General features: G+C 68.9%; 43 protein-coding genes and 1 tRNA gene (1 of these 44 running past the window's edge). 12 read left to right on the plus strand and 32 right to left on the minus strand.

All coding sequences use genetic code 11. The features are described 5' to 3' along the window. From ACIOTO_RS00005 to ACIOTO_RS00045, 9 genes are all read right to left on the minus strand, one after another. A partial coding sequence (locus tag ACIOTO_RS00005) for a glycosyltransferase (protein WP_400855772.1) occupies window positions 1–2,309 on the minus strand: 2,309 nt, incomplete at its 3' end. Between the two features lie 53 nt (window positions 2,310–2,362). Continuing rightward, window positions 2,363–3,487 carry a glycosyltransferase family 1 protein gene (locus ACIOTO_RS00010; protein WP_400855774.1) on the minus strand — a complete coding sequence of 375 codons (1,125 nt, stop codon included), beginning with the start codon at window positions 3,485–3,487 and terminating at the stop codon, window positions 2,363–2,365. Beyond that, complete coding sequence (locus ACIOTO_RS00015; RefSeq protein WP_400855775.1) at window positions 3,484–4,641, minus strand: glycosyltransferase; 1,158 nt, start codon at window positions 4,639–4,641, stop codon at window positions 3,484–3,486. Before ACIOTO_RS00015 ends, ACIOTO_RS00010 begins: the two co-directional genes overlap by 4 nt. After that, complete coding sequence (locus ACIOTO_RS00020; protein ID WP_400855777.1) at window positions 4,634–5,725, minus strand: glycosyltransferase family 2 protein; 1,092 nt, start codon at window positions 5,723–5,725, stop codon at window positions 4,634–4,636. Before ACIOTO_RS00020 ends, ACIOTO_RS00015 begins: the two co-directional genes overlap by 8 nt. Beyond that, entirely contained in the window at window positions 5,722–7,503 is a 1,782-nt protein-coding gene (locus ACIOTO_RS00025) for an ABC transporter ATP-binding protein (RefSeq protein WP_400855778.1), read from the minus strand. Before ACIOTO_RS00025 ends, ACIOTO_RS00020 begins: the two co-directional genes overlap by 4 nt. Window positions 7,504–7,551: 48 nt before the next feature. Continuing rightward, the gene (locus ACIOTO_RS00030) at window positions 7,552–8,718 is read right to left on the minus strand and encodes a glycosyltransferase family 4 protein (RefSeq protein ID WP_400855780.1); all 1,167 of its coding nucleotides are present in this window, start codon (window positions 8,716–8,718) and stop codon (window positions 7,552–7,554) included. Window positions 8,719–8,721: 3 nt separating this feature from the next. Continuing rightward, complete coding sequence (locus ACIOTO_RS00035) at window positions 8,722–9,708, minus strand: Gfo/Idh/MocA family oxidoreductase (protein ID WP_400858062.1); 987 nt, start codon at window positions 9,706–9,708, stop codon at window positions 8,722–8,724. Then, window positions 9,705–10,802, minus strand: a complete 1,098-nt coding sequence (locus tag ACIOTO_RS00040) for a DegT/DnrJ/EryC1/StrS family aminotransferase (RefSeq protein WP_400855782.1) — start codon at window positions 10,800–10,802, stop codon at window positions 9,705–9,707. The genes ACIOTO_RS00035 and ACIOTO_RS00040 overlap by 4 nt, the downstream gene beginning before the upstream one ends. Beyond that, the gene (locus ACIOTO_RS00045; protein ID WP_400855783.1) at window positions 10,799–11,410 is read right to left on the minus strand and encodes an acyltransferase; all 612 of its coding nucleotides are present in this window, start codon (window positions 11,408–11,410) and stop codon (window positions 10,799–10,801) included. The genes ACIOTO_RS00040 and ACIOTO_RS00045 overlap by 4 nt, the downstream gene beginning before the upstream one ends. Window positions 11,411–11,527: 117 nt before the next feature. Between ACIOTO_RS00045 and ACIOTO_RS00050 the strand changes: the two genes are divergently transcribed. Both ACIOTO_RS00050 and ACIOTO_RS00055 read left to right on the plus strand, forming a co-directional pair. Then, window positions 11,528–12,223: a glycosyltransferase family 2 protein gene (locus ACIOTO_RS00050; RefSeq protein WP_400855785.1), complete on the plus strand. Its 696-nt coding sequence runs from the start codon at window positions 11,528–11,530 to the stop codon at window positions 12,221–12,223. After that, the gene (locus tag ACIOTO_RS00055) at window positions 12,220–12,579 is read left to right on the plus strand and encodes a DUF2304 domain-containing protein (RefSeq protein WP_400855786.1); all 360 of its coding nucleotides are present in this window, start codon (window positions 12,220–12,222) and stop codon (window positions 12,577–12,579) included. The genes ACIOTO_RS00050 and ACIOTO_RS00055 overlap by 4 nt, the downstream gene beginning before the upstream one ends. Here the strand turns inward: ACIOTO_RS00055 and ACIOTO_RS00060 are convergent. The 5 genes from ACIOTO_RS00060 to ACIOTO_RS00080 all read right to left on the minus strand — a co-directional run bounded on the left by ACIOTO_RS00060 (window position 12,563) and on the right by ACIOTO_RS00080 (window position 19,830). Then, window positions 12,563–14,449, minus strand: a complete 1,887-nt coding sequence (locus ACIOTO_RS00060) for a DUF6541 family protein (protein WP_400855787.1) — start codon at window positions 14,447–14,449, stop codon at window positions 12,563–12,565. The two genes, ACIOTO_RS00055 and ACIOTO_RS00060, sit on opposite strands and share 17 nt — an antisense overlap. Continuing rightward, complete coding sequence (locus tag ACIOTO_RS00065; RefSeq protein WP_400855789.1) at window positions 14,449–15,186, minus strand: ABC transporter ATP-binding protein; 738 nt, start codon at window positions 15,184–15,186, stop codon at window positions 14,449–14,451. The genes ACIOTO_RS00060 and ACIOTO_RS00065 overlap by 1 nt, the downstream gene beginning before the upstream one ends. Continuing rightward, entirely contained in the window at window positions 15,183–16,121 is a 939-nt protein-coding gene (locus ACIOTO_RS00070) for an ABC transporter permease (RefSeq protein ID WP_400855790.1), read from the minus strand. Before ACIOTO_RS00070 ends, ACIOTO_RS00065 begins: the two co-directional genes overlap by 4 nt. A gap of 81 nt (window positions 16,122–16,202) precedes the next feature. Then, complete coding sequence (locus ACIOTO_RS00075; protein WP_400855791.1) at window positions 16,203–18,656, minus strand: FG-GAP repeat domain-containing protein; 2,454 nt, start codon at window positions 18,654–18,656, stop codon at window positions 16,203–16,205. A 100-nt stretch (window positions 18,657–18,756) separates the two neighbouring features. Then, entirely contained in the window at window positions 18,757–19,830 is a 1,074-nt protein-coding gene (locus tag ACIOTO_RS00080; RefSeq protein ID WP_400855792.1) for a glycosyltransferase, read from the minus strand. Window positions 19,831–19,951: 121 nt separating this feature from the next. Here ACIOTO_RS00080 and ACIOTO_RS00085 point away from each other — a divergent pair, with 121 nt between their 5' ends. Both ACIOTO_RS00085 and ACIOTO_RS00090 read left to right on the plus strand, forming a co-directional pair. Then, complete coding sequence (locus ACIOTO_RS00085) at window positions 19,952–21,715, plus strand: DUF4012 domain-containing protein (protein ID WP_400855793.1); 1,764 nt, start codon at window positions 19,952–19,954, stop codon at window positions 21,713–21,715. A gap of 143 nt (window positions 21,716–21,858) precedes the next feature. Next, on the plus strand, window positions 21,859–22,446 hold the full coding sequence (locus ACIOTO_RS00090; RefSeq protein ID WP_105709625.1) for a hypothetical protein: 588 nt from the start codon (window positions 21,859–21,861) through the stop codon (window positions 22,444–22,446). Between the two features lie 205 nt (window positions 22,447–22,651). On the opposite strand, the gene ACIOTO_RS00095 is transcribed toward ACIOTO_RS00090, so the two are convergent. The 6 genes from ACIOTO_RS00095 to ACIOTO_RS00120 form a co-directional block, all read right to left on the minus strand. Continuing rightward, complete coding sequence (locus ACIOTO_RS00095; protein ID WP_105709624.1) at window positions 22,652–24,106, minus strand: LCP family protein; 1,455 nt, start codon at window positions 24,104–24,106, stop codon at window positions 22,652–22,654. Continuing rightward, window positions 24,103–24,570 carry a 5-(carboxyamino)imidazole ribonucleotide mutase gene (gene purE, locus ACIOTO_RS00100; protein WP_036303450.1) on the minus strand — a complete coding sequence of 156 codons (468 nt, stop codon included), beginning with the start codon at window positions 24,568–24,570 and terminating at the stop codon, window positions 24,103–24,105. Before purE ends, ACIOTO_RS00095 begins: the two co-directional genes overlap by 4 nt. A 144-nt stretch (window positions 24,571–24,714) precedes the next feature. After that, window positions 24,715–25,839: a 5-(carboxyamino)imidazole ribonucleotide synthase gene (locus ACIOTO_RS00105; RefSeq protein WP_372467210.1), complete on the minus strand. Its 1,125-nt coding sequence runs from the start codon at window positions 25,837–25,839 to the stop codon at window positions 24,715–24,717. Between the two features lie 104 nt (window positions 25,840–25,943). Then, window positions 25,944–26,462, minus strand: a complete 519-nt coding sequence (locus tag ACIOTO_RS00110; RefSeq protein ID WP_105710312.1) for a PH domain-containing protein — start codon at window positions 26,460–26,462, stop codon at window positions 25,944–25,946. 86 nt (window positions 26,463–26,548) lie between these two features. Continuing rightward, window positions 26,549–27,325, minus strand: a complete 777-nt coding sequence (locus ACIOTO_RS00115) for a biotin--[acetyl-CoA-carboxylase] ligase (RefSeq protein WP_400855795.1) — start codon at window positions 27,323–27,325, stop codon at window positions 26,549–26,551. Further along, complete coding sequence (locus tag ACIOTO_RS00120) at window positions 27,322–28,605, minus strand: CDP-glycerol glycerophosphotransferase family protein (protein ID WP_029262023.1); 1,284 nt, start codon at window positions 28,603–28,605, stop codon at window positions 27,322–27,324. The genes ACIOTO_RS00115 and ACIOTO_RS00120 overlap by 4 nt, the downstream gene beginning before the upstream one ends. A 169-nt stretch (window positions 28,606–28,774) precedes the next feature. Here ACIOTO_RS00120 and ACIOTO_RS00125 point away from each other — a divergent pair, with 169 nt between their 5' ends. Next, complete coding sequence (locus tag ACIOTO_RS00125; RefSeq protein WP_051662327.1) at window positions 28,775–29,800, plus strand: glycosyltransferase family 2 protein; 1,026 nt, start codon at window positions 28,775–28,777, stop codon at window positions 29,798–29,800. A 21-nt stretch (window positions 29,801–29,821) separates the two neighbouring features. Here the strand turns inward: ACIOTO_RS00125 and ACIOTO_RS00130 are convergent, their stop codons facing one another. Genes ACIOTO_RS00130 through ACIOTO_RS00140 form a run of 3 tightly spaced genes read right to left on the minus strand, consistent with a single transcriptional unit; the run spans window position 29,822 to window position 34,140 of the window. After that, window positions 29,822–31,258 (minus strand): CDP-glycerol glycerophosphotransferase family protein, encoded by a 1,437-nt coding sequence (locus ACIOTO_RS00130; protein ID WP_400855796.1) that lies wholly within the window; start codon window positions 31,256–31,258, stop codon window positions 29,822–29,824. Continuing rightward, window positions 31,255–32,508: a CDP-glycerol glycerophosphotransferase family protein gene (locus ACIOTO_RS00135; protein WP_105709620.1), complete on the minus strand. Its 1,254-nt coding sequence runs from the start codon at window positions 32,506–32,508 to the stop codon at window positions 31,255–31,257. The genes ACIOTO_RS00130 and ACIOTO_RS00135 overlap by 4 nt, the downstream gene beginning before the upstream one ends. A 48-nt stretch (window positions 32,509–32,556) precedes the next feature. Next, window positions 32,557–34,140, minus strand: a complete 1,584-nt coding sequence (locus tag ACIOTO_RS00140) for a S1C family serine protease (protein ID WP_400855798.1) — start codon at window positions 34,138–34,140, stop codon at window positions 32,557–32,559. A gap of 98 nt (window positions 34,141–34,238) precedes the next feature. Here ACIOTO_RS00140 and ACIOTO_RS00145 point away from each other — a divergent pair, with 98 nt between their 5' ends. After that, window positions 34,239–35,441 (plus strand): aminotransferase class I/II-fold pyridoxal phosphate-dependent enzyme, encoded by a 1,203-nt coding sequence (locus tag ACIOTO_RS00145; RefSeq protein WP_400855800.1) that lies wholly within the window; start codon window positions 34,239–34,241, stop codon window positions 35,439–35,441. 30 nt (window positions 35,442–35,471) lie between these two features. On the opposite strand, the gene ACIOTO_RS00150 is transcribed toward ACIOTO_RS00145, so the two are convergent. Continuing rightward, window positions 35,472–36,281, minus strand: coding sequence for a carbon-nitrogen hydrolase family protein (locus ACIOTO_RS00150; protein WP_400855801.1), 810 nt, complete (start codon window positions 36,279–36,281; stop codon window positions 35,472–35,474). A 94-nt stretch (window positions 36,282–36,375) separates the two neighbouring features. Between ACIOTO_RS00150 and ACIOTO_RS00155 the strand changes: the two genes are divergently transcribed. After that, a tRNA-Met gene (locus tag ACIOTO_RS00155) sits at window positions 36,376–36,449 on the plus strand. A 187-nt stretch (window positions 36,450–36,636) separates the two neighbouring features. On the opposite strand, the gene ACIOTO_RS00160 is transcribed toward ACIOTO_RS00155, so the two are convergent. Together ACIOTO_RS00160 and ACIOTO_RS00165 are read right to left on the minus strand one after the other, a co-directional pair. After that, a complete protein-coding gene (locus ACIOTO_RS00160) occupies window positions 36,637–39,546 on the minus strand; it encodes a UPF0182 family protein (RefSeq protein WP_400855802.1) in 2,910 nt (969 codons plus the stop codon). A gap of 76 nt (window positions 39,547–39,622) precedes the next feature. Continuing rightward, window positions 39,623–40,714 carry a PDZ domain-containing protein gene (locus ACIOTO_RS00165; RefSeq protein WP_400855804.1) on the minus strand — a complete coding sequence of 364 codons (1,092 nt, stop codon included), beginning with the start codon at window positions 40,712–40,714 and terminating at the stop codon, window positions 39,623–39,625. A gap of 117 nt (window positions 40,715–40,831) precedes the next feature. Here ACIOTO_RS00165 and ACIOTO_RS00170 point away from each other — a divergent pair, with 117 nt between their 5' ends. Continuing rightward, window positions 40,832–42,241, plus strand: a complete 1,410-nt coding sequence (locus ACIOTO_RS00170) for a zinc-dependent metalloprotease (RefSeq protein ID WP_400855805.1) — start codon at window positions 40,832–40,834, stop codon at window positions 42,239–42,241. A gap of 832 nt (window positions 42,242–43,073) precedes the next feature. On the opposite strand, the gene ACIOTO_RS00175 is transcribed toward ACIOTO_RS00170, so the two are convergent. Both ACIOTO_RS00175 and nudC read right to left on the minus strand, forming a co-directional pair. Then, a complete protein-coding gene (locus ACIOTO_RS00175) occupies window positions 43,074–44,795 on the minus strand; it encodes an ATP-dependent helicase (RefSeq protein WP_029262034.1) in 1,722 nt (573 codons plus the stop codon). Continuing rightward, window positions 44,792–45,673: an NAD(+) diphosphatase gene (gene nudC, locus ACIOTO_RS00180; protein WP_105709612.1), complete on the minus strand. Its 882-nt coding sequence runs from the start codon at window positions 45,671–45,673 to the stop codon at window positions 44,792–44,794. Before nudC ends, ACIOTO_RS00175 begins: the two co-directional genes overlap by 4 nt. A 64-nt stretch (window positions 45,674–45,737) precedes the next feature. Between nudC and ACIOTO_RS00185 the strand changes: the two genes are divergently transcribed. Further along, window positions 45,738–47,102: a hypothetical protein gene (locus ACIOTO_RS00185; protein ID WP_400855807.1), complete on the plus strand. Its 1,365-nt coding sequence runs from the start codon at window positions 45,738–45,740 to the stop codon at window positions 47,100–47,102. Here the strand turns inward: ACIOTO_RS00185 and ACIOTO_RS00190 are convergent. Further along, window positions 47,048–50,575, minus strand: coding sequence for a UvrD-helicase domain-containing protein (locus ACIOTO_RS00190; RefSeq protein WP_400855809.1), 3,528 nt, complete (start codon window positions 50,573–50,575; stop codon window positions 47,048–47,050). The genes ACIOTO_RS00185 and ACIOTO_RS00190 overlap by 55 nt on opposite strands. After that, window positions 50,539–53,760 (minus strand): ATP-dependent helicase, encoded by a 3,222-nt coding sequence (locus ACIOTO_RS00195; RefSeq protein WP_400855811.1) that lies wholly within the window; start codon window positions 53,758–53,760, stop codon window positions 50,539–50,541. The genes ACIOTO_RS00190 and ACIOTO_RS00195 overlap by 37 nt, the downstream gene beginning before the upstream one ends. 140 nt (window positions 53,761–53,900) lie before the next feature. On the opposite strand from ACIOTO_RS00195, the gene ACIOTO_RS00200 reads away from it, so the two are divergent. Both ACIOTO_RS00200 and ACIOTO_RS00205 read left to right on the plus strand, forming a co-directional pair. Next, complete coding sequence (locus ACIOTO_RS00200) at window positions 53,901–54,125, plus strand: DUF3107 domain-containing protein (protein WP_029262039.1); 225 nt, start codon at window positions 53,901–53,903, stop codon at window positions 54,123–54,125. Between the two features lie 7 nt (window positions 54,126–54,132). Continuing rightward, window positions 54,133–54,420, plus strand: a complete 288-nt coding sequence (locus ACIOTO_RS00205) for a hypothetical protein (RefSeq protein WP_105709608.1) — start codon at window positions 54,133–54,135, stop codon at window positions 54,418–54,420. A 27-nt stretch (window positions 54,421–54,447) separates the two neighbouring features. Here the strand turns inward: ACIOTO_RS00205 and ACIOTO_RS00210 are convergent, their stop codons facing one another. After that, window positions 54,448–55,161, minus strand: coding sequence for a ferritin-like fold-containing protein (locus ACIOTO_RS00210; protein ID WP_105709607.1), 714 nt, complete (start codon window positions 55,159–55,161; stop codon window positions 54,448–54,450). A gap of 196 nt (window positions 55,162–55,357) precedes the next feature. Between ACIOTO_RS00210 and ACIOTO_RS00215 the strand changes: the two genes are divergently transcribed. Further along, a complete protein-coding gene (locus ACIOTO_RS00215; RefSeq protein ID WP_029262042.1) occupies window positions 55,358–56,878 on the plus strand; it encodes a DEAD/DEAH box helicase in 1,521 nt (506 codons plus the stop codon). A gap of 76 nt (window positions 56,879–56,954) precedes the next feature. On the opposite strand, the gene ACIOTO_RS00220 is transcribed toward ACIOTO_RS00215, so the two are convergent. After that, a protein-coding gene (locus tag ACIOTO_RS00220) for a DUF817 domain-containing protein (RefSeq protein WP_400855812.1) crosses the window boundary here: on the minus strand, window positions 56,955–57,671 show its 3' portion. The gene runs 171 nt beyond the window's last position; 717 of the gene's 888 nt are visible here — the last part of the coding sequence; its start codon lies beyond the right edge, outside the window — the gene reads right to left on this strand; its stop codon occupies window positions 56,955–56,957.

The raw sequence follows: 57,671 nt of genomic DNA on the forward strand, positions 1-57,671 counted from the left end.
CATCCGCCCGAGTCGGGGGGGGGGGGGCGGCCCCCCCCCCCCGCCGCGGGGGGGGGGGGCGGGGCGCGGGGGGGGGGGGGGGCCGCGCCCCCCCCCCCGCCGCGGGGGGCGGGGGGGGGGGGCCCCCCCCCCCCCCCCCACCCCCGCAGACGCACCAGAGCCAGTACGGAGGCCACGGCCATCCGCAGCGGACCCTCCCGGTGCAGCGTTCCGGTGAGGCTCCGAGCGACGAGTGATGCGGGCGCGAGTCTGCTCATACGTCGGGAGGCCTGCGCGAGCAGTGCCGCGGTCGCGGACCCCTCGTCCGCGGCGAGGTCGAGGATGCGGCGATCCACCAGCGACAGCGGCTGCTCCGCCGCGGGGGCTGCCGCGCGGAGAACGCGGACAGCCCGGGCGAGCGAGGCCCGATCGTCGTCCGGCCATGCCGCGCCACGGCGGTTGTGCACGGCGCCGATCACGTTGATCCGCAGGATCTTGACGACGACGCTCTCCCGCGCGATCGCTGAAAGCGCGCGGAAGTCGTCGGACGCGAGCAGCGGATCTATGAACCCCAGGTCGGCGACCACCGGTCGCGTCGTCGTGGACGTACGGGTATCGGCGTCGGCGTGCACCAGGTACGCGGGGCCGCGACGGTCGAAGCTCACGCGAGTCGCGCGCGACCACACGGTGGTCACGTAGCCGATGTCCTCCCCCGTCGCCACGGTCGTATCGAAGCGCAGGTCGGGGAACCGGGTACGCGACACCAGCCCGAGCGGGGCGCTGCGATACGAAAGGCGATCCTTCGTGAGCGCGAGTCTGCGCACACGCAGGGGCCGTGTGGGCGGAGTCGGCACCGGACGCCCTCCCGCGTGCGCCAGCACCGGGATCACCGCCTCGGCGCCGTCCCGCAGAGCGCGGCGGTGCCAGGAGTCGATCGCGTGCGGCTCGAGCTCGTCGTCCGAGCCCATCACCGACACGAACGCGGCGGTCGCGAGGTCGAGACCGTGGTTGAACGGGCCGGCCGGTCGTCGGAGCCCGTCCCGATGCTCGGCCAGTCGCACGCGCGGGTCGTCCGCGAGCGCGCCGAGGCGGGTGCGCACCGCGTCCGCGTCGAGGTCGTGCGCCACCACGGTGACGCGCAGCTGCACGTCGTTGCGCAGCACCGAGGCGACCGCGCGCTCGATCGGACGGGACGCCTCGTGCACAGGGATCACGACGTCGACGCGGGGCTGCGCCTGCACGGGCGCTCCCGCTGCGGCGTAAGCCGCGAGATAGGCGTCCTTCCGCGTCGATGGTGAGAACCGTTCGCGAGCGTCGGCACCGATCTGCTCCGGCGTCCGGTCACGGTTGAGTTCCACGATGCGCTCCACGGCATCGGCGTAAGCAGTGGGAGTGCGCTCAGCGACCAGGACCCCGTCGGGCTCGTCGACGAACTCGCTGTGCGCGCCGCGCGCGCCGACCACGACGGGAACGCCTGCGACCAGTGCCTCCGCGATGGCGATGCCGAAGGTCTCGGACTCGGTCGGCAGCAGGAACACGTCCGCCCGCCGCAGCGCCGACGTCACCTCGGTCTTCGCGACCGCTCCCGCGAGGCGCAGATGCTCCGCGAGGCCGGAACGTTCTGCTTCAGCGGCCACTTCGGCGCGCAGCGGCCCGTCGCCGAGCCACACGAGCGAAGCGTCGACGCCGCGACGCCGCAGTTCGGCGAGGGCCGCGACCGCGAGCAACGGCCCCTTGTGCGGCACGAGGCCACCCACGGCGATGAGCCGAACCGCGTCACTCCGCGATCGCGGGGGTGCCGTTTCTGCGGGTGCTTCGACATGGTTCGGGATGACGACGACCGGCCTCCGGCGAACCTCAGCGATCCGTGCGGCCAGCCGCGCGCTCACCGCGACGACCACATCGGGACGTGCAAGCGCCCGCTCCGTCAGCGGGAGGGTAGCCCGCATCACCGTCGGGACGGTCTCCGGAGCGATCAGTCCCGACCAGTGCTCCGTGTGCACCCAGGGGATGCGCACGTGGATCAGGGCGAACGGCAGCAGCGACGAAAGTGCCATCGTGTGGAGCAGGTCGGCGTCGGCCAGATGGCTGCGGATCACAGGACCGACTCGCACGAGCTGATCCGGGCGCGACGGCGACATCGGCACGCGTACGATCGTGACACCGTCGACGACCTCCGTGCGCGCGCTGTCGATCTGTCCGGGCGGCGCGAGGTGCAGGACGACGACCTCGTGCGAGGCCGCGAGGAGCTGCACGTCGTCGGCGACGAAGGTTCCGGTCTGCGGCGCCTCCACGCTGGGGAACCAGGTCGTGACGACGAGAACCTTCATGTTCCCGACGCTAGCATCCGGGCCCAAGGCTCCCCGCCCACGGTGACGCAGCCTCACCCGCCGGCGGCGATACGGTCGACGGCGGCGACCCAGATGGCCACCTGGGTCTCACTCGACAAGGGCGCCGCGACCTCGTCTGAGCGCTGTTTCAGCGCCTCGACCGATTCCGGAGTCAACGTGTCGAGCACCCGGGCGAGACCCGCGGCCGTGAAGTCGTCCGCAACCACTCCGAACCCCTCCTGGCGCACCAGCTCCGCCATCTCTGGACTCGGCCCCACGACCACGCCGAGACGCGCCTGCACGAAGTCGAACAGCTTGTTGGGCAGCGCCCACCGATAGTTGACGTTCACCGGCGGGAGAACGAAGACGCCCACGTCGTAGTCGTGCAGCGTCCGCACCAGCTCCCGGTACGGAACCGGGTCGTGCACCCGCACGTGCGGCCGCGTCCGCGCGCGCTCGACAAGCTCGGCGAGGTACGCGGGGTCGTTCGGCGTGAGGTACAGGTCGAGCGTCGCCGGCCTGCTCGTCAGCTCCAACGCATCCAGCATGATGTCGAGGTGACGGTTGCGGAAACATGCGCCGCTGTGCACGAGCGCGAGCGGCTCATGCAGCTCGGTCGGCGGCTGATCCGCGAACGGAGTGGCGTTCGTCACCACTCCCGCGGCGATACCGAAACGACGCCGGTACTCGCGAGCGATCCCGTGCGCGACCGTGGTCACGCTCGTCGCGCGGGTCACCGAGGTGCGGCAGATCCAGGCCATGAACGGCGCCACGAAGAGCCGCCAACGCAGCAGCTCGCTCTTCTGGGCGGGGGCGAACTCGTGTAGGTCGGCGTGAACGCCCAGGCGCGGCTCCAGGCTCAGGGCGAGCGGGACGGCGTCGACGTCATTCGCGAGCACGACGTCGAACCGACGACCGTCGAGCGCGGCGGATGCAGCGCGCACAGCACCGTTCTGCCGGTAGGCCCTGGCGTACTGTCGCAGCATCAGCAGCGCGCGCGAGTATCGCCAGACCTCTTGGTCCGACGGCAACTGCACATGATCGGCGACGCCCTCGGGAGCGGGGCCGTATCCGCAGGTCGTGACCTCGTACCGATCACGGAATGCCGCGACCTGCTTCAGAACGCGGGCGTCGGCCGAGATGTCCGAGAAAGACAGGATGAGGAGCGACTGCGTCATCGGAGCCCACCGGCGACGAGACGCTGCACGGTGCGCAGCCACGGGCCGACCGCCTCCTCGGCAGAGAGCTCGTGCGCCGCGCGGGCGGCGTTGGCCTTGAACTCCCGCACCTCCTCAGGCGTCAGCGAATCGATCGCCGCCGCGAGCGCCTCCGCACCCCAGTCCGTGGTGACCTTGCCGAGTCCGTACTGATCCACCGTGGGACCCAGCTCCGGCGACGGCCCGACGATCACACCGAGACGCGCCTGCACGAAGTCGAAGAACTTGTTCGGCAGCGCGTGCGCGTAGCTGAAGTTGACGGGTGGTAGTACGAACACGCCCATGTCGTAGTCGTTGAGCGTCGTGATCAGCTCGTCGTAGGGCACGGCATCGCGGAGACGGGCGCGACCCGACTCCTCCGCCTGACGCCGAAGCTCTTCGAGGTAGTCCGGGTGGTTGGGCGTGAGGTACAGGTCGAGGGTCACGTCCGCCGTCGAACGGTTGACCGCGTCGACCATCAGCCCGAGGTCGCGGTTGCGGAGCCCGGCACCGCTGTGCACGAGGCGCAGCGGTGCGCCAATAGCCGAGGGCTGCAGATCTGCGAACGGTGTGGCGTTCGTGACGACTTCGGGCGCGAAGCCGAACTCTCGTTCGTACTCCTTCGCCAGACCGGGACTCACGGTCGTCACGGCGTCGGCCCGCCGCACGTACTTACGGCACATCCAGCGGTAGTAGGGCGAGATCCAGCGCATCCACGCCGAATTCTCTTCGTGCAGACGCGGCCAGTACTCGTGGAGGTCCGCCAGCACGCCGTCGGACGGGCGCAGGGCCAGAGCGAGCGGCACCGCCTGCACGTCGTTCGCGATGATCACGTCGAACCGTCGTCCGGCGAGGGCCTCGCGCGCCCACTGCACCCCCGTGAGTCGCCAATACGCGAGCGAGTACTGCCGCAGCGACACGAACCGCCCGTAGGGGTTGTCGACCCGGGCATCGGCGGGGATCTCGATGTGTTCGACGTCATCACTCGGCGCCGCTTCGTACCCGCAGGTGACGACGCGGTAGTCCTTCTCGAGCAGACGCACCTGCTTCAGCACCCGTGCGTCGCGCCGGATCGGCGAGAACGACAGCACGAGGACCGTGGGTTTCTCGCCTACCTCTGTTGTGGAATCAACCACGCTCGGTTCCTCCTCGTCTCACCCGGTAGAGCAAAAAGCGCACGAGCGTGCTCTCCCGGTCGAATGCCCTCCACCACTGTCGCGGCAAAATCGTCTCCAGACGCCCTGCCGTGCGACGGCGCGCGATCGCCGCGACGACCTCCGTCGCGCTCGCGTCACCCCGAGCGACCTCGATCAGGGCGCGGTCCGCGCGAGACAGCGGCACCAGCGCGCGGGGGGCGTCGCGCACGATCGCGTCGACGATCCGCGCGAGGTCGCCCCGGTCCTCGGGGGTCCAGGCGTCCGTCGTCGTGCGCCCGAGGAGCGCGTCGAGCACGTGGACGCGGAGCATCTTGATCGCGAGCGACGTGCGTACGCGATCAGGGAGACCCCGCCACCAGTCGTCCGTGACGAGGAGCTCGACCGCGCGGAGCTGTTCGCCGACGGTCATCGTGGACTCGGTGACGCGGTCGGCGGCATCCGCGCCGATGACATAGCAGGGGGCTTCGTGCATCACGTCGACCCGCGCCCCGTCAGCCCACAAGCGGGAAGACATCGCCATATCGTCGCCGGTGCGCAAACCTTCTGTGAGCAGAAGCGCGGGGTCCGTCAGCAGCTCTCTGCGGATGAGCGCGAGGGGTGCCGTGCGGTAGAACAGACGGTCGCGCACGGCGTCGAGTGCGCGCGCACGGCCGACGCGTGTCAGCGGACTCGCCAGCACGGGACCGTTCTGGCGACGCAGTCGCATCAGGGCGACATCCGGGCGCTGCGTGCGCACGTAGTCCCTCCAGGCGCGCACGGCCCCGGGCTCGGCGAAATCGTCCGATCCCATGATCGCGACATATTCCGCATCGGCCAGCCGAATGCCGTGATTGAACGGTCCGGCCGGACTCGGGATGCCGTCGCGGTACTCGACGAACCGTAGCGCGGGCCCCTCCGTACTTCCCACAGCGGCAGCGATCTCCCGGACGTCGATGCCATGGCACACCACGGTCACACGCACGCCGTCCGCCCCGTCGCCGAGGAGCGACGACACGGCACGACCGATCGGCCGCGTGGTGGCGTGCACCGCGATCACGACATCGAGGAGGAGGGGGGCTGTCACCGCACGAGCCCTGCGAGACGGGCCTGCACCGCGAACTCGGGCATGGCCTCGATAACCTCATCGAAGGTGCCGGTCGCCGCGATCCCGCCGTCGCGCATGTAGCAGATCTGGTCGTGATCGCGAATTGTCGCGAGGCGGTGGGCGACGGAGATGAGCGTCACGTCGCCGCGCAGTTCCTGGATCGCCGAGGTCACGTCGGCTTCGGTCTTGGTGTCGAGGGCGCTCGTGGCCTCGTCGAGCACCAGCACCAGCGGGTCGCTGTAGAGAGCGCGCGCGATGCCGAGGCGCTGCCGCTGCCCACCGGAGAGGGACATACCGCGGTCGCCGACCCGGCCGTCCATGCCACCGGCCCGCTTGCTGATGATGTCCCAGAGCTGGGCACGGCGCAAAGCGGTCTCGACACGGTCCCGGTCGAACTCACTTGTCCACGAAAGCGCCACGTTCTGCGCGATCGTCCCGTCGAAAAGCGCGACATCCTGCGGCACATAACCCACCTTCGAGCGCCACGCGGCCATGACGTCATGCAGGCTCTGGTCATCGAGGCGCACGGTGCCTTCGGTCGGCTCCAGCAGCCCGAGGATGAGGTCCACGAGTGTCGACTTGCCGGCGCCCGAAGAACCCACGAGAGCGAGGGTGCTGCCGATGGGGAGCGTGAGGTTCACGCCGCTGAGCGCCGGGTGCTCGCTGCCCGGGTATGTGAAGGCGACGTCGGACAGCACGAGAGTGCGCGGCTCGGACGTCAGCGGATCGTGTCCGATGCGCTCGGCACGCTCGAGGTAGCCCTCCGCGGCCTCGATGTCGCTGATCACGGCGGTGACGTGCGGCACATTCGAGGTGGCCTGCGTGAGCACGGCCTGGAAGCCGGTGAGCGACGGCACGAGCCGGAATCCCGCGACGGCGAAGACCGCGACGGCGGAGATCGCTTGTGCGGCGCCGCCCATGACGAAGGCGACACCGCCGACGAGAAGGAATCCGCCGATGAGTGCGGCGTCGAGCACGAAACGAGGGAAAGCGCCGAGGAAGCCGAGGTTCGCGCGCGCCCTGGTGGTGTGGATGCGGTTGTCGTGAACGACCTTCGCCACATCCGGCGCCATGTTGCGCAGCGTGATCTCCTTGAGGGCCGCGACCATGTCGGTCATGAGCGACGCCACCCGGAACGAGTAGTCCCGGTTGACGCGGCCGGCCTCGACCGACTTCCGCGACATCCAGAAGTAGAGGATGAGCGCGATGAAGCCGAGGTACACCATCGTGACGAGCGCCGTCACCGGGTTCGCCACCACGAGCACGAGGATGACCGCGGCCGAGGTGCACAGCAGCTGCGGGAGGCCCAGCACCGGAAGCAGGAAGCCCGACGTCACATTCGCGATGCCTACATCCGCCAGCCGCACCAGCTGCGAGGTGTTGCGCTTGAGACGCTCGGTCCACGGAGCGCGGATGTAGGCGTCGAAGAGCCGGTCGCCGATCTCGAGCTCGAACGTCGCGAACCGGCGCGTGGCGAACCACTGCAGCGTCACGGCGAGCGCGGATTTGGTGATGATGAGAATGGCGACGGTCGCGATGATCCAGATGTATCCGTCACTCGTGATCGTGCCGATCACCGGGAGAGTCACGTCGTCCAACTGCACCATCGAGGTGACCGACACCGCGAGCAGCATCAGCGCCGCGACATCGAGGATCGCGAGCGCGCTCGTCGAGATCACGTACATCCACAGGAACCGTTGTGCCCTCGCCGGAAGCAGGGGGACGATGGACCGCAGAGTCTTCCAGATGAGCTTCATGCTGCTCCCGCCGAGATCAGAACCATCGAATACCTCATCACATCAACCTCAACGTTCGCCTTCGCCTACGGATTGGAGCAGTCTGACCGCACGCTCAGCCACCGCGTCGATGTCCGCGACATCTCGGGCCTTCCGGGACGCCGCGTGGCGCTCCTCAGGCGTTCGCGGCTCCTCGTCGGACAGGATGCGGTGCAGGGCAGCCGCCACCTCGTCCACGCTGTAGTCCACCGCGGTGCCCTCGCCCGTCGACTGCACGAAGTCGCGCCCCGGTCCTACGCCCGCGTACACGACCGGGGTTCCGCAGGCCAGGGACGCGTACATCTTGGTCGGGAACGCGAAGTCGTAGCCCTTGCCCGGGATGACCGAGGCCAGAGCAGCTCGCGCTCCCCGAAGCCACCGGGCAACCTCGCTCGGCTCGGTGCGGGGGAGCACCGTCATCGCGCCGGTCGGCATCCGCCCGGCGATCTCCTCGATCGCCGACCAGTCGGTCCCCTGGCCGATGAAGAAGAGCTTGGCGTCGGGATGCTCCGGGTGCACGACGGCGAACGCCTCCGCGAAGACCGTGGCGCCGTGTACTTCGGACGCGGTGCCCGTGTATACGAAGTACGGCCCCGGCACGCCCATGTCCGGTCCCTCGACCGAGAAGTCAGCGAGATCCGTGCCGTTGCCGATCGTCTCGATGCGCTCCACTCCGAGCTCGCGCAGACGCTCCGCGACCCCGTCGCTCACCGCGAGCACCCGCCGGGCACCGCGCAGGCAGAACTTCTCCATCGTCCGGACGACCGAGACGACCAATCCCGACGCGCCGGTCAGCCCGGCTGCATCGGACCAGATGTCTGCGGCGTAATAGACGTACGGACGTCGGAGGATCGTCGACATGACGCGTATCACCGCGCCGGTCGTGGGCGGCGGTTCGACCAGCACCACGTCCGGCCGCGGCTGTCGCAGTACTCGGGCGATCAGAGGAACGTCGAAGCTGAGGTACTGCAGGTACCCCCGCACGTAGCCTGCGCGGTCGCGCAGCACTCTGGCACGCCGGATGCGCACGCGCGGATCGACCCCGTCCGGCATCCCCGCCAGGGACGCCGGCGGAGCAGACGTGATGACGTCGACTCCGTGACCTGCCCTGGCGGCGTTATCCGCGATCGCCCGCAGACGGAAAGACGCCGCGCTGGGCTCCGGCGCGAAGATCCGGCTGACGATCGTGAGACGCATCACCTAGAGCGCGACCGCCGCGCCGGTGCGCGCAGACTCGAGGGCACCCTCGACCACTGCGAGCGTGCGCAGCCCCTGGGCCATCGTGACGACGTCGGTCTCATGCCCGAGCACAGCATCGCGGAAGGCCTCATGCTCGACGCGCAGCGGCTCGCGCTTGGCGAACGCGTAGCGCGTGACGTCTCCTTCGGAGACCCCGCGGAAGGAGGACACGGATTCCCATTCGAGGGGGATCGTGCCATTGGCATAGAAGGTGAGGTCACCTGTGGAGGTGTCGGCGACGAACGCGCCCTTCTCCCCCGTCACGACGGTCAGCCGCTCCTTCATCGGGCTGAGCCAGTTGACGATGTTGTTCACGATGACGCCGGAAGCGGTGCGCCCGGTGATCGTGATCATGTCCTCGTGCTCGCGACCGCTCTTGAAGGCTGTCTGGGCGAAGACGCGTTCGTAGTCGCTCTGGACGACCCAGGCGGTCAGATCCACATCGTGCGATGCCAGGTCCTTGCCGACGCCCACATCGGCGATACGGGAGGGGAACGGACCCTGTCGACGGGTCACCACCTGGTAGACCGCGCCGAGTTCTCCCGCTTCGATCCGACGTCGAAGCTCCTGCACGGCCGGGTTGAATCGCTCGATGTGCCCCACGGCGCCGACGAGGCCGGCGTCCGCGAACGCATCGACCATGCGCTGTCCCGCTTCGACGCTGTGCGCGATCGGCTTCTCGACAAGTGTGTGCACGCCGGCCGCGGCGAGCTTGAGGGCCGCGTCCTCGTGGAATCGGGTGGGCACGGCCACGACGGCGAGATCGATGCCCGCGCCGATCAGCGCCTCGATGTCTGGGAGGATCTCAAGGTCTCCAGCCACACCATGCGGGTCCCCACCCGGATCGGCGATCGCGACCAGGTCGACGCCGTCGATCTCACGCAGAACGCGGGCGTGATGACGCCCCATCATCCCGACGCCGAGCAGGCCGGCTCGCAACGGCATCAGCTGCCCGCCTTCGCCACGGCGTTGACGGCGGCGACGATGCGTTCGAGATCGTCCTGGGTCAGCGACGGGTGGACCGGCAGGGAGGCCACCTCGCGGGCGGCACGTTCCGTCTCCGGCAGGTCGAGGCCCGGAGCGAAGTGCGTCAGAGACGGCAGCCGGTGGTTCGGGATCGGGTAATAGACCCCGGCGCCGACGTTGTACTCGTTCTTGAGTGCGGCGACGAAGCCGTCACGGTCCTCGGGAACGCGGATCGTGTACTGGTGGTAGACGTGCACGGCGCCGTCCGCCACGGGCGGCACGACGACGCCCTGGAGATTGGCGTCGAGGAATGCGGCGTTGGACTGCCGGGTCTTCGTCCAGGCATCGACCTTGGTCAGCTGCACGCGTCCGATCGCGGCGTGGATATCCGTCATACGGGCGTTGAAGCCGATGACCTCGTTCTCGTACTGACGCTCCATGCCCTGGTTGCGCAGGAGCTTGACCTGGCGGGCGAGCTCGTCGGTCGCCGTCGTGACCATGCCCCCCTCGCCGCTGGTCATGTTCTTCGTCGGGTAGAGGCTGAACATCGCGAAGTCGCCGAAGGAGCCGACCGGGCGTCCGTCGAGCGAGGCGCCGTGGGCCTGAGCCGCATCCTCGTACAGCGCGACCCCGCGCTCGGCGGCCAGAGCCTCCAGCTCCCGCATGCGCGCGGGGTGTCCGTACAGGTGCACGGGGAGGATGCCCTTGGTCTTCGGCGTGATCGCGGCAGCGACCGCCTCGGGGTCGAGCGAGAACGTGTCGGGCTCGATGTCGACGAAGACCGGCGTACCACCGGTGAGCGCGACGGAGTTCCCCGTGGCCGCGAAGGTGAACGACGGCACGATGACCTCGTCACCGGCACCGACGCCGGCCGCCAGCAGGCCGAGGTGCAGGCCCGCGGTGCCGGAGTTCACCGCGACGGACGGGCGACCGGGCACGAAGTGCGCCGAGAACTCCTGCTCGAACGCCGCGACCTCGGGGCCCTGGGCGACCATGCCGCTGCGCAGGACTCGGTCGACGGCTTCCCGCTCTTCGTCGCCGATGATGGGCTTCGCGGGGGGAATGAACTCGCTCACACGGTCTCCTTGGTCAATGTTCCGTCGGTTTCGAGGTAGTGGGCACCCGTGGAGGGGCACACCCAGGTCTTGTCGTCGGCGCCGGCGACCAGCGGCACGCCGGACTCCCCCACCCATCCGATGCGTCGGGCGGGGACGCCTGCCACGAGCGCGAAGGCGGGAACGTCCTTGACGACGACCGCCCCGGCGGCGACGGTTGCCCACGCGCCGATGGTCACGGGTGCGACACACGTCGCGCGTGCGCCGATGGCCGCCCCGCGCTCGATCGTCACGCCGACAGGCTCCCAGTCGTGTGCGCTCTTGATGGTCCCGTCGGCGTTGATCGCACGCGGATAGGTGTCGTTCGTGAGCACGACTGCCGGGCCGATGAAGACGCCGTCGCCCAGTCGTGCCGGCTCGTAGACGAGCGCGTAGTTCTGGACCTTGCAGTTGTCGCCCATGACGACGCCGGTTCCGATGTACGCGCCACGGCCGACGATGCAGTTCTCGCCGAGGTGCGCCTGCTCGCGCACCTGCGCAAGATGCCAGATGGACGAGCCGTCGCCGATCGTGGCGTCAGGTGAGACATCTGCGGAATCGACGATCCGCACCCGGGGAGACTGAGTCACTTTCACACGCTTCCTGCGCCGCCGTGACATGGCAGTCGCACGCTCGAGTCTATCGGCAGACGATGCGACACCTGATGAATGGCCGAGAGCACGGACAGGCCCTGTCAGAATGGGTGTATGAGCGAAACACCGATCGGCTCCGTGGCCGACAGCACCGCATGGATCGTGATACCGCTCTACAACGAGGCGAGCGTCATCGGCGACGTCATCACGAGCCTGCTGCCGCACTTCCCCAACGTGGTCTGCGTCGACGACGGTTCGACGGATGGCTCCGCAGACGTCGCCGCGCATGCGGGCGCCCATCTCGTCAGGCACCCCGTCAACCTCGGACAGGGCGCGGCGCTTCAGACGGGCATCGAGTATGCCCTCACTCACAGCTCCTGCGAGTACATCGTCACGTTCGACGCCGATGGGCAGCACCGCATCGAGGATGCGATGGAGATGCTCGAGCTCGCCCGCTCCGAGGACGTCGCGATCGTCTTCGGTTCCCGATTCCTCGATGACCGCACCGACCCGGGCTGGGTCAAGAAGGTCGTGTTGAAGACCGCGATCCGGGTCACGAATCTCACCACCGGCATGAAGCTCACGGACGCCCACAACGGCCTCCGGGTGATCCGTCGCGATGCCGCCGAGAGCATCGACCTCAAACAGGATCGGATGGCGCATGCCACCGAGATCGTGCTCGAGCTCGGACGTACGGGTCTCCCCTGGCGCGAGCACCCGGTGGAGTTGCTTTACACCGACTATTCCAAGGGCAAGGGGCAGAGCGTGCTCAATTCCGTCAACATCCTCGTCGATCTGGTGGTGAGGTGACCGTGTGGATCCAACTGCTCCTCATCGCCGCGATCATCGTCCTCGGCCTGGTGGTCATGCGTCGCACCGGTGCGGACAGCCACCTCGCGATCCGTCGCCTCCTGATGATGCTCTTCATCGTCGCCGCGATCCTGTCCGTGCTCTTCCCGCAGTGGCTCACCTGGGTCGCTTCGCTGATCGGCGTGGGACGCGGCACCGACCTCCTGCTGTACGCGCTCGTCGTGATGTTCCTGACATTCGTCTACACGCAATACCGGAGGAACCTGGCCCTCCAGCGCCAACTCACGCTGTTGGCACGGAGGATCGCGCTGCTCGACGCAGAGAACGAGGAACAGCGGCCTACGCGCAACCGGTGACTTCGTAGAGCACGGCGTCGCCCACCCGGTCGACTTCGCTCAGCAGGTCCGAGTCGCCGAGGTGGTGAAGACCGTCGAACGTCGTCCAGTGATTCTCGAAGAGCTGACGATCCCCGAAGTCGAGCACGTGCGTGACGCCGAGACGGGCGATCGCATCGCATACAGCCGGCCCACCGGCTGCGAAATCGCGAGCGAGCAGTTCCGCGTCCGGACCATATCGACCTGTGACGTGCGGGAACACGACGTCGTTGCCGGTGTAGGCGAACAGCAGCCCCGCTCCGGTGAGGGGGTCGCCGAGCACGATGTCATCCTCGTCGAGCTGGTCGGCGATCTCCTCGAAGAGCGCGGCCTCGTCGGTCGACAGTCCCTGGGAATCCGACGTGAAGAAGTAGCTCGAGTTCCGCATGTACGAGACATCATTGGCCAGCGGACGGAGATGGCTCGCCGCGGCGAGCGCGAGCAGCAGCGCGATGACGACCACGCCCGCTCGTGAGCCTGCAGCCCAGCGCGCGCGCAACCACGCCACGACCACTGCTGCACCGAGTCCGGCGAGCGGGATGCCCCACATCGCCAGCAGCGCTCCCACTCGCGTGGTGTCGTCGTACCAGACACCCACGAACAGGCTCCGCAACGAAAGCAGGGGCAGCCAGGCCGATGCGAGGTAGAACACGATGCTCACTCCGTAAGCGAAGAGCACCCACCATTGGCGGTCCTTCACGACGCGCCAGATTCCGATCGCGGCCAACAGTCCGAGCAGAAGACCAGTAGAACGTCCGACCGGGCTGAGGAATGCCACCTCCCCCAGAGCCTGACTCATGGTCGCGCCCGGAAGCCACTCGTGAGTAGTGACGTTGGCTGCCAGCCAGACGGCCACGAGCAGCGCGAAACCGACTACGAGCCCGACGATGATCCCGGCACGGCGCCCACGAGACGCCGTCCGCCAGGGACGGAGTACCTGCCATACGACGAACGGCACCACGAGCACCACTCCGGCGAGCAGAGACGACGGATGTGCAGCGGCGGATGCTCCGGCGGCGGCAGCAGCGGTGAGTATCCACAGCGTTCGTCCCGCGGGTCCGTCGCCAGAAGAGAAAGCCCGGATCACGAAGGCGAGGAAGAGGGGCAACAGCACGTTGCCCAGCAGGTTCGGGTACAGCACCCCCCAGTTCAGGAAACCGAGCGGGAAGACACTGAACCCGAAGGCCACCAGGGGCGCCCAGAAAGCCGCAGCCGGATGCGCTCGGAAGAGGACCGACGCGAGGCATGCGAGTGCGACCGGCCAGATCACCGCGATCACGGCGACCGTGACGATGTTGGTCGCCGCAACGACGCTGCCTGACACCGGAACCACGAGCGCCACGACGGCGTGCCACAGAGTGGGGTAGGCGGCGGAACTCGCCCCCGGAGTCACCATCGTCATGTGCAGGGGGGATGCGTCGCTGTTCTGCACGATGAACTCGACGGCGTTCAGATGGAACAGGCCGTCGTAGAGCTGGCTGGGGTGGGAGGGGTCGACGATCCCGACCATGAGGATGGCGGTCCATCCGAGGAATGCCGCGCTCAGGGCAGCCCAGACGAGGGGACGGCGCGGTATGGCGACCGGCGGCACCCCACGACCGATCCAGCGCAGCACAGCCGCCACGACCGTGACGATCGAGGCGACGATGGCGACGGGCAGCGGAGACCATCCGAGGCCGAGCCACGGCGCGACGACACTCGCGGTGGCGACGATCGCGAGTGAGAGCGCGATCGCAGCACCCAGACGCTGGAGTCCGCTCCCTCGGAGACAGAGGGCAGCGGGAAGGCCCGGGAGCACGATGATCGCGATCGCGACGAGCAGAGCAGGTGCCTGCCCGACCCACCCCGCCATCACGCGTCCACCAGAGCGATCGCGCGTTCGACCTCGCCGTCGTAGATGACCTCGCCCTTGCTGATGACCACTCCTCGAGCGCAGAGCTGGCGCACCATCTCCATGTCGTGGCTGACGACGACGAGCGTCTTCCCCTGCGCGATCAATTCCTCGAACTTCAAGCGGCACTTCTCGCGGAACGGCGCGTCGCCGACGGAGAGGATCTCGTCCACCAGGAGCACGTCGAGCTCGACGTGGATGGCAACCGAGAAGGCCAGGCGCATGAACATGCCCGACGAGTAGTGCTTGACCTCCTGGTCGATGAACTGCTCGATCTCGCTGAACGCCACGATCTCGTCGTAGCGTGCCTCGATCTCGTGCCTCTTCATGCCGAGGATCGCGGCATTCAGGAACACGTTCTCACGGCCGGAGAGCTCAGGGTGGAACCCGGCACCGACTTCGATCAGGCCGGCGACCCTGCCCCGAGTGAGAACCTGCCCCTCGTCGGGTTCCATCACGCCGGAGACGAGCTTGAGGAGAGTCGACTTCCCCGAGCCGTTGAGTCCGAGGACAGCGACGGATTCGCCCTCGCCGATCACGATGTCGACGCCCTTGAGCGCCTCGAACTCGCTCGTCAGCTTGCGCCGCTTGATCCAGGACACGACGGTGTCCTTGAGGGAGAAGGCATGGTTGAGCGTGAAGCGTTTCTTCACGCCGTCGATGACGATGCTCGGTCGGAGCGTCTGCGGAGCACTCATAGGTCCTGTGCGAATCTTCCTTCGAGGCGGCGGAAAACGGTCTGCCCGATCAGCAGCGTGCCGACGGCGATGAGGAACGTCCAGAGGGTGTTCCAGGCCAGGCCGGGTGGCATCGCGTCCATTGACAGCCCGGCGTACCCGGTTGCCGAGATCATTCCTTCGGTCGCCGGGCGCCAGAAGGCGTAGTGGAAGAGCTCGACACCCTGCGTGATGGGATTCAGGAGATACACCTCGACGAGCCACTGTGGCCAACCGAGCGTCTTCACGACCGCATCTTGCACCATCACCCAGGAGTAAAGGACCGGAGACGCCCACGTGGCGAGGAGCAGCATCAGTTCGACGATGTTCTCCGCGTCGCGGTAGCGCACATTGATGGCGCCGAAGAAGAGCCCCAAACCGAGGGCGAAGATGATCACGATGATCATGCCGGCGAAGATGGCGAGCACCGACAGGACCGAGACGTGCACGACCCAGCCCAGGAACAGGCACACCACGAGCAAAAGACCGACCTGAGGAAGGAAATGCACGAACGCGACGATGACGGCAGAAACTGCGAAGAGTTGACGAGGCAGGAAGACCTTCCGCACCAACGCAGCGTTGCCGACGATCGAAGTCGTAGCGTTCTTGAAGGCCTCCGAGAACAAGTTGATCACGACGATGCCCGAGAACAGATAGACCGCGTAGTTCGGGATACCACGGTCGAGGTTCATGAACAAGCCGAGGACGACCCAGAACACGAGGAACTGCGCGGCCGGCCGCACATACGACCAGGTCCAGCCGAGCACGGAGTTCCGGTAGCGCGTCGTCACGCCCGTGCGCACGAGCAGGTTCAGCAGATAGCGCCAGCGCACCACGTCGATCAGCCCACGGCTCTTGCCGGGGGTGTCGAATTCGGAACGCGGGACGGCGGCGAAAAGATCTCGGGTGTCAGTCACAGGCCCACTCATTCGGCGACGGCGACGGGTGCCGCCGAGAACTCCCCCATCTTATGGCACGCCGCTGGGCGTCCTCTGTCGTCAGCCGATGGGCGTGGCAGCGACCCAGCCCTTGCCGACAGTTCGGGACGACAACCACCCGCCCCGTCCATCGCCGCTGTACAACAGCAGGTCGCCGGTCGCTGTGCGCGCGAGGACGTCGATCTTCCCATCTCCATCGAAGTCGCCCGGAGAGAGGATCTGCGCCATGCCTCCCCATCCCTTGCCGATCTGGCGGGAGTCCCCCCACGTCGTTCCGGTGAGCGAGTACAGCCAGAGTGTCCCATCCGTACGACGGGCGATGATATCGCCGGCCTTTCCGTCACCGTCGAAATCGCCGGCGTAGAACGCGGCGTCCATGTTGGACCAGCCCTTGCCGACGACGCCGGAACCCAGCCAGCCCCCCTTGCCGTTGCCCGAATAGAGGATGAGGTTCCCGGCAGTATCGCGGGCCAGGACATCCGGCAGCCGATCACCGTCGAAGTCCGAGGTTCCGATCAACAGGTCAAGGCCGGACCAGCCCTGTCCGATCTGCGTTGAATCACCGTTGATACCGACCTGGCTGTGCAGGAGGAACCGCCCGGTCGCATCGATGCGACCGATGTCGCGTTTACCGTCGCCGGTGAAGTCGCCTAGCGGCACGACCCGGTCGGCGGCCGCCCACCCGCTCGCGATGGTCCGCGAGCTCAGCCAGCCGCCTGCTCCGCTTCCCGAGTAGAGGAGCGCTGAACCGCCTGTGGTGGTCGCAACGACGTCGACCTTCCCGTCATTGTCGATGTCACCGACTCCAGGCTTCATCGGCCGCGCCTTCGTCACCGGGGAGCCCGCCCCCTGGATCGACACCATCGACTGCCACCCGGTCCCCACCTTCACACCGGCCTTGACTGCGCCTCTGCCGTCGCCGGCGTACTTCCACATCGCGCCGGCGGCGTCCCGCGCAAGCAGATCAGGCTTGGCATCCCCGTCGAAGTCGCCGGGGCTCATGATCGAGGTCATGTTCTGCCAGCCGGTTCCGATCCGAACGGAGGCCCCCCACTTTCCGCGGCCGTCTCCCGTGAAAAGAGTGAGTCGGCCTCCGGAGTCGCGTCCGATGAGATCAGGGCGCCCGTCTCCGTTGAAGTCGAAGCCGCCGCTGAGCATATTCATCGAGTTCCAGCCCGAACCGACAGTCACCGGTGGGCGGAACCCCCCACGGTCGTCGCCGCGCCACAGCAGCAGGGCGCCAGCCTTATCCGTCGTGAACATGTCAGGGATACCGTCGCCGTCGAAGTCGCCGGCAGGGGTGACCATGACGCTCCCCGACCAGTCCACGCCCACCTGGGTGCGGGCCGCGAACGTCTTGTCCCCAGCGCCGAGAAGAGACCACACGCGCTTGTCCTTGCCGACCGCGAGGATGTCCCGGTTACCGTCTCCGTTCGCGTCGCCGATGAGATGCACCGACGAGACGTCGGTCATCCCGGTCGAGAGCGACACGGCCTTGCCCCACACTCCGCGCGCGAAGGGGTAGCCCCACACAGTTCCGTCGGTCGACGTCGCAAGAACAAACGGCGAGGTGTTCGCAGAGGCAAGCGTTGGCGGCGCGGCGGCGGGCGTGCCCTGCGTGGATCCGAACCAGTCGGTGAAGTAGTTGTAGAAGTTGCGGTTGCCGTAGGCCGAGCATCCGTCACCCTCGCCGTAGCCGGCGCGCAGGGCGGCCGCGTTGGGCTGGTACGGCGTGTAGTAGTAGAGAGCCGACGTCGCCTTGTTCGCGACGTACACCGGCGCGGAGCCGCAGGACGCCTTCGGGTTGTACAGGATGTTCCACGTCTTCCCCGGTGCGTACCACTGGAACCACTTGCCTTCCATATAGATCTGCATCTGGCGGGCGGCGCCGTAGATCTGGTGGAAGAAGCCGATGAAGTTCGGGTCGCACGGCGCGGTGTCGGGGCATCCCTGCCCGAGCGCGATCCGGTAGCGCCAGGCGCTCGGCCACGTGTGGGTGATGAGACCCTGCTCCTTCTGGAGCATCACGATCAGCACCTGCGGGTTGATGTTGCAGGCCTGCGAGACGCGATAGATGATGCGAGCGGCCGATTCGTTCGCGGCGCCCGTGTATCCGCTGCAGTACTGGTCTGCCGGGCGGGTGACCGTGGTCATCCGGAAGTCCTTCAGGCAGACGATCGCCTCGTTGTTCTCGTCACGACCACCCAGGCAGCGCGCGACCTTGCCGTTGAAGAAGGTCTGGATCTGCGCCTCGGTCATCGTGCTCTTGTTCGTGAACACGGCGTCGCTGATGAGGTTGCCCGGAGTGAAGCCGGTGAGGCTGCTTTTCGCGATCCCCGTTTCGACGGGGGCGGCGGAGGCGTTCGCGGCTGCCGCCACGGGCGACGCGACCGTCGCCTGAGCAGCGGCGGCGGGAACGACCGTTCCGAGAACGAGGGCGGAGACAGCGAGGAAACAGGTGAGGAGTGGGGCGGTCCTCAGGGTGTTTCGCGAGCGTGGGGCACGTCGAGACATGTGACCAGTGTGACGGAAGTTGCAGGATGATGCCACTGTTGCGCCTCTTTGGCCACAGCAGCCCGGCGTGTCGTGTCGATGTGCAGGTGGCTCCCAGCCCTCAGAGGTCGGCGTGCAGACCCCAGAGCCGTTCGGCCGAACTCGCCCAGGAGAAAGCCCTGGACCGATCCGCCGCCAGGACGCGCAACCGGTCCGCGGCGGCGTCCGTGGCCTCCACCATGGCGTCCGCGATCTCCTCGGCTGCGACCAGCATCCCCCCGTCGGCGATCACGTCCCGGTGCGAGCCGCTGTCGACGGCGACGACGGGGATCCCGAGGGTCATCGCCTCGACCGCGCGCCATGGCCACCCGGCGGAACTGCTCGTCGTGGCGAACAGCGATGCCCCGGCCAGCACGGCCGCACGGTCTGCGGTATCCAGCGCGCCTCGAATGTGCGCGCGCCGCTCGGGGAGCCCTGCAGCCGAAGCGAGCTCGGCGTAACGGGGTTCCGCACCATCGGGAGCGCCCAGCACGACGGCATCGATTCCCGCCGCTGCAGCGCCGCGGAAACCGTCGTGCAGATCCGCCGCCGATCCCGCCAACACCACGTACTGCGCGGGCAACGTCAGTGCCGCTCGCCGGTCGGCGGCGTCTGCGGGCGCCGCGAATCCACGGGGCGGAGCGCCCGCGACCACGCGGACGCGATCCCCGAGGCGTGCGAGTTCCGACAGCCGCTCGGCGACGGCATGCGACGGCACGACCACGGCGTCGGCATGCTTCACCGCGCGCCGCAGCATCCCGCGCTGCCAGGCGACGAGGCTCTTCGACAACTGCTCCGGTGCGTCCCAGGCGCGCAGATCCCACAGCGTGACCGTGGTCTGGTCGTTGTCATGTACTCGGTCGTGTCGCACGAGCGGTGCCATCAGCGTCGGCGAGTGGATCATCCCTCCGCCGACCCCCGGAGCGATCCCGAGCTGCCAGGAGGCGGCCAACTCACGGCGCCCGAGCCCGAGGGTCCGTACCTCTCCGACACCGGCGACCGAAATCTCCGCGCCCGCAGGGACGATGGCGTCCACCATGCACCCCGAGGGTGCCGTGGCGATCAGGCCGACCGTGAGATCGAGAGAGGCGGAAGCCTGGTCGGGGTCGACGACATGCACGAGCTGATCCAGAACCACACGCAGCCGAGCACCCATGCGATCAGGCTATCCTCGCCGCGCAGCTCCCCGTGGAGCGCACCACCCGTGCCGCGCGAATGTCAGCGTTCCCACAGTTTTCGCCCACCGCCGCACCAGCGGTTCATGCTTGAATGCTCGGGTGAGCGATGGTCGTCTTCCCGTCCGACGCCGATGGATCGGGTGGACCGTCGGCGTTCTCCTGTCGATCCTCCTCATCGCGATCGGCTGGGTGACGATCCGCGGGATCGGCGCGGTCAGCGACCTTCAGCAGGTCGCCAACGGCGCCACGCAGCTGAAGGCATCGATCGCCTCGGGTGACCTCGAGGAAGCGGAGCGGGTCTCCGGGAGCATCGCGCGCAATGCGGCGTCCGCCGACGAACTCACCTCGGACCCCGTCTGGCAGGCCTTCGGCGCTCTGCCGTGGCTGGGACCGAACTTCCGCGCGGTGAGCGAGATCGCCGAGATCGCGCACGACGTCTCGACGAACGCGCTCACACCGCTGCTCGATGTGGCAGGCGGGCTCGATCTGGCAGGTCTGGGCGTCGAAGGCGGCACGATCGACCTCGCCCCTTTCGCGGAGATCGAGAAGCCGCTCGGTACGGCGAGCACTGCGCTCAGCGCTGCGGAGCTGCAGGCCAAGCGCATCGATGCGGGCGCGACGCTGCCACCCCTCGCCGACGCCATCGGTGAGTTGCGATCCGCGGTGACGGGAGCCGCGTCGGTGGTCGGCTCCCTGCACGGCGCCTCCGTGCTGCTGCCGACGATGCTCGGCGGCGAAGGTCCGCGCAACTACGTCCTGGCCATGCAGAACAACGCCGAGTTGCGCTCCTCCGGCGGGATCATCGGCTCGATCGCGCTGCTGCACGCGGAGAACGGCACGATCACGCTGCAGAGACAGGCGTCGACCCGGGACTTCCCGCCGCTGGACACCGCTCTGCCGCTCAGCGAGTCCACGATCGCCCTGTTCGACGACCGCCCCGGTCGCTACCTCCAGAACATCACCGCCATCCCGGACTTCGCCGAGGCGGGCGAGATCATCGCGGCCCGGTGGACGGGTCGCTTCGGCGGGACCGTCGACGGCGTCATCGCCGTGGACGCCGTCGTCGCTGAGCACCTCATGAAGGCGACCGGAGACCTCGCTTTCGGACCCTTCACGGCAACAGCGGACACCGTGACGGACATCCTGCTGTCCCAGATCTATGCGGCCGTCCCCGATCCCGCCACGCAGGACGAGATCTTCGCACAGGCGGCGGGCGGCCTGTTCAGCGCCGCACTGTCCGGCGGCGACCCCCGGGCTCTCATCGGCGCACTGGCCACATCGGCGGACGAGAGTCGTATCCGCATCTGGAGCGCACACCCGGAGGAGGAGGCCGTGCTCGCCGCCTCCGAACTGGGCGGCACGATCCCCACGGACAGCGACGACGCGACCTACGTGGGCGTGCTGATGAATGACACCACCGGCGGGAAGATGGACTACTACACCCGTGCATCCATCACGACGTCGGTCGGCACGTGTCAGGGCGCTCTGACCACGCAGGTGCGCGTCACGTGGACGAATACGGCCCCGGCGGACGCCGCGACCTCGCTGCCCGCCTATGTCACGGCCGACGGTTTCTACGGCGTCCCCGCCGGCACGGTGCGCACGCTGATCGCGGTGTACGGACCCGAGGGCGCGACGCCCGCCCATGTCGACCGCGACGGCGAAGAGGAAGGCGTACAGACGGCCATGCTCGGCGATCGTTCCGTGGTGCAGCACGAGGTCTCCCTCGCCCCCGGCGAATCGACGACGATCACGGTCGAGTTCGAGGGCACGGGCGCGGGAGCGCGATTCACGGAAGTGCGGCACACACCGCTCATCGAGGCTCCGGACACCGCACGGAAACCGCTGAACTGCGCAACGTGACATTCCGCGCTCGATAGGGTAGCGTTGAGCCACTGGGGAATATCTGGAGTCTGCAATCTTGCCGTGGGGGCAAGACGACTCCACGCAGTCGGATGCAGGGGTGTATCCGGATGCGATTCCGCGTGAAATTCTGGGGAGAAATCATGCTGAAAAAACTGGCTGCAATCAGCCTTACCGCCGGCGCGCTCGTATTGATGGCGCCCGCCGTCGCATCCGCTGCGCCATCGACTGTTCCGGCCGCGTCTTCCGACTCGTACACGACGCCTCCCGGCGTCAAGGTCGGCGACCCGGTCATCGACATCTGCGAAGTCTCGACCATCGTGTTCGGACCGGGGTACTTCCTGCCGTCCGAGAACGTGAGCGTCTCGGTGTCCGGGCTCAACGCCGGGAATGCCGCCGTCTCGGGCAACACCGCCGCGACCGACGGCAGCCTGACGCTCACCTTCCGCCCGCCTTCTGATGGAGAGGGCTCCTACGCCGTCTCCTTCGCCGGCTCGCGCTCGTACACCGCGACGATCACGGTCGCACACGGTCATGATGCCGCTTCGACGTGCGACCACGATCCTGGGGTCGCACCGGCAGGCGCGGAGATGCCGCTCACGGGCGACGGATTCGAGCTCGCCCTCACCGGCGGAAGCGTCTCGCCGTGGGTCCTCGGAGGCGGCGCCGCGGCGCTCGTCGCCGGCGGTGCCCTCGTCGCGGTCGGAGCGTCTCGCCGCAAGCGCGCCTAGGTCCGGCTGCCGCCTCGCGCGGTGGTCGACTGGACGACGGTGATCCCTCCCCCTCCGATCACCGTCGTCTGGTGCATCCGGTGGCACCCACCGGAAGCCCACGGCTCGCCCCTTCTGGGACGGGAGAGCCGTGGGCTTTGTCGCGCGCTCGCGGGGACGGTCCGGACGTCCAGCACCGTCTCCGGTCGACGCGGGCTCGCGGTCGTCAGGGAGCGGGGCTCGGCGTCTGCGTCGGCGGATGCAGCGACGTCGCGATCAGGTCGTGGATGAAGCCGTAGTCAGGTTCGTGCTCGTCCACGCCGAAGTCGGGCGTGAGCTCGATCGACGTCACCTGCTGCTCCTTCGCCTTCAGCATCAGGTCGAAGAACTCCGGCAGCTTGTCGGAGGGCAGATCGGTGCTGATCAGTGCCGTGCCCGCCGCAGCCACTTCATTGAATCGGGTGAGCACGGTCTGCGGAGTGAACTGAGCGAGGATCGCCTCCTGGAGCTCACGCTGACGCTTCATGCGATCCCAGTCGCTGGTGGTGTAGCGGGATCGGGCGTACCACTGAGCCGTGTCGCCGTTCATCCGCTGTGTGCCCGGCTCGATCCAGCCGATGGCCCATTCGTTCACGTCGGTGCCCGTCCACCCCTCGGGCGGTCCGCCCTTCGGAAGACGCTCGGTGACATCGATCTCCACGCCGCCCAGAGCATCGACGAGCTCCGCGAAGCCGTGCATGTCGACGAACACGTAGTACGGGATCTCGATGCCGAGGACTCCCTCCGCCGCGTCCTTGGTCGCCTCGATCCCCGGGTCGGAGCCGTGGGCGACGGCGTCGGGATAGAGCCCTGCTCCCCCGTCATCGCGGCACACCTCGGCCGCGTTGCGCACGTGGTTCATCCACCCGTTCCAGCCGCACGTCGATGAGCTGTGCCCTTCGAAGCCGTTCGGATAGAGCTCCTGCATCGGGCTGCCCTCGCTGAACGGGGCGTTCGGGAGCTCGCGCGGGATGCCGGTGATGGTCACGGCGCCGGTGTCGGCGTTCACCGACACGACCGAGATGCTGTCGAACCGCATCGAGTCGCGTCCGTCGCCGCTGTCGGCGCCGAGCAGCAGAATGTTGTAGTAGCCGTCGCTCGGCTGCACGCTCGGGCCGCTCTGACCGAAGATCGAGCCGATCGTGCTGCGCACCGAGCCCACCGCGGTCGCCGCATACGCGGCTCCCCCGCCGACGAGACCCAGCAGCAGCAGGGCGACGACGGGGATGGCGAGGCGCGACGGCCCGGGGAGCTTCACGAGGCGCACGAGACGCAGGGCGTCAAATGTCAGGACGATCCAGAGGACGACGTAGGCGACGAGAAGCACCTGCACGATCGTGAGGACGGCAGCCGAGAAGAACCCGCCGCCGATCGTGAGCCACAGCAGGACAGGGCGCGCGAACAGCGCGAGGCCGACAGCGACGATCGCGAGGAGCCAGGCGAGCAGAGTGGCACCGAGGCCGAAGCGACCGAGTCTACGATTGCCGGCGAGCACCTGGGCCGAGCCCGGCAGCAGGAGATTCAGCGCGACCAGCCACCAGCCGCGCTTCGCCATCGTGCCCGGATCGGAGAGGTCCGGGTGCCGCAGCGGCCGGGTCTCGATCAGTGGGCGCCCTGATGCGCGCGGAGGCGCAAGGGTCACAGTGACCCCTTCAGCCGTTCGTTCTTCTCCTCGACCTGGGCCTCGAGCTCGCGCGAGTACGCCTCGACACGGTCGGCGAGGTCGGGGTCTGCCGTCCCGAGGATCCGTGCCGCGAGGAGTCCCGCGTTGCGCGCTCCGCCGATGGACACGGTGGCGACCGGGATCCCGGCAGGCATCTGCACGATCGAGAGCAGCGAGTCCATGCCGTCGAGGTAGGCGAGCGGCACAGGGACACCCACGACGGGAAGCGGGGTCATCGAGGCGAGCATGCCCGGAAGGTGCGCTGCACCCCCGGCACCCGCGATGATGACGCGGACTCCTCGTGACCGCGCGTCACGCGCGTACGACATGAGCTTGTCGGGCGTGCGATGCGCCGAGACGACCTCGACCTCGTGCGGGATTCCGAAGTCCGTGAGGGCCTGAGACGCATCGCTCATCACGCGCCAATCGGAGTCGGATCCCATGACGACGCCGACAAGAGGAACGGCGGAGGAGTGCAGTGGCTCGGTCACCAGATCAGGCTACGGTCTGCCGCTGGGAGAAACCCCGAACGCCGCGCCTCTTCGCGCGCATGTCTCGCGCCGTGTGACGCCGAGAGCGAGCACTGCTCAGTCGAAATGGGCGGCAGCTGCCCGCGCCACGTACACGGCATCGTCGAGGTCATCGTCGACGACGTTCACATGCCCGACCTTCCGGCCGGGTCGCGGAGCCTTGCCGTACGTGTGGATCTTCGCCTGCGGGTGCGCAGCCATCGCCGCACCGAAGCGCTCATCGAGCGTGCCCGCCACCGGTCCGCCGAGGATGTTCACCATCACGGACCAGGCGGAGCGGGGCGCGGTGCTTCCCAGCGGAAGATCGGCGACCGCCCGCAGATGCTGCTCGAACTGTCCGGTGACAGCGCCGTCCTGGCTCCAGTGCCCGCTGTTGTGCGGGCGCATCGCGAGCTCGTTGACGAGGATGCGTTCGTCGTCGGTCTCGAACAGCTCCACGGCCAGCATGCCTGTGACGCCGAGCCCGTCCGCGATGGTGCGACCGATCTCCTCGGCGACCTCCACGAGGCGGTCCGCGGCAGCGGGCGCCGGGGCGATGACCTCGGCGCACACTCCGTCTCGCTGCACCGTCTCGACCACGGGGTACGCGACGACCTGCCCACTCGGGCGGCGCGCCACCTGCTGGGCGAGTTCGCGCACGAAAGGAACGAGCTCCTCGACGAGGAGCGCGTCGTCTTCGGCGAGAGCATCGAGCCAGTCCTGCGCTTCGGCGGCGGCACGGACGACCCGCACGCCCTTTCCGTCGTATCCGCCGCGGGGTGTCTTCACGACGCCCGCACCGGCATGCGCATCGAGGAAGTCCTGCAGCTCGGCGATGCTCCGCACGGGAGCCCAGTCGGGCTGCGGCACACCGAGTTCGGCGAGCCGGGCTCTCATGACGAGCTTGTCCTGCGCGAACTGCAGGGCATCGGGGCCCGGATGCACCACGACCCCGTCGGCGACGAGCGCTCGCAGGACGTCTTGCGGAACATGCTCGTGGTCGAACGTCACGACGTCGACGTCCGCCGCGAAAGCGCGCACGGTTTCGAGGTCGCGGTAGTCACCGATCGCGGTGGCCGCGAGCGCGGCCGACATCCCCTCGCCCTCGGCGAGCACTCGCAGGTCGAGACCGAGCTCCACCGCAGGTGCGATCATCATCCGGGCCAGCTGTCCTCCGCCGATCACGCCAACACGCAACGCCATGTGCCGTCTCCATTCGTCTGCACCCATTCTCGCGCACCGGGAGGGCCGGATTCGACACGCTCCGGGTCAGCCTTCAGCGCACGTCCCTGCCGCGAGCGGCGATCTCACATCGGGTGTGGTTCATCGCCGCCGGCCTGCGCGTCGCGATGCGCCAGGATCTGCCCGACCTCGATCTGGTCGGCGAGCGTCTCGTGCACGAGGGTGACGTTCGGGACGTTCGCGAGTCGGAGCGGCGCATCGACACCGTTGGAGAGGATGATGTTGCCCGAGCCCCACAGCCGCTGGAGCGGACCACGGCGAACCGCGATCGTGTATCCGCGGGCGTGGGACATCTCGCGGCGCCCGCGAGCGCCGATGCCATGGTGCGCGATGACCCGCCTGGTCGTGACCGTCGTGCTGCGCGAGTACCAGATCACGAAGGGGATGACGACCGCGAGGATGACCAGGAGACCGGCTGCGGCGAGCAGCATCCAGTCCTCGAAGCCCGCGGGCAGGTTGCCGTAGAAGTACGCCGTCGCACCGAAGGTCGCGATGAGCACGAGTGCCGACCAGAACAGCCGACGCGCGTGGCTCCGGAAGCGCGCGATCAGTAACTCCTCCGAAGGCGTACCGGGCGGCGGCATCAGGGGCCGCCCGCCGAGCGTCACAGGCTGGGTCACACCACCATTGTGCCTGTGATCGCCGACATCGCCGTCTGGACGACGGCGTGTCAGTTTCCGGCAGGGCGGACGTGGACGACGTCACCGGCGGAAATCGCCTGCTGCTCGCCGTCGACGGACACCACCAGGCGCCCCTCCGGATCGAGCGCTGTGGCCACGCCCTCCAGGATCCGGCCGGCCGGCAGAGACACGCGGACCGCCTGTCCGATCGTCGTGCATCGGGCGGTCGCCGCCGCATGCAGCCCGCTCCTGCCCGCGTCACCCGTCGAGACGAGCGTGGACAGCAGATCATCCAGCGCGGTGAGATACGCGGCCAGGAGCCGATCCTCGTCGACCTCGACGTCGAGGGCCGCGAATGACGTGGCCGTCGGCACCGGAAGCTGCTCGACCGTCATCGCCGTGTTCACACCGGCGCCGACGACCACGGCATCCCCCGTCGCCTCGGCGAGGATGCCGCAGATCTTGCGTCCGTCGACCAGTACGTCGTTCGGCCACTTCACCCCGACGTCGTGCTCCGGCAGCTGCGCTGCGACCGCGTCCGACATCGCCACCCCGGCGGCGAGCGGAATCCAGCCTCGTGTCGCCGGGTCGAGCGGCAGAGCGCGCAGAAGCACGGAGACGGCCAAGGCCGTGCCCGCCGGGGCGACCCAGCTGCGGTCAAGGCGGCCTCGGCCCGCGGTCTGGTCGCGCGTCACGATGGTCGACAGATGCGGCCAACCGACGACATCCCCCGCGTGCGCACGAAGATCGGCGTTCGTCGACCCGGTTCGCTCCCGCACCTCGAGTCGAGGGACGATCGGATGCGCCAGCGAGAAGTCCACGCTCATACTTCCTCGTCGTCGACTTCTTCGTCGTCGTCGTCCTCGTCCTCGCGGATCGCCCCGACCTCGTGGGCCTGCCACCGCTCCCACTCCTTCATGAGCCCGTCGACCGCCGCGTGGAACTTCTCCGTGGCCACTCCCTGTGTCGTGTCACCGAAGTAGTGCTGCACCCACATCCGCAGACGAGCGGTGGCTGCCTCGTCGGCTCGCACCCGTTCGACCTCCGCGACGATGTCGTGCGCGGCCTCCGCCGTCAGCCATTCGCAATCAGCCAGATAGCCCTGCGTGTCGATGGAAGCACGTTCGTCGGTCGGACGCGTGATCATCAGCGGCTTCCCCGCAGCCAGACGGTCGTAGACCATCGCGGAGATGTCGACGATCGCGACATCGGCCGCCGTCAGCTGCCAGCCGAGCTCCGGTGCATGATCGTAGACGTGCTGCGCCGTCGGGTCCGCCGCATTCGCGGCAGCGATCGCCGCGATGATCCGCCGGTGGGCGGCCCCGTACGCCTCGTCCACGACACCGCTACGCGGGTGGGGACGGTAGATCACCCGATGCGCGCCGGTCGCCAGCAGTCGCGTCACGAGCGCTTCGCCGTGCGTGGCGATCGACCCGTAGTGGGCACTCGGTCGGTCCCCCTCCCACGTGGGCGCGTAGAGGACGACGGTCCGCTCGTCCGGCACGAAGGGGAGCGTTCCCGAGTAGTGATCCGCCTGCGGCCGGCCGATCTCGATGGTGCGGCGATCCACGTCATAGTCCCACAACGTGCGCGACAGCCGATCACGCGCAGCCTGACCGGCCACGAAGGCGTAGTCGTAGGCCTTGTACTGATTCGTGGTCATGTACATCTTGTCGGACTCGCCGTGGTTGATGAACACGTGCCACCGCCGCCCGTAGCGGAACATCTGGAAGTTGCGGGTGTTCTGGTTCACGTACAGCACCACGCGGATGTCCTGCGTCGCGATGAACCGTTCGAGGTCGCGGACCTTCGGCACGAAGGCGACGGGAGGGGAATCCTCCTCGAGCAGCCTCTCGGTTCCGGTCGCCTGACGCGAGAGCACGACGACGGGCCACCGCTTCGCAAGCTCGGCCAGCGGGCGGTACCACTGACGCATCTGATACATGTTCACGGCACCGTCGGCGAAATACACCGCCACCTGGAAGTGGTCGGTCGGGAGGGGTTCGCGTTCCGAGAGCCGCCGACGCACGCGTTGCACGGCGGTGCGGGATGCGAGCGCCCGCGTCAGCAGTCGGTACGCCTTCTTCGCATCAGACAGTGCACCCATCCCTCCAGAATAGTTCGTCGGGGCGGCGTCGTCCGGCGCCTGCGGACGGATCCGGCGCCGGAAGGGCGATAGTCCGCGTCCTCCTCAGGATCAGTAGGAGCCACCGTGACATGATCGTCATGTGCCAGCCGACGAAACAGCCGCTCCCCTGCCCGGGGTGTCCTTCGTGATGCCGGTGCTCAACGAGCGCGCCTACCTCGAGCACGCGATCGAATCCGTGCTCGCCCAGGACGTCGATGTCCCCACCGAGCTCGTCCTCGCGCTGGGGCCGTCGAACGACGGCACGACGGAGCTCGCTCAGCGCCTGGCGGAGCAGGACGAGCGTATCCGGCTGGTCGACAATCCCGCGGCGCACATTCCCGTCGGACTCAACGCCGCGATCCGAGCGAGCCGCTATTCGACGATCGTGCGTGTCGACGCGCACTCCGAGCTCTCCGCCGGCTACGCCGCCCGGGCGCTCCGGACTCTGGAACGCACCGATTCGGCCAACGTGGGCGGCGTCATGCACGCCGAGGGACGCACACCGTTCCAGAAGGCCGTCGCCCGCCTGTACAACTCCCCCGTCGGACTCGGCGGGGGCGCGTACCACGGTAGCTCCCAGGAGGGCGAGGCCGAGTCCGCCTATCTCGGCGTCATGCGACGCGAGGTCCTGGACGAGGTCGGCCTGTTCGACGAGTCGATCCGGCGTGGCGAGGACTGGGAGCTCAACCTTCGCATCCGTCAGGCCGGGCACCGTGTCTGGTTCGACCCCGAGCTGTCCGTCACCTACTGGCCCCGCGAGAGCTGGATCCGTCTGGCGCGCCAGTTCCGCGCGACCGGCGCCTGGCGCGGCGAGCTCGTGCGTCGGTTCGGTCGCCGCAACGGCATCCGCTACTTCGCGCCGCCTGCGCTCGTGCTCCTGGTCCTGCTCGCCCTCGTGACGGGGATCCTCCAGCTCACCGGAGTGCTCGGCGGCGCGGTCTCGCTGATCGTCTCCCTCATCGTGTACGCACCCCTCGCGCTGTATCTGCTCCTCGTGCTGGGCGTCGCTCTGGCGCCGCGTGGCGGCGGTGTGCGCCAACGGCTGTGGACCATGCTCGTGCTGCCGACCATGCACCTGTCCTGGGGAATCGGCTTCCTCGGCGGCGTGCTCCGCGGAGCCCGCGACACCGTCGACGCGTCTCGCCTCGGCACTCGCAACACTCCGCTGCCCTGAACCGCTCCGGCGGCGAGGACGTCAGGGCGTGACGAAACCGAGATCGAGGATGCGGTCGACGACGCGCTGCGCGGCGTGGCCGTCGTCCCGGGCGTTGAACTGTCGACGCCACGCCGCGTACCGCTCGGCGAATGCGGTTTCGTGACCCGCGTCCTCGAGGGCGGCGGTGAGCTCCTGCTGCGTGCGCACCAGGGGTCCCGGCGCGCGTTCGGCGAGGTCGAAGTAGAAGCCGCGCAGCTGTCCACGGTAGTGATCGAGGTCGGGCACCAGGAAGTACATCGGCTTGCCTGTGACGCTGAAATCGAACATCACCGAGGAGTAGTCGGTGATCAGCGCGTCGGCGGCGAGCAGCAGCCGCGCGGTCTCCGGATATCCCGTCACGTCGATGACGCGCGCGCCGTCGCGGTCGCGGCCCTGTTCGAGCGTCCGGGAATGGCCGCGCACGAGCACCACCGCGTTGGCCTGACGTGCCAGGAGTTCGGGGTCGATGAAGTCGACCATCTCGGTGCGGTCGTCTCGCCAGGTCGGGGCGTAAAGGAGCACCCTCTCTTCGGCCCCGATGCCCAGGGAGCGGCGGATCGCAGCCGGGTCTTCCGAGATCAGCGTGTCATTGCGGGGGTAGCCGTCCACCCAGATCGGGCGCCCGAAGAACGCGTATGCCTTGCGCAGAATGCGTTCCGAGTAGGTGTTCTGCGCCAGGAGGACGTCCCAGCGGCGGGACTCCTTGACCACCGCAGCCATGCGTCGTGGATCGAAACCCGGCCGGTGCAGCGCGAGCCGCTTCAGCGGGGTGCCGTGCCAGGTCTGCAGGACCTTCTGACCCGGCTTGCGGGCGAAACGACGCCGCAGCCAGTCATTGACGACGAGTAGACGCGCCGCTCCCCGCGCATGCCACCACTGGGGGCTCCCCTCGACGACCGCGATCGCGCCCTCCGGGACCTCGACCGAGAGGTCGACGACGCTCCAGTAGCGCCGCACCTGCGGGGCACGAGTCGCGAGCTCGCGGTCGATCGCGCGAGGATTGCAGCCGACGCTGCGACCGTAGAAGCTCTCGAAGAAGACCGCATTCTCGGTGCCGCCGCTCTGGGCGACGTAGCGCTCCTCGAGCGTCGACCGGCCCTCCACCGTCTCGTACACGGGGTCGATCGGCGCGGCGATGCGGACCGTGCTGCCGTCGACGGCGATGCGCACGCCGGTCAGGACGACAGGATCGATCCTCAGCTCCTGCAGGTCGGCATCCGAGATCCGCAGCTCGTACGTTCCGGTCGGTAGCGGGAGTGACGGGCCGCCCCAGCGCGACGCCTCCAGCGGGAACGCGGCCTTCCACGTCTTGCCGCCGCCGCTGAAGCGGGCCTCGACCCGTGCGCGCGGTCCGACCAACACGGCTTCCGCCGGTCGTGCCCCGGTCCCTGCGACGACCAGCGCCTGTGCCGTGTCGTCGATGCGGGCCGTTGTCATGCTGCTCCCTTCGGCGCGGGAATCCCCCGTGCGCGGATCACGTCATAGACGCGCTCGGTGTTGCGCCCGTCTCGATACGCGTGCATCCCCGCGCTGAGCGTAGCGGACCGCACGGACGCCGCGTCGTACACGCGACGGTCGGCGAGCAGATGCTCGAGCTGCGCGAGCAGCCCCGTCCAATCCGCGGCCGCGTCCTGGCCCGCGACCTCTTCGTATCGACCGTAGAAGCCGCGTGTGCGCGCGTACTGCTGGGCGTCGGGCGCCAGGAAAAGGACCGGCATCGGCAACAGCCCCACGTCGTAAGCGAGAGAGGAGTAGTCGGTGACGAGCACGTCCACCGCCGGCAGCACGGGCGTGACGTCGGCGATCACGGTCGAGCCCAGAGCGCGGACCCGCCTGCTCGGCAGGGGCGGCGCGTAGCCACCTTCCCCCAGCGGGTGCGAACGCACGAGGAGAACGGCGTCCTGCGCTTCGAGGAGGCGGATGATCTGAACCCACTCCGCCGCAGACGGAACGGCGGGGTCGGGAGCTCCGTCCCGCCAGGTCGGCGCGTACAGGACTGTGCGCGCGGACACGGGGATGTCGCCGACGACCCGGCGGAGAAGTGCGGATGCGGCGCTGCGCCGCTCCTCCCCCGAACCCGCCGAGAGGACATCGACGCGAGGCTCGCCGGTCACGACGACCCGGTCGTCGCCGAGACCGAATGCGGACTCCAGCCTGCCCCTCGCGCGATGCGACGCGGCGGGCAGCACACGGATCCGCTGCGCGGCGGCGCGGTAGAGCACCGCGATCGCGCGACGCAGCAGCGGCGCACCGGGGACTTTCGGCACCTCGGTCGTCGCCGGCGAGTCCAGCCCGATCCGCTTGAGCGGGATGCCGTGCCAGAGCTGGACGACGAACGCGCCACCGTTCGCATAGCGGTTGACATCGCCCAAGCCGTGAGTGACCACCAGCACACCGGCCCTGGCGGTCGCCCACCAGCCGCGCAGGCCGCCCTTGCGGGCGAAACGGATACCGAGTGCGGCCGCCTCGCGGTCTTCGCGTTCGGATGACGTGAGCCAGAGCGTGTCATGGCCCGCCGCTGCCGCGTGCTGCTGCATTGCGAGCGCACCGTCGCCGATCCCGGCACCACAGCCGAACACCCAGCGCCGCCCTCGCGGGAGGAGAAGAGTACCGATGCGTCCCACGGCATACAGCGGGATCCGGAGCAGTTTGGCCGCGTTGCCGGTGCCGAAAGAGAAGGACGCCACCCCGCGAGCCTATCGCGCGGGGTGGCGTCCTTCGCTGTGAGGCTCGGGTCAGCCGGCCAGTTCGCCGAGGGTCACCTCGACGTCGTAGTCCTTGCCGTTGCGGACATATGTGACGGTGGCCTTGCTGCCGGCCGCTGCCGCACGCACCTGCGCGGTGAGGTCGGTCGCGCTGGTGATCGGCACCCCGTTGAAGGAGGTGACGATGTCGCCCTTCTCGATGCCGGCTGCGGCAGCAGCCCCGCCCTCGTTGGCCTTGGCGATGTAGGCACCGGCGACGGTAGCGCCCTCGATGCTCGAAGCATCCTGGACGGATGCGTTCAGCAGACCGTGGGTCGCGGCGCCGTCGGCGATGATCTCTTCGGACACTCGCTTGGCGATGTTCGAAGGGATCGCGAAGCCGATGCCGATCGAGCCGGACTCCTCGGAGCTGCCCGAGCTCGCGATCGCCACGTTGATGCCGATCAGCTCGCCCTTGCTGTTCACGAGCGCTCCACCGGAGTTTCCGTGGTTGATCGCGGCATCCGTCTGGATGACGGCGATCGAGATCGACTCCGAGGTCTGCTGCTGCTCGCCGCTGCCGGGGATGTCGAACTGGAACGGCCCCTGGCCCTGGCCCTCGGGAGACTGCTCCTGCGGCGCGTCTTCGGCGGACGAGTCGGGCAGAGCGGAGGACGCGATCTGGATGCTTCGGTTGAGCGCGCTCACGATGCCGGTCGTCACCGAGTTCGCCAGGCCCAGCGGGGCACCGAGCGCAACGGTCGTGTCGCCGACGTTGAGCTTCGACGAGTCGGCGAAGTCGATGGGCGTGAGTCCCTGGGCGTCCTTCAGCTTGATCACGGCAAGGTCGTAGATCGGGTCGGTGCCGACGACGGTTGCCTCGTAGATCTTCCCGTCCGACGCGGTCACGCGGATGGTGGGATCTGCCGCTGCACCGCCGAGCGTGACGACGTGCGTGTTCGTGAGCACGTAGCCGTCGTCGCTGATGATCACGCCGGAGCCGCTGCCGGCTTCCTGCGAGCCGGCGACCTCGATGGTGACCACGGACGGCAGTGCGGAGGTCGCGACCGCGGTGGTCTCGTTGACCGAGCCCGGGTTGTTGACCGTCACGGTCTGCGGCCCGGTCGCCGTGCCGGAGGACGGGGTGTCCTGGAGCCCGTTCAGCAGCGCACCGCCGCCGAAGCCCGCGACGCCGCCGACGAGTGCGGCCGCGACGATCAGCGCCGCGAACTTCGTGCCCCCGCGCGACTTCTGCTCCTTGGTCTTGGTGCCATCGCCGACGAGCGGCTCCGCGCCGTACGGCTGCGTGGGCTGCGTGTGCGACGCCGTCGGGATGCCGAAGGCCGCGCCCGAAGCGGTGCCCGTCGCCGGCGCAGATGGCGCGCTGAATGCGTGCGGCACCGGCGCGACCTGCGGCGCGGGCGACACGTGCGACGTGAACGTCGACGGCACCTCGTGCCCCTGCACCGGTGCACCGGGCGTCGGCGCGGCGGTGGCGGGCGCGGCGGATGCCGACCCGGTCGTGTCAGCGGCGGCAGGCGTCGCCGGCTGAGCGGCGACCTCTGCAGCCTCGGTGGACGGCACGGCGTCGTTCGACGCGGGTGCCGAGTGGTCCTGGGTGTTGTCTTCGTTCATGGTGTGTGCTCCTTCAACGACCACTTCAGAATGACGCCTGTGTCTGTGTGTTCCTTATGTCAACGATGAGTTTCAGCTATGGCCTTAGCCTGTTCTTCATGAGTGTCATTCCCGGCGCATGGCGGCGCACGGCGGCCGGTGCAGGCCTGCTCGCCGCAGACGGAACCGTCGCGCCCACCATCTTCGCAGAGATGTCCGCCGCCGCAGCCCGTACCGGGGCGATCAATCTCGGACAGGGCTTCCCCGACGAGGACGGACCATCGGAGGTGCTCGAGGCCGCCCGCAGCGCGATCGCCCACGGAGCCAATCAGTATCCGCCGGGTCGCGGCATTCCCGACCTGCTCGCCGCCATCAGCGAGCACCAGCGGCGCTTCTACGGCCTCGACGTGGACCCGGCCGACGAAGTGATCGTGACGGCCGGCGCCACCGAGGCGCTCACGGCGACGCTGCTCGCGCTGATCGACGGTCCCGACGACGAGGTGGTCGTCTTCGAGCCGTACTACGACTCGTACGCCGCGGCGGTGGCGCTGGCGGGCGCACGACTGCGCACTGTCCCCCTCCGCGCTCCCGACTTCCAGCCCGACCTCGATCAGCTCGCCGCGAGCGTGACGGACCGCACCCGGATCATCCTCATCAACGATCCGCACAATCCCACGGGTGCGGTCTTCGGTCGCGACGTGCTCGAGGAGGTCGTCCGGCTGGCCGCGCGACACGACGCCGTCATCGTCACCGACGAGGTCTACGAGCACCTGGCGTTCCACGCGCCGCACACCCCGATCGCCACGCTCCCCGGAGCGGCCGAGCGCACCCTCACCATCTCCTCGGCGGGCAAGACGTTCTCCGCGACGGGATGGAAGATCGGCTGGGTCCACGGGCCCGCCGATCTCATCACCGCCGTCCTCACCGTGAAGCAGTACCTCACGTACGTGAACGGCTCCGCCTTCCAGCCGGCCGTCGCGGTGGGGCTCCGCTTGCCCGATTCGTACTTCACGGATGCCGCGACGGCACTCGCCCGCAAGCACGAGATCCTCGGCGAAGGACTGCGCACCGCAGGATTCACGGTGTACGCCCCGCAGGGAGGCTACTTCACGGTGGCGGACGCGACGGCGCTCGGCGGCGCGGACGCCGCAGCATTCTGTCGTTCCCTGCCGGAGCGCGCCGGAGTCGTGGCGATCCCCCTGACGGCGTTCGTCTCCGAAACCCACCGACACGAGTACTCGGGCCTGGTGCGCTTCGCCGCCTGCAAGCGCGTCGACGTGCTCGAGGAGGCGGCTTCGCGGCTGGCGCGGTTCTCCGCCTGACCGGCTCTCCGCTCGCAGCGGATCACGCCATCAGCGCGGTACGACCGCGTATCTCCGCACGCGCAGCGAGGGATTGCTCCGGCGCACCCGCTCGATCGCGGCGGCCTCCACGACCGCGACCGCGATGCCGGGGGCTGTCCCCACCCCTGCCAGGACCACGCCCTGCGGGTCGATGACCTGCGAGTGGCCGACACCGATCGGCGTCGGGTGATCGGCCGCGACCACGTAGACGGTGTTCTCGATCGCGCGCGCGGCGAGCAACGTCGTCCAGTGGTGCTCCTTGAGTGGACCTCTGACCCACTCGGCGGGGACGACCAGGACGTCGGCCTGCGCGTCGACGAGAGACCGGGCGACTTCGGGGAACCTCAGGTCGTAGCAGGTCATGAGCCCGAAGCGGAGTCCGCCGAGCTCGAACGTCGCAGCCTCCCCCACTTCCCCGGGTTCGATCCAGTCGGACTCGGTCTGCCCGAAGGCGTCGTAGAGATGCTGTTTGCGATAGACGGCGAGGATGCCGTCACCGCGCACCGCGACGACCGTGTTCCGCACTCGATGCCCATCGGAAGCTCGCTCGACGAGGCCGGCGACGATCACCACCGCACGGTCGGCGGCCAGCGCGGTCAGAGTCTCGACGAACTCGCCGTCGAGGCCCTCCGCATTCGCGGCGAGGGTATCGTCCATCGGGTCGACGAAGTAGCTCGAGTACTCGGGGAAGACGATCAGCTTCGCGCCCCGCGCGGCAGCGTCGGCAGTCAGTTGCGCGATCTGCGCGAGGTTGTCGGCTCGGGAAGCGGTCGGCGCGAACTGGCACACGGCGACGGCGACGGCAGGGGTCTCAGGCATATCCCCATCCTCTCGCATCGACACGCCCGGGGCGTCGCGCAGGGCGGCCCCGATTGGCCCGACCCTGGGATCCGTGATAAGTTACTTCTTGTGCCGCGGGGTGGAGCAGTTCGGTAGCTCGCCGGGCTCATAACCCGGAGGTCGCAGGTTCAAATCCTGTCCCCGCAACAAATGAAAGGCCCTCTGACTCGGAGAAATCCAGGTCAGAGGGCCTTTCGCTTTGCCCGGACGAGTCCGATGATTGCGAGGACGAGTCCGACGATTGCGGCGACGAGCCCGCGGATCACATCGGCCGGAGACGAGAATGGGCGCCCCCGAGGGGGCGCCCATTCTGCTCTCCGTGACGAAGGGGTGATCACTCCCCCGCTGCGGACTCCAGCTGCAGGAGCTTCTCGACCGCTGCGGTGAGACGCTCGTCCGCCTCGGCGAACTTGGCGAGGTCTCCGGCCTTCAGCGCCGCCTCACGGTCGATCAGGGCCTCCTGCGCGGAAGCCAGGGCGTCCGCCTCGGCGTTCGTCGGCTCCGTGGGCTCTGTCGGCGTCTCTCCGGTCTCCGGATCCTCTGTCCCGGGTTCGGTGGGTTCGACCTCGTCGTCACCACCGGTCGCACCGGAGTCACCGCCGAAGAGGGTGTCGAGCGCCTCGGTGAGGGTGTTCTCGAACGCGACCCGGTCTCCGAAGGCGACGAGCACCTTCTGGAGTCGCGGCAGCTGCGTCCCCTCGGACGACTGCACGTAGACGGGCTGCACGTAGAGCAGACCGCCACCGACGGGCAGCGTCAGCAGGTTGCCGTAGATCACCTCGGACTCACCCTGCTGCAGCAGGTTGAGCTGCGGGACCACCGACGTATCGGAGTTGTAGGTGTTCTGCACCTGACCGGGACCGGGAACCGTGGTGTCGGTGTCGATCTCGAGCATGCGCAACTGGCCGTAGCCCTCTGCCTTCTTGCCCTTCTCGGAACCGGCATCCGAGTCCACCGCGAGATAGCCCATCAGAACGTCACGGCTTCCGCCCGCGCCCTGCGAGTTCGGGATGAACGTCGAGAACATCGAGAACCGCGGCGAATCCTGGCCGGGCATCTGCATCGTCAGGTAGTACGGCGGCTGCAGCATCGCCTCACTGCGCGGGTCGTTCGGCGTCTGCCAGCGGTTGTCCTGCTGAGCGAACGAGCCGGCCTTGTCGACGTGGTAGACGCCGAGGACGTCACGCTGCACCTTGAACAGGTCGGTCGGGTAGCGCACGTGGCTCATCAGCTCGCCCGACATGTCGCTGATCGGCTTCAGCGTCGACGGGTAGATCTTCTGCCAGGTCTTGAGCACCGGGTCTTCGTCATCCCATGCGTAGAGCGTGACGGAACCGTCGTAGGCATCGACCGTGGCCTTGACCGAGTTGCGGATGTAGTTGATGTCATCGATGGCGAGCGTCGGTGACGGGACGTTGGAGTCCGCGATCGCGTCGGACAGGCTGACGCTCGTCGAGTACGGGTACGTCGAGCTGGTCGTGTAGCCGTCGACGATCCACACGATACGACCGTCCACCACGCTCGGGTACGGGTCGCTGTCGAGCTCGAGGTACGGAGCGACCTTCTGCACGCGGGTCTTCGGGTCACGGTCGTACAGGATCTGCGATTCCTCGTTCACCAGGTTGGAGAACAGGATCTGCTCCGACTGGAACTTCAACGCGTAGAGAAGCTTCGTGAACGTGTCGCCGATCTGCGGACCGCCGCTGCCCTCGAACGTGGTCTTCGTCTCGCTCGAGCCGTCCTTGCCGCGCGGGTAGTCGATCTCCGCCGGCTCGGAGCCGTCGGGAGCCCCGACGATCGAGTACTCGGGCGAGTTCTCGCCGAAGTAGACCCGCGGCTCGAAGTTCTCTCGGTCGGACAGGAACCCGGAGGTCGGGATGCCGCGCTCGAGGAACACGGGCTCACCGTCGGTCGTCCGCTGGTTGCCCGCGGCCGCGACGAGGCCGTAGCCGTGGGTGTAGACGGCGACACGGTTGTTCCAGTTGTCTCCGTCGCCGAGACCCGACATGTCGAGGTCGCGCACGGACACCACGGTGTCCTGCATCTTCCCGTCGATCTCGTACCGGTCGACGTCCATCGTCTTCTGGAATTGGTAGTACCCGCGGTACTGCTCGAGCTGACGGACGGTCGGCGGGATGACCTTCGGGTCCATGATGCGTGTGGACGCCGTGGTCTCCGCGTCGGCGCGCAGCTGGCCGGCCTCGGCATCGGTCTTCGCGGCGAAAGGCGTCGTCTCGAGGTTCGCGACCCCGTACGCCTCCTTCGTGCCGTCGATGTTCCGCTGGTAGTACTCGGCCTGATAGGCGTTCTGGTTCGGCTTCACCTGGAAGGTGGTGACCACCCAGGGGTAACCGACGCCGACGACCAGTGCGGCGACGATCAGCAGTGCCGTGGCCGCGAGCGGGAAGCGCCAGCGGCCGATGACGGCCGTGACGAAGAAGAGGATCGCGACGACGCCGGCGATGATCGCGAGGATCGCGAGGCCGGGGATGGTCGCATTGACTCCCGTGTACGCTGCACCGGTGATGCGGTCGTCCGGCTGCACCAGCGTCTTGTACTGGTCGAGCCAGAGACTCGCCGCCTGCACGAGCAGGTAGAGCCCCGCGATGACGGCGAGCTGGATGCGAGCGGGCTTGGAGATACGCAGCTCACCCTGGCCGATGCGCACCGAGCCGTAGAGGTACGACACGAGCGCCGTGACCAGAAGCGACAGCAGCAGGACGGCCGAGACGAACGCGAGAAGGATCGAGTAGAACGGCATCGCGAACATGTAGAAGCCGGTGTCGATGCCGAACTGCGGGTCGACACTCGACGTGGCGACACCGTTGGCCCAGAGCCACACGGTCTTCCACTGCCCCGCGGCGGCGAAGCCGGCGAACAGTCCGAAGAAGATCGGCATGCCCCACATCGCCAGACGGCGCAGGGGTTCGATGACCTCCTGGTATCGGTCCAGCTGCGAGCTGAGTCGCACGTAGACCGGGCGCAACCGGTACGCGAGCTGGATCGCGACGAACAGCGGCACGGCCATCCCGAGGAAGCCGACGACGAACATCACCGCCGTGGCGATCCACTGCGTGGTGAGAACCCCCGTGAAGCCGACCTGATCGAACCACAGGAACTCGGTGTACAGGGAGGCGAACACGAAGAACACCGCGATCAAGGCGGCGATGATCACCAAGGAGATGCCGAGAATACGTCGGGACGTTCGAGGCGTGGCCGGATTCGATGCTGAGGGTGAGGTCACCCTTCCATCCTAGGCATCGCTCACTGTGCGCGGGCTGTCATCCCGATCACGGCGAGGTCACGGCCGCTCCCGCGGATCAGCCGGCGACGCGTTCGCAGGTGGGCAGCGAGGCGACGTCGCCGTCGTCGGCGATGACCTCGAGCGCCGCGAGAGACTCGTCGAGCGTGGCCGTGCGGATCACCTGCAGCCCGTCGGGAACGTGCCCGACGACCTCGTCGCAGTTGGCCTCCGGGGCGAGGAAGTATTCCGCTCCGGCGTCACGCGCACCGTACAGCTTCTGTCGGATACCGCCGATCGGCCCGACCGTGCCGGCGGCGTCGATCGTTCCGGTGCCGGCCACATTCTCCCCACCGTTGAGCTCGCCCTCGGTGAGGGTGTCGATGATGCCGAGCGCGAACATCATCCCGGCGCTCGGGCCGCCGACGTTGTCGAGCTGGATCGTGACGTCGATCTCGAAGTCGTAGTCGGTGCGGAGCGTGACGCCGATCAGCCAGGTCGTCACTCCCCCCTCGGTGTGCTCCTCCGGGGTCACCTCGACGCTCTGCTCCTCGCCGTCGCGCAGCACCGTGAGGGTCACCGGGTCTCCCCCGGCCTTCTGGATCGCGGCCCGCAGCTCCGTCGCCGACTCGACAGCCGTGCCGTCGATCGCGGTGATCACGTCGTCGGCTTCGAGCGTGCCGTCGGCCGGAGAGTCGGCGACCGCATCCACCACCACGACCTCTGCGCCCGTGTCGTAGCCGAGCTCGTTGAGCGCGGCCGCCGTCGCCTCGTGCTGCGAGTCGACCATCAGCGTGGCGTTGCGCTCGTCGCGCTGCTCGGTCGTGACCCCCTCGGGGAAGACCGAGTCCAGCGGCACGACAGCGCGCGACGAGTCCATCCAGGCCAGCGCCAGCTCGAACCAGCTCGGGGTGCGCTCCCGATTGCCGACGACCTGCACGGTGGTGAGGTCGAGCGTGCCCGCCGTCTCGAACGTCTCGGCGCCTTCGACCTTGATCAGGGGAACCTCGTCGCCCTCCTTGTCCGTCGCGGTGCCGAGGGTGTCGTAGACCGGACCCGGCCGCTGGATCACGTACGGCGACGGCAGGAATGTCAGCACGACGAGGGCGACGAGTGCGACGATCAGCGCCCAGACTCCGAGTCCGAGCTTTCCAGACCGCGTTCGATCCACTGCATTCCTCCGTCGTTCGCGGGCGGCGTACACCGATCTGCCCGCATCGGGTTCGCGCGCAGAAACCTGTGACTAGCGTAGAGGCCACGGCTTCAGACCTGCTGAGAGGCGAGCGACATGGCAGACAAAGACCCCACCCCCGAGGACTTCCAGGAGTTCCTGCGAAGGATGCTCGCGAACCAGGGCGGTGGCGACATCGACCCCGAAGCGCTTCGAGGTGCCTTCGAAGGCATGGACGGCTTCACCCTCGACCCCGCGATGATGCAGACGATCATGTCGCAGCTCCAGGGCGCGTTCGGCGGCGACCCGTGGGAGAACGCGCTGCGGCAGGCCCTGTTCATCGCCAACCGCGACGGACAGGGCATCACCGAGGGCTCCCGCACCTCGCTCGCGGATTCCTTCTCCCTCGCGAATCTGTGGCTCGGCGAGGCCACCACGATCTCCGAGCTCTCCGAGGCGCCCACTGCGATGACCCGCGGAGAATGGGTCGAGAAGACGCTGCCGGTGTGGAAGGAGATCGCCGACCCGGTGTCGACCAGCATCGCCGACGCACTCACCTCCGCACTCGATACGCAGGTCCCCGAGGAGATGCGCAGCGTCGTCCAGGGCGCGGGCAAGCTCATGCGCGGCCTCGGCGGCTCGGTGTTCGCCGCCCAGTTCGGCCAGGTGCTCGGCAACCTGTCGCTCGAGGTCGTGTCCGGAGGCGACGTCGGGATCCCCGTGCTCCCCGCGGGCACGGCCGCCGTCATCCCCCAGAACCTCATGGCATTCGGCGACGGCCTCGAGATCCCGGAAGACCAGATCGCGCTCTATCTCGCCACCCGGGAGCTCGCCTATGCCCGGCTCTACCGGCACGCGAAGTGGCTGCACCTGCACGTGATGGCGCAGATCACGGACTTCGCTCGGGGTGTGACCGTCGACGTGGACGCCCTCGAAGACGTGGCGAGCAGGTTGGACCCCTCCGACCCCGAGGAACTGCGCGCGGCCATCGAGGGCGGCGCGCTCCTGCCCGTGCAGAGCGAAGCGCAGCGCGAGGCCCTGACCCGACTCGAGAACCTCATCGCGACGATCGACGGCTGGGTCGACGTGGTGACCGCACAGGCCACCTCCCGCCTTCCGGACGGCGCACGGATCGCCGAGGCCGCCCGTCGCCGCCGCGCGGTGGGCGGACCCGCCGAGGACGCGCTCGGTGCGCTGGTGGGGCTGAAGCTGCGACCGCGGCGCATGCGCGAAGCATCCGCCATGTGGCAGGCGGTGACCGATGCCGTGGGCATCAGTGCCCGCGACTCCCTCTGGGACTACCCCGACCTGATGCCGACGGCCGAGGACATCGACGACCCGAGCGCGCTCGTGGCCCGGCTGCAGGCCGTCGAACGCGGCGAACAGCCCGTCGCGGACGAGTTCGACGAGGCGCTCGCCCGCCTGCTCGACGGTGACGACTTCTCGGAGGAGACACCGTCCGACGGTGGCGAGGACGGCGCCGAGGATGATGGCGACGCCGCCCCGGAGGGGGACCGCCCGGTCTGAGGATCCGACCACGACGGGGGACGGAAGGTGTCATCACCTCTCCTCCCCCGTCGGGGACACGCGCGGCAGTTGTCCACGGATGCCTCGACAACTCCCCGCGGGCGGCGGCGTCCCTCCAGAATCGGAGAGATGCCTCTCACACCGCCGATCCTCACGCGCCTCGACCCGAGTGCACCGCTGCTGTGGCGGGACGAGCACACGCTGCAGCTCGGTGACGACGACGGACTGCGCGTCGAGGCGGATGCCGCCTGGGTGGAGCTCCTGCTCAGCCGCCTGCGCACGGGTTTCCGCCGCGGATCGTTCGACGTGATCGCGCACGCCGCCGGGGCCCCGCGCGAGGCGGCGAGGGCTCTGCTCGCGCGCCTGGAACCCGCACTGCTCGATGAGCCGACCGTGCCCCGCACGGCCTGGGTCGAGAGCATCGGCATCGACGACGGGCGCACCGAATACCGCATTCGGGAGGCGCTCACGGATGAGGGCGTCTCCCTCGTCGATCCCGGGCGACGACCGGGCGTGGGCGTCGTACTCGTGCGAGGCGCCGCGGCGGCTCTGCAATTCGCGCGCCACATGCGCGAAGACACCCCGCATCTGCCGGTGTCCTTCGAGCCGGGCAGGGTGACCGTCGGGCCGCTCGTGGTCCCCGGCGAATCCGCCTGCCTCGCCTGCCGCGATGCGCACGCCACCGCCCTCGATCCGGCATGGCCACTCCTGCACACTCAGATGATCGACCGTGACCCCGGTCCGATCCGCGCCGCGCAAGTCGCCGAGGCGGGTCGCCTCGCCGCCCTGCTCCTCGCCGGCGGCCGAAGCGCTGACGGGCGCGTCGTGCGCGTCAGCGCGGACGGTTCCCGCGTGTGGCGTTCGGTGACATTTCACGAAGAATGCCGGTGCCGCGGCCTGTGGTCCCCATCTCAGCGAGGAACCTCGACGGAGCACGCTCCCCCCGTCCTGCCGATCTCGACCAGGACAGCGAGAGCGTTCGCGCGGCCCGCGTGACGCCCACGTAGGCCAGACGCCGCTCTTCGTCGACCGACTCGAAGGTCGTCGCATAGGAGATCGGGAGTGAGCCCTCGGCCCAGCCGGCGAGATGCACATGCGGCCATTCCAGGCCCTTCGCCGCGTGCAGGGTCGAGAGGGTCACCGTCCGCATCGTGGGCTCGTGCTGGTCCTTGGCCCGCGCCATCAGCGCATCGCTGAAGCTGCGCAGGGTCGCGTCCGGTCCGGCTTCCTCGGCGAGCCGCAGGATGGCGCGCCGCGCCTCCCAGCCGCCGCGCTGCGCCCCACCGGCGGCCGGTGGCTCGTCGGTCAACCCGAGCTCGCGCAGCACCCGTTGCACCCCGGGCAGGAACCCCTGCTCGGTGGGCGCCACCGCCGCCGCACGCAGCGCCAGGATCGCCTGACGCACCTCCGGCATCGAGAAGAACCGGGTCCCGCCCAGCACCGTGGTCGCGACGCCCTCGACGGCGAGCGCCTGCTGCAGCATCGCGGACTGCGCGTGCGCACGGTAGAGCACGGCGATCTCCGAAGGGGATGCCCCGGCCGCGATCTGCGCAGAGATGGCGGCGGCGATGCCTGCGGCCTCTTCGCCCTCGGTGTCATAGGCGGTGACGGTGGGCGCATCCGCGGTGAACTGCTCTCGCGCCGGCACGAGCTCCAGCGCGCCGGGACGGCCCTGCATCAGCGCGTTCGCGACGGTGAGGATGGGGGGCTGGGAGCGGTAGTTCGTCTCGAGCCGCACCACCGTGGCATCGGGATGACGTCGTTCGAACTCGAGCAGGAACCGCTGTTCCGCTCCGGCGAAGGAGTAGATGGTCTGGCTGGCGTCGCCGACGACGCAGATGTCGTGTCGGTCGCCGAGCCACAGCTCCAGCAGCCTGTTCTGCAGCGGCGAGACGTCTTGGAACTCGTCGACCGTGAAGTGACGGTACTGCTCGTGGACGGATGCCGCGACCCGCGGTTCTGCCTCCAACATGCCTGCGCACGCGAGCAGCACATCCTCGAAGTCGAGTTGACGGCGATCGTCCTTCAGCGCTTCGTAGCCGCGCATGAGTTCGACCAGCTGACCGGCGTCGACGCCGCTGATCGGACGCCCGAGCGCCGCGTACTGCTCGATCGAGAGCATCGAGACCTTGCGCCATTCGATCTCGGACGCGATGTCACGAAGGGTGGCCGTGCTCGGGCGGAGCCGCATCGCATCGGCGGCCTGACCCAGCATCCGCACCTTGTTGTCGATGATCGAGGGCGCGGGCGAGCCGGCAAGCGTCGGCCAGAAGAAGTTGAGTTGCGCGAGGGCGGTCGCATGGAAGGTCCGAGCCGCGACGCCCTCGACGCCGAGCGCCCGCAGACGCCCCCGCAGTTCGCCTGCCGCCTTGGCGGTGAAGGTGACGGCCATGACGCGCGACGGCGAGTACGCCCCGGTGTCGACTCCGTGCGCGATGCGATGCGTGATGACACGCGTCTTCCCGGTACCGGCTCCGGCGAGCACCACGACGGGTCCGCGAAGGACGGATGCTGCAGCCCGCTGCCGCTCGTCGAGGGCATCGAGTGCGCTCACGCGTGTTCCTCGTACCAGTCGACGATCAGTGCACGGGCGATCGACGCGTGACCCGGAAGCCCGACCGGACCGTCTCCCGCAAGGGCGGAACCGATCTCGGCACGCGTGAACCACCGCACATCGATGATCTCCTCGCCGTCGGCGAGCGCCGTGGACTCCTCGTCGACGACGGCGCGGAACCCCACCATGAGCGACCGCGGGAACGGCCACGCCTGTGACGAGATGTAGCGCAGCGACGACAGGCGCACGCCGGACTCCTCCTCGATCTCGCGGTGGACGGTCGACTCCAGCGACTCCCCCGCCTCGGTGAAGCCGGCGAAGCACGAGTACATGCGGCCGCCCCAGTTCGCGTTGGCGCCGAGGAGCAGGCGTTCCCCGTCACGGCTCTCGACGGCGACGATCACGGCCGGATCCGTGCGCGGGAAGTGCTCCCGCCCGCACACGAGGCAGCGTCGCGACCATCCGCCGTTGCGCAGCTCGGTGCCACCACCGCAGGTGGGGCAGAACGGTGCGTCGCGGAGCCACCCGGCGAGCGCGATGGCACCGGTGAGTAACTCCGTCTCCTGCCCGTCGATGCGACCGCCGAGATCGCGCAGCCCGAGCCAGACCTCGTCGGGAGCGGTGTCGAGCGCATCGGTCTCCGGCGGGGCGGCGGCGAGGAGCAGCACGGTACCGTCGGCGTCGCGTCCGAGGAGAGCCCAGGTCGCCTCGACCACGGTCTCGGCGGGCACCCGCAGGAGCGTCGAATCGACGACTCTGACCCGCCCCTCGCGGACGACGATCACCCGGGTGGCCGGGTCGCCACGGAGGCGGCCGATGACGTCCGGCTCGTCGCGGAGTTCGGCTGCACGGTCGAGGGACGGGCGCGGAATGGTCATCGACTCCCTCTTTCACGGGCGTGGCGGAGGCGGGACCGCCCCTGAGCCGACCTACCCTGGGGGCATGGGACGCTCTCCTTTCACTCTAGCCGCGGCAGTGACCGCTGCTCTGCCCGGGGCGGAGGTCACGGGCGCCCGCAGCTTGAGCGCGGACGGCGACGCGCGGTTCGACTCGGCGGTGGCCTCACTCGCCGACGGTCGTGAGCTCGCGATCCGTGTCGCAGACGATGACGACACCGCGCGTGAGCTCGCTGCCGAGGCACTCGCGTTGCGCGCACTGACCGACGGCGCACGGGCGATGCTCCCCTTCCGCGCTCCGGCCTATATCGGCGAGACGCGACTCGGCGACGCCCGCGCCCTCGTGACCGAGCTCCTTCCCGGATTCCAGATCGAGGCCGCGCTGGTGCCGGCCGGGCGTGGCGCCGCCGAATCGATGGGGTCGTCGATCGCCGCCGTGCACGCCCTTCCGACATCGGTCGTCCGCGGTTCCGGGCTCGCCACTCGCAGCGCCGAGGAGAGCCGCGCGGAACTGGAGCGCCTGGTCGACACCGCCGCTGCCACGGGCCGCGTTCCGGCTCGACTCACGGTGCGCTGGCGCGATGCCGTCGCCGACGACGAGCTGTGGCGTTTCGAGTCCACCGTCATCCTGGGGGGCGTCCAGGCGACCTCGTTCCTGTTCGAAGACGACCCCGAGCGCGGTCCCGAAGTGGTCGGACTGGTCGGATGGCATGGACTCTCCGTCGGCGATCCGGCCCTCGATCTCTCCTGGCTCTCGGCAGCCCCGGACGCCGCCGCCGACGTGCACGCGGCATATGCCCGTTCGGTCGACCGGGCACCCGACAGCGGCCTGGAGGTGCGCGCGCGCCTGCTCGCGGAGCTGGAGTTCGCCCGATGGCTGGTCCACGGCGATTCGATGCGCCGGCCGGACATCGTCGACGATGCCGCCGCCCTGCTGGACGCACTCGCCGAGGGCATCCGCGACGACGACCTGAACGTCGTCGACTCTCGCGGGGTCGGTGTCGACTCCGCTCTCGATGCCCTCGACCGTGTTCCCCAGGACACCGCCGCAGAGATCGATACATCGATGCACACCGACGCGTACAACCCGGAAGAGCTGTGGGCCAACGCCCCCGACGAGTCGGACCCGGCGCAGACCGAGACCGCGCCCCACGAAGCTCTCCCGGGCACCGCGACCGGCCGTCGCGCCGACGAGAGCGCGCACCGGGCGGAGATGCTGAACATCGAGACCGAGGACCTCTCCGGTGTCGCGAGCCTCTTCGCCGGCACCAGCGGAGTCGCCGGAGCACGCGAGGACTCGCACCCCCTCGCCCCGCGCGAGGACACGGATGACGACGCGGACGATTCCGACGAGGCTCAGCGCGCCGCGCGCGCGGCACTCCAGCGATGGAAGAGCTCTTCCTCCGAATAGACGCGGTCGCCCCGGATGATCAGATCGTCCGCCACGTAGTACAACGCCACGTCGATCTCCTCGAGCGGCACCTCGAATCGCCGATGATAGGCCAGGCGGTAGAGCGCGAGCTGCAGCATCCGTTCGTCGCGCTCCTGCGGTGTGCGCGGCGCCCGACCGGTCTTCCAGTCGACGATCTCGATGCGGCCGCCGCGGTCGGCGCGCCGGTACACCGCGTCGAGCTTGCAGATCACGATGTGCGCCTCTTCGCGCTCGTGCGAGCCGGACAGCCCGGATCCGAGGGCGAAATCGATCTCGATCTCCACGGCGATCGGCTTCAGCCCGCCCCATTCGCTGCGCTCGAACGTCGCCTGCATGACAGCGAGATCAGCGGCGTCGGCGGCTGCACCCGACCCTTCGCGTACGGGGTCTGACCCGGTCTCCTCCTCGTCTATCTCCCAGAGCGCCTCGTCGACGCGACTGCCGACTCCGACGAGTTCGGACCGCTGCTCCACCCAGGCATGGAACAGGGTGCCGAGCCGCGTCTGCCGATAAGGGCGTTCCGGCATGGGGCGCACGATCGACGACAGTGTTCCCGAGAAGTCGGTGACATAGTCCTTGAATCGCGAGGCGGGTACGCGCGTCGGGGCCTCGGCATCGGTTCCGCGCTGGCGGGCGGCGCGCTCAGCCAGCAATCGTTCGAGCTCGATCGTCGGCTCGGCCGTCCCGGCGCGCATCGCCTCATCGACGGCCGCGGCGGCTGCGGTGACGACCGTCCTCCGCGCTCCCAGCGGATCGAGTGGCCAGCGGAGCGTGGACCCGGGACCGTCGTACGGATTGTCGTCCGGGTCCACCGTCTCGATCGGCTCGAGGCCGCGCACCTCGATCGCCTCGATGAGGAAGGGACTCGGCGTGCGCGGGGCCTTCTGACCGGCCCAGTGCGCACCGCTGAGGAGCAGATCCGTCCGCGCACGGGTGACCGCGACGTACGCGAGGCGCCGCTCCTCCTGCTGCTGATACGCGCGGTAGGCGTCCTTGAACCGCTTGAGCGCGCCCCCGTGCGGATTCGCTTTCGTCGCACCGCCCGAGAGCGAGGCCTGCGCGAGCTTCTGCCGCTTCGCGGGATCGGCCTCGCCGCCCATGGCCTCGACGGGGTCCCACTCGAACCGCGGCAACGCGTCGCGGTCACCGCGCAGGGCGAACGGCACGACGCCGAACCCGAACCAGCCGGAGGTGTCGGAGACCCTGCTCGGAAGCTCGTCGGCCACCAGCCGGACCACGGCGACTGCATCCCACTCGAGTCCCTTGGACCCGTGGATGGTGAGCAGCTGCACGACACCCGCCTCCGGCGGCTCGGGCCGCGGCATCAGCTCATCCGTGCTCTCGGCCTTGTCGAGCCACGCGAGCAGGCTGCCGATGCTCCCCCGCTCATCGGCCGCGAGGAACGCCCGCACCTCGTCGGCGAAGGCACGCAGCTGCGTGGCCGCGATACGTGCGGGGCCCCTGGTCTCGTTGGCCGCGAGCTCGATGTCCAGGCGGAGTTCGAGCTCGATGAGTCGGATCAGCTCCGGGATCGGCTGCGACGAGGCGCGTCGGAGCCGTTCCAGCATCTCCCCCGCTGCTCTGACCCGCGCCCGCCCGTCGGGGGTGATCGATTCGAGCAACCGGTAGTCGTCGCGCACCGCGCGCACCACGTCGACCGCGTCGATGATCGACACCGCCTCGTCCGCGCCGCGGGAAGATCGCAGCCGTGCCCGCACTTCTTCAGGGAGGGGCGCCATCGCGGTGTCGCGCTCCGACAGCGTGCGCCCCAGGTCATAGAGGGCCGCCATGTCGGCGACGCCGACGCCGAACCGGGGGCCGGTGAGCAGGCGGATCAGCGCGGACCCCGCCGTGGGATCGTGCACGACGCGAAGGGTCGAGACGACGTCGACCACCTCCGGTGTCGCGAGGAGTCCACCGAGGCCGAGGATGCGGTGCGGGATGCCGCGGCCGGCGAGCGCGGCCGCGAAGGTCTGCATGTGCCGCTTGGAACGGAACAGGATCGCGCCGGTGTGAGGTGTCATCGCGTGACCCGAACCGGCCGCGCGCGCATCGTGCTCCGTCCGCCGTTCGGCGAACCAGTCCGCGACGGCCGCGGCCTCCTCGTCGACCGTGAACGGGAATCGCACGGCGACGGTGCCTTCCCCCGCCCCGGGGCGGGGTTCGAGAGGCGGGACATCCAGCCCCGGGCGCTGCAGCGGCTCGAGTACCCGGTTCGCGATGTCGAGGATGCCGCGGTCGTTCCGCCAGCTCGTCATGAGGCTGTACGTCGTCGCCGTTCCCGTTCCCGAGAACGTGCCGGAGAAGGCGTAGAGGTTGTCGGCGCTCGCACCCCGCCAGCCGTAGATCGACTGGTGCGGGTCTCCGACTGCCATCACCGCGGAATCACGGAAGAGCTCGGCGAGGAAGCGCGTCTGGATCACCGAAGTGTCCTGGTACTCGTCGAGGAGCACGACGCGATGCTGCTCGCGGAGCTCTGCGCGGACATCGGGAGCGGACTCGACGATGTCGTAGGCGCCACTGACCTGATCGGCGAAGTCCAGCACGCCACGACGTTCCTTCTCGTCGATGTAGTCACGCACCAGGCGTGCGAGCGTCGGCAGACTGAGCAGGTTGACCGCCGCCTTCTCGACATCGCCGTTGCTTCGATACGACTCGAACGCGAGGGCCTGCTCCCCCGCGATCCGCTCGGCCAGGGCGAGGTCGACGCGATGATCGAGGGCGTCACCCGCGAGGCGCTGCACTGCGTCGATGATCGTCCCGAGCGCATAGTCGATGTTCTCCAGCTCGGGCAGATCGCTGCGGAGCACCACCTCCCGCGCGAGCATCCAGGAGGCTGCCTGGCTGAGCATCGCGACGTCGGGATCCCGCCCGATCCGTGCCGCATGTTCCCGGACGATGCCGTCGGCGAACGCGTTGTAGGTCGAGACGCGCGGCCGGACCATGAGGTCTTCCGCCGATCGGGGCGTCGCCGGATTCCAGCCGGTGCCGTGGTGCGCGGCCAGCTCGTCGAGCACATGCGTGCGCACGAGCTCGCGCTGGCGGCCCGGCACCGCCTCATCGACACGACGTAGCGCACCGGTCCGCACGATCTCGGGCAGATGCGGCAGAAGTCCCCGGCGTCCGTATTCGTCGATGACCGCGAGCCGGTGTCCGATCCGTTCAGCGAGCTCGCCCGCCGCCTTCCGCGTGAACGTCAGGCCGAGGATCTCATCTCTGCGCACGTGTCCGTTCGCGACCAGCCACACCACGCGCCCCGACATCGTCTCGGTCTTGCCGCTGCCGGCACCGGCCACGACCAGCGCCGGCTCCGGCGGAGCCTCGATCACGCGTTGCTGAGCAGCTGTGGGCGAGGGCTGGCCGAGCGCGGCGGCCATGTCTGTGGCGGAGATGCCTTCGCCACCGTTCCACGCCGTCATGAGCTCACCGCCGGCACCGTGTGGATTCGGCACGGATGCACGCGGCGCTGCGTGTCTGCGCAGTGCGACTCCACCTGCGCGGTGAAGCTCGATGCCGACATACCGCGCGCCGCATCCGATACCCGCCGCAGGAAGGCGGAGCGCGACTCGTCGCTCAGCGTGTGCTGATGGGCGATCCGGTAGTCGCTCTTGGCGAGCGTCTTGGAGACGATCACGAGCCGCGCACCCGCCAGAGACGTCGGCGGGGCACCCTCGACCAGCCCCTCCTGGACCGCCACCTGATAGGCGGCCAGCTGTGCGTGCTCGGCGACGCCGGAGTCGGATTCGGGGTCGTTCTTCCCGGTCTTCAGGTCGACGACGACCACGGGCCCTTCCGGTCCGCTCGACATCCGCTCCCAACCGCGTCCGCGAGCATGGGAGTGCTCGCCGGCCGCCGGCGGATAGGCCTCCACCCGGTCGATGTACCCGTGGATGACGGCCTGATTCGACCGGTCCTCCCCGACCGGGTGCACCGTCGGCACGGCATCGTCCCCCGCTTCGGCGGCCACGTCGACGGCGAAGCGGAACTCCATCTCGCTGCCGATCGCGCGGCCGCCCTCGCGGCGCACATCGCCGAGATAGGTGTGCAGGCGGCTCACGAGCACGTCGGCGCGCCGCCGCTCCTTGCGGCCGATCCACTCGGTCTCGAAGTCGAGTTCCGGCCAGTGCTCCTCGACGATCGCGCGCATGCGCTCCAGGTCGCCGTCGGGAACGCGCTCCATCGCCTCGTGCACGATCGTGCCGATGCCGGCGGTCGGAGGCATCACCGTGTCGCCACCGAGGGCCGAGACGACCCAGTTGAGGCCGCACTCCTCATAGGACTCCATCTTCGATGGCGAGACCCGTGCGCCGGTGACCGCGAGGTCGCGCAGCGGAGCATCGGTCGAGGTCGGGGTCACCCCGTACCACTCCGCGGGGTCGGCGCCGGGCACCCCCTCGCGGGCGAGCACGGCGAGCTGCCCGGCGGCGTCTCGCCTGAGCGAGTCCGTGTGGGCGGTGGTGAGGCTGCGTCGATGCCGCGCGACCAGTCCGCGCAGGGTGAGCGGATGCTCCGCTGACGCGTGCCGTTCCGGTGGTTCCGGGGCCGGCAGGAACCCGAAGAAGGGACTCGGCGTGAGGTCGTCGTCATCGACCGCCGTGATCAGCAGGCGGTCTCGCGCACGGGAGACCGCGCGGACGAACAGGCGGAGTTCGTCGTGGAGGGCCGCCCGCCGGCGATCCAGCACACCGACGGGTTCGGTGCTGGTGCCGGTGCGAGCCGCGTGCATCGCATCCGCAAGCCGCCACGTCTGCAGCAGACCGCCGCGCAGGCGCACGTTCGGCCAGATCCCGTCCTGAACCCCCGCGACGACGACCGCGTCGAATTCCGTGCCGAGGGCCGTCGCGGGGGTCAGGAGCGTGACTCTGCCCGGGCGGTCGGGCGTCGACAGCGAATCCTCGGGGACCTCGCTGTCGAGGATGTCGCGCACGAAGGTGCGCGGCTGCTCCTCGGGAGTGCGCTCGACGAACCTCTTCGCCGCGTCGAAGAGCGCGACGAGGGCGTCGAGTGAGCGCGCCGTCTCGGCGCCGGTCGGCAACTGCGAGATCTCGCGCCAGGCGACCCGGAGCCGGCGACCGTCCACGGCGCGGGCCTGGTCCCACACCCGCCACAGCAGATCGTGGATCGTCTCCCCTTCGGCGGCCGCTCTGGCCGTGGCTTCGATCGTCTCGGCGAAGCGCTCTGCCGTGCGCGACTCCGGCGCGTCGATGAGGGTCAGGTGCGCCGGGTTGGCCATGGCCTGCCGCAGCAGTTCTCGCGCGGGCGTCGCGCCGCCCTGTTCGAGCTCGATATGCCGGAGCCGGGCACGGAGGCGCCGCAGTCCGATCGCGTCCATCCCTCCGAACGGGGTGCGCATGGCCTCTTCGAGCGCCTCGGAGGTGCGTTCCTCGATCGGGGTCAGCCCCAGGCGCACGATGCCGACGATGTCTCGCACGATGCCCTCGCTGCCGAGCGGACGCTGCACTCCGGCGGCGCGGGTGGGGATCTCTCGGGCGGCGAGTTCGGTCTCGAGGGTCGTCACCTGTCGGGTGTCGTGGGCGATGACGGCCATCCTTTCCCAACGGATCCCCTCAGCGAGATGCCATTCCCGCATCACTCCGGCGATGCGATCGAGCTCCTCGTAGGGCGAGGGTGCGACGAAGGTCGAAACCCGGGCGTCGATCTCCTCCGATGTCACCGGCATGGGAGCACGCCGGTGCTCCACCCTGCCGGAGACGCCGATCGCCTGCGTCACGGTCCGTGTGAGCGCGGTGAGCGCCGGCTGCTGACGATGCGCACCGTCGAGCACATGCACATCTCCGAGCGCGCCCGCGAGCTGGGCGAACAGCTCCGGGCTGGCCCCGCGGAAGGAACCGGACGAGATGTCGGGGTCACCGAAGGCCAGAACGGCGATGCCGCGGCCACGGAGGCTCTTGACCATCGCGATCCCACCCCGAGTGAGCTCCTGCGCGTCGTCGATCAGCACCACGCGCAGGGGCGCCAGGGGACCGAGCGTCGCCGCGTCCGCCCCCTGCAGGATCGTGCTCGCCTCACTGAGGAGATCCGCGGCGTCGCGGTGCGCCGAGCGCAGCGCATCGAGCACCGTCCGATATTCGACCAGGAGCTCCGCCGCCGCGGTCCAGACATCATTGCCCGACGCACGGAGCTCTTCGGGGTGCACGCCGATCTCGGTGCACTCCGCCAGGAACGCCCGCAGCTCGGAACGGAATCCCTTCGATGCGCGCACGGAGGCGCTGAGGGCATCCGGCCAGGCGATGCGCCCGTCTTCCATGTCACCGACGAGCAGTTCCGCGATGATGCGGTCCTGGTCTGCGCCGGTGAGCAACGCAGGCGGTTCCGCGCCCTCGCGCACCATCGCCCCGCGGACGAGCTGGAAGGCGAAGGACCCGAGGGACCGCGCCAACGGCCCGGGGGTGGCTTGGCCGATGCGCACGCCGATGCGGTCGCGCAGCGCCGTCGCCGCCTGTCGGCTCGGAGTGAGCGCGAGCACCTCTTCGGGCCGCAGCCCCTGCGCATCGAGCAGATGCACGACGCGGTCGACGAGGGTGCGGGTCTTCCCCGTTCCCGGTGCGCCGATGATGACGCCCGATGCCGACGGCTCCGCGGCGATCACAGCTCGCTGCGCGGCATCCGATGTCATGTCGTCCACGCTATCCGGACGCGCGGACATCGGCGTGCGTCCTCGTCTGTGCGCTCAGGGCGAAACCACCGCGGTCGGCCGATCCGGCCCGAGGCGCGCGGGGTAGAGTTGGGCCAGTCCCCGAACTTCAAGGAGCACGCGTGGAAATCCGCATCGGCATCATCAACACCGGCCGTGAACTGAGCTTCGACACCGGCGTGAGCGCGGACGAGGTCCGTACCCAGGTCGCCACGGCGCTGGAGCAGAACGCGACGCACGTGAGCTTCGCCGACGTGAAGGGCAACTCGTACATCGTCCCGACCGCGAACCTCGCCTACATCGAGCTGGGCACCGAGGAATCGCGCCGCGTCGGCTTCGTCGCCTGATCCGACGATGTACATCCTCCTCGCACTCGTCGGAGCGTGCGCACTGGGAATCGCGGTGCACTTCCTGATCGCCGACCGCGAGCTGCGCGGGGTCGTCCTCGCCCCCGCCATCGCGACGGCGGCCTCGGCGATCCTCTACACGGGCCTGCAGTGGCTGGGCGTCGGCGAGGACAGCATCTGGCTGTGGGTCGCGAGCGTTCTCGGCGCCGTCGCGATCGCCGCCGTCGGTACCCTGGCCATCACGGCACTGCGCAAGCGCTCCGACGCGACGGCCAGGACCGCACTGGGCATCTGACCCGGACACCCTGGCCCGCGAAGGTCTCTACGACGCGAGTCCCATCGCATCCATGCGGCGCGCGTGCGCTCCCATCAGCTCGGTGTACACCGGCTCGATGCGCGCGTCGTCGACGTCGAGCAACTCGGGTCGCAGGGCGGAGCGGCAGACGAGGATCGTGTCTCCGACCAGTCTGCGCGCCCACATCGACAGCAGCGAACGCCACTCCTCGTCGCTCTCGATCGTCTCCTGGATGATCGCGACGATCTCGTGGCCGGCGTCGTCCTCTCGCAGGATCTGCGCGACCCGGCGGCCGGTGTCGCCGTAGCTCGAGGCGAGCGCGAGGTAGAAGTCGTCGAGCATCCCCGCGGTGATGTAGACCGCCAGCAGGGTCTCACGCGGACGCGCACCGATCGTCTTGCGTCGGAACGCATCGAGGTGCTCGCGGAACGGCAGCATCACCTGTGTGGGATCCCCGCCGCGTTCCGCGATGACCTCGACGATGCCGCGGTGCTTCGTCAGCGCTGCCCCGGCCGCGCGCGATAGCGACTCCTTCTCGGACAGCTCCGGCGTCGCTCGGATGAGCCGGGTGAGCGTCTCGAAATACCCCAGCTGCAGGTAGGCCGCCTGGCCGAGGAAACGATCCAGTTCGGGGGCGAGTTCGGCGAAGTCGACGCGCGTGGCATCGCTCTGTTCCCCTCGACTGCGCAGGGCGAGGGTACGCCGCGGCGCGTCTTCGCGCTGCCAGAACCACTTAACCACGAGGTCTTCCTCCCGAGTTCGCCACGTCGTTCACAATACCCGCGCCACGACCTCCTTCCGGGTCCCGACGACCCCTCGGGTAGGCTGGGCGTGTCCCCGCCGTCGGAGCGGGGCCCCGCGCCTGTGGCACAAGAGACGGCGTGGCTCCGTTTACGTGGCGATCCCCCAGGCTCGCCGGACAGGCAATCTGAATAAAGTGACAACTTTCGCCGATCTCGGCATCGATCAGGACATCGTCGACGCGCTCGCCGCCAAGGGCATCGTCGACGCGTTCCCGATCCAGGAGCAGACCATCCCCCTCGGCCTTCCCGGCCAGGACATCATCGGCCAGGCGAAGACCGGAACGGGAAAGACCTTCGGGTTCGGCATCCCCGTGGTCCAGCGCCTCGGCAAGGACCCGGAGCACGGCGTCAAGGCGCTCATCGTGGTGCCGACCCGCGAGCTCGCGGTGCAGGTCTACGAAGACATCGACCTGCTCACCAGCAACCGTTCCACCAGCGTCGTCGCCATCTACGGCGGCAAGGCGTACGAGGGACAGATCGACCAGCTCAAGGCCGGCGCGCAGATCGTGGTCGGCACCCCCGGTCGCCTCATCGACCTCGCGGGCCAGCGTCTGCTCGACCTCTCGAACGCGACCGAGGTCGTGCTCGACGAGGCCGACAAGATGCTCGACCTCGGCTTCCTCGCCGACATCGAGAAGATCTTCCAGAAGGTCCCGGCGGTCCGCCACACGCAGCTGTTCTCGGCGACCATGCCCGGCCCGATCGTGGCACTCGCCCGCCGCTTCATGTCGAACCCGATCCACATCCGCGCGAACGACCCCGACGAGGGCCTGACGCAGGCGAACATCAAGCACCTCGTCTACCGCGCGCATTCGATGGACAAGGACGAGATCATCGCCCGCATCCTGCAGGCCGAGGGCCGCGGCAAGACCGTGATCTTCACGCGCACCAAGCGTGCGGCACAGCGCCTCGTCGACGAACTGGGCGACCGCGGCTTCAACGTCGGCGGTGTGCACGGCGACATGGGCCAGGATCAGCGCGAGCGCTCGATGGCCGCGTTCAAGGCCGGCAAGCGCGACGTGCTCGTCGCGACCGACGTCGCCGCCCGCGGTATCGACGTCGATGACGTGACCCACGTGATCAACCACACCATCCCGGACGAGGACAAGACGTACCTCCACCGCGCGGGCCGCACCGGCCGCGCGGGCAAGACCGGTATCGCGGTCACGTTCGTCGACTGGGAGGACCTGCACAAGTGGGCCCTCATCAACCGCGCCCTCGAGTTCGGCCAGCCGGAACCGATCGAGACCTACTCGTCGAGTCCGCACCTGTTCGAGGACCTCGACATCCCACAGGGCACCAAGGGCCGTCTCGTTTCGGCTCCGAAGACCGAGTCGGTCAAGACAGAGCGCACGCGCCGTCCCGAGCGGGCTGCGGATGCCGCGGCTGAAGGCACCGACGAGGGTGGCACGCGCCGCCGTCGCCGCCGCCGCAACAGCACCACCCCGGTCGGTTCGACGTTCGCCGAAGGCGCCGCCGAGCCCACGTCGGGAGAGGGCCAGTCTGCGCCGGCGGCCGACCGTGGTGCCGAGGGCGCCGGCACGCACGATGGTGCGGGCAAGGAACACCACGACGGCAAGCCGGCCCCGGCACGTCGTCGCCGGCGTCGTCGCGGCGGTTCCGGCGCAGGAGCGGCTCCGGTCACCGGAGCCTGACAGACCACAGCACCTCACGAAGGGCGCGTGAAGCGGACGACGGTCCGGTTCACGCGCCCTTCGTCGTGCACCCGGGTCACACCGGTGCCTGAGCGGCCTGCCCGCGTTGCAGCAACGCGGCGGGTACCTGCGGCGGATACACCCACGCGACGAGGACGACCGAGATGATCATCAGCAGGAACCACGAGGTCAGCTTGCTCAGAGACACCGGCTGCCAGCCCTCGGCCTGCTCCGGATACGCCCACGCACCCGCCCAGGTGCCGATGTTCTCGGCGAGATAGATGAACACGGCGACACCGGCGAAGACGGCCAGGAGCGGTAGCCGGATCGTGCGACGCCACACGCGGGCGTGCATGACGGTGGGCAGCCACAGCAGCACGACGCCGACCAGCAGCACCCAACGCGCATCCCACCACCAGTGGTGCGTGAAGAAGTTGACGTAGATCGCGACCGCGAGGATCGCCGTCATCCACCGACGCGGATACCTCTCGAAGCCCAGGTCGAAGAGGCGGTAGACGCGCACCATGTACGACCCGACAGCGGCGTACATGAAACCGCTGAACAGGGGCACCCCGCCGATGCGCAGGAAGCCGTCCGCGGCGTAGGCCCACGATCCGACATCGGTCTTGAACAACTCCATCACGGTACCGGTGATGTGGAACAGCACGATGACCCACAGCTCTCGACCGCTCTCCAGCCGGAAGGCCAGCATCGCGAGTTGGATGAGCACCGCGGCGATCGTGAGCGCATCGTTGCGGGCGAGCGCCGCATCGTCGGGGTACCAGAGCCGCGC

This window comes from Microbacterium sp. NPDC087592 (assembly GCF_044743585.1).
In the GTDB taxonomy this organism is placed as follows: domain Bacteria; phylum Actinomycetota; class Actinomycetes; order Actinomycetales; family Microbacteriaceae; genus Microbacterium.

Bases quoted from the DNA above. Each gene is read 5' to 3' on its own strand.
- ACIOTO_RS00010 (WP_400855774.1), bottom strand. From the start codon at position 3,487: ATGACGCAGTCGCTCCTCATCCTGTCTTTCTCGGACATCTCGGCCGAC.
- ACIOTO_RS00025 (WP_400855778.1), bottom strand. From the start codon at position 7,503: ATGAAGCTCATCTGGAAGACTCTGCGGTCCATCGTCCCCCTGCTTCCG.
- ACIOTO_RS00030 (WP_400855780.1), bottom strand. From the start codon at position 8,718: ATGCGTCTCACGATCGTCAGCCGGATCTTCGCGCCGGAGCCCAGCGCG.
- ACIOTO_RS00050 (WP_400855785.1), top strand. From the start codon at position 11,528: ATGAGCGAAACACCGATCGGCTCCGTGGCCGACAGCACCGCATGGATC.
- ACIOTO_RS00060 (WP_400855787.1), bottom strand. From the start codon at position 14,449: ATGGCGGGGTGGGTCGGGCAGGCACCTGCTCTGCTCGTCGCGATCGCG.
- ACIOTO_RS00065 (WP_400855789.1), bottom strand. From the start codon at position 15,186: ATGAGTGCTCCGCAGACGCTCCGACCGAGCATCGTCATCGACGGCGTG.
- ACIOTO_RS00075 (WP_400855791.1), bottom strand. From the start codon at position 18,656: ATGTCTCGACGTGCCCCACGCTCGCGAAACACCCTGAGGACCGCCCCA.
- ACIOTO_RS00080 (WP_400855792.1), bottom strand. From the start codon at position 19,830: ATGGGTGCTCGGCTGCGTGTGGTTCTGGATCAGCTCGTGCATGTCGTC.
- ACIOTO_RS00090 (WP_105709625.1), top strand. From the start codon at position 21,859: ATGCTGAAAAAACTGGCTGCAATCAGCCTTACCGCCGGCGCGCTCGTA.
- purE (WP_036303450.1), bottom strand. From the start codon at position 24,570: ATGGGATCCGACTCCGATTGGCGCGTGATGAGCGATGCGTCTCAGGCC.
- ACIOTO_RS00105 (WP_372467210.1), bottom strand. From the start codon at position 25,839: ATGGCGTTGCGTGTTGGCGTGATCGGCGGAGGACAGCTGGCCCGGATG.
- ACIOTO_RS00110 (WP_105710312.1), bottom strand. From the start codon at position 26,462: ATGCCGCCGCCCGGTACGCCTTCGGAGGAGTTACTGATCGCGCGCTTC.
- ACIOTO_RS00115 (WP_400855795.1), bottom strand. From the start codon at position 27,325: ATGAGCGTGGACTTCTCGCTGGCGCATCCGATCGTCCCTCGACTCGAG.
- ACIOTO_RS00120 (WP_029262023.1), bottom strand. From the start codon at position 28,605: ATGGGTGCACTGTCTGATGCGAAGAAGGCGTACCGACTGCTGACGCGG.
- ACIOTO_RS00125 (WP_051662327.1), top strand. From the start codon at position 28,775: ATGCCGGTGCTCAACGAGCGCGCCTACCTCGAGCACGCGATCGAATCC.
- ACIOTO_RS00130 (WP_400855796.1), bottom strand. From the start codon at position 31,258: ATGACAACGGCCCGCATCGACGACACGGCACAGGCGCTGGTCGTCGCA.
- ACIOTO_RS00140 (WP_400855798.1), bottom strand. From the start codon at position 34,140: ATGAACGAAGACAACACCCAGGACCACTCGGCACCCGCGTCGAACGAC.
- ACIOTO_RS00145 (WP_400855800.1), top strand. From the start codon at position 34,239: ATGAGTGTCATTCCCGGCGCATGGCGGCGCACGGCGGCCGGTGCAGGC.
- ACIOTO_RS00150 (WP_400855801.1), bottom strand. From the start codon at position 36,281: ATGCCTGAGACCCCTGCCGTCGCCGTCGCCGTGTGCCAGTTCGCGCCG.
- ACIOTO_RS00170 (WP_400855805.1), top strand. From the start codon at position 40,832: ATGGCAGACAAAGACCCCACCCCCGAGGACTTCCAGGAGTTCCTGCGA.
- nudC (WP_105709612.1), bottom strand. From the start codon at position 45,673: ATGACCATTCCGCGCCCGTCCCTCGACCGTGCAGCCGAACTCCGCGAC.
- ACIOTO_RS00185 (WP_400855807.1), top strand. From the start codon at position 45,738: ATGGGACGCTCTCCTTTCACTCTAGCCGCGGCAGTGACCGCTGCTCTG.
- ACIOTO_RS00195 (WP_400855811.1), bottom strand. From the start codon at position 53,760: ATGACATCGGATGCCGCGCAGCGAGCTGTGATCGCCGCGGAGCCGTCG.
- ACIOTO_RS00205 (WP_105709608.1), top strand. From the start codon at position 54,133: ATGTACATCCTCCTCGCACTCGTCGGAGCGTGCGCACTGGGAATCGCG.